The sequence below is a fragment of the Sphingobacterium humi genome, from assembly GCF_009768885.1.
Taxonomy (GTDB): Bacteria; Bacteroidota; Bacteroidia; order Sphingobacteriales; family Sphingobacteriaceae; genus Sphingobacterium; species Sphingobacterium humi.
In genome coordinates this window covers 57,672-105,724 of record NZ_WSQA01000016.1, presented here as the reverse complement: position 1 = coordinate 105,724, position 48,053 = coordinate 57,672, and the positions used below count along the sequence as shown (strand labels likewise).

42 protein-coding genes are annotated in these 48,053 nt (G+C 34.7%); 13 read left to right on the top strand and 29 right to left on the bottom strand.

What is annotated here, in order from left to right:
* Positions 1-105: 105 nt before the first annotated feature.
* Complete coding sequence (locus GQF63_RS17795; protein WP_160370599.1) at positions 106-1,104, bottom strand: response regulator; 999 nt, start codon at positions 1,102-1,104, stop codon at positions 106-108.
* 330 nt (positions 1,105-1,434) lie between these two features.
* Between GQF63_RS17795 and GQF63_RS17790 the strand changes: the two genes are divergently transcribed.
* Positions 1,435-1,599, top strand: coding sequence for a hypothetical protein (locus tag GQF63_RS17790; RefSeq protein ID WP_160370598.1), 165 nt, complete (start codon positions 1,435-1,437; stop codon positions 1,597-1,599).
* Positions 1,600-2,411: 812 nt separating this feature from the next.
* Here GQF63_RS17790 and GQF63_RS17785 read toward each other — a convergent pair.
* The 4 genes from GQF63_RS17785 to GQF63_RS17770 form a co-directional block, all read right to left on the bottom strand.
* Positions 2,412-3,242, bottom strand: coding sequence for a hypothetical protein (locus GQF63_RS17785; protein WP_160370597.1), 831 nt, complete (start codon positions 3,240-3,242; stop codon positions 2,412-2,414).
* Positions 3,243-3,437: 195 nt separating this feature from the next.
* Positions 3,438-4,220, bottom strand: coding sequence for a hypothetical protein (locus GQF63_RS17780; RefSeq protein ID WP_160370596.1), 783 nt, complete (start codon positions 4,218-4,220; stop codon positions 3,438-3,440).
* A 434-nt stretch (positions 4,221-4,654) separates the two neighbouring features.
* Complete coding sequence (locus GQF63_RS17775; RefSeq protein ID WP_160370595.1) at positions 4,655-5,380, bottom strand: anti-sigma factor; 726 nt, start codon at positions 5,378-5,380, stop codon at positions 4,655-4,657.
* On the bottom strand, positions 5,377-5,913 hold the full coding sequence (locus GQF63_RS17770) for an RNA polymerase sigma factor (RefSeq protein WP_160370594.1): 537 nt from the start codon (positions 5,911-5,913) through the stop codon (positions 5,377-5,379). The genes GQF63_RS17775 and GQF63_RS17770 overlap by 4 nt, the downstream gene beginning before the upstream one ends.
* A gap of 119 nt (positions 5,914-6,032) precedes the next feature.
* On the opposite strand from GQF63_RS17770, the gene GQF63_RS17765 reads away from it, so the two are divergent.
* Positions 6,033-8,024 carry a DUF7849 domain-containing protein gene (locus tag GQF63_RS17765; protein WP_160370593.1) on the top strand — a complete coding sequence of 664 codons (1,992 nt, stop codon included), beginning with the start codon at positions 6,033-6,035 and terminating at the stop codon, positions 8,022-8,024.
* Between the two features lie 179 nt (positions 8,025-8,203).
* Positions 8,204-10,567, top strand: a complete 2,364-nt coding sequence (locus GQF63_RS17760) for a CHAT domain-containing protein (RefSeq protein ID WP_160370592.1) — start codon at positions 8,204-8,206, stop codon at positions 10,565-10,567.
* Between the two features lie 149 nt (positions 10,568-10,716).
* On the opposite strand, the gene GQF63_RS17755 is transcribed toward GQF63_RS17760, so the two are convergent.
* A complete protein-coding gene (locus GQF63_RS17755; RefSeq protein ID WP_160370591.1) occupies positions 10,717-11,769 on the bottom strand; it encodes a linear amide C-N hydrolase in 1,053 nt (350 codons plus the stop codon).
* A 187-nt stretch (positions 11,770-11,956) separates the two neighbouring features.
* Here GQF63_RS17755 and GQF63_RS17750 point away from each other — a divergent pair, with 187 nt between their 5' ends.
* Positions 11,957-12,613 (top strand): hypothetical protein, encoded by a 657-nt coding sequence (locus GQF63_RS17750; RefSeq protein ID WP_160370590.1) that lies wholly within the window; start codon positions 11,957-11,959, stop codon positions 12,611-12,613.
* 275 nt (positions 12,614-12,888) lie between these two features.
* On the opposite strand, the gene GQF63_RS17745 is transcribed toward GQF63_RS17750, so the two are convergent.
* The 7 genes from GQF63_RS17745 to idi form a co-directional block, all read right to left on the bottom strand.
* Positions 12,889-14,823 carry a TlpA disulfide reductase family protein gene (locus tag GQF63_RS17745; RefSeq protein ID WP_160370589.1) on the bottom strand — a complete coding sequence of 645 codons (1,935 nt, stop codon included), beginning with the start codon at positions 14,821-14,823 and terminating at the stop codon, positions 12,889-12,891.
* The gene (locus tag GQF63_RS17740) at positions 14,810-16,192 is read right to left on the bottom strand and encodes a RagB/SusD family nutrient uptake outer membrane protein (protein ID WP_160370588.1); all 1,383 of its coding nucleotides are present in this window, start codon (positions 16,190-16,192) and stop codon (positions 14,810-14,812) included. Before GQF63_RS17740 ends, GQF63_RS17745 begins: the two co-directional genes overlap by 14 nt.
* Positions 16,193-16,216: 24 nt before the next feature.
* Positions 16,217-19,462, bottom strand: coding sequence for a SusC/RagA family TonB-linked outer membrane protein (locus tag GQF63_RS17735; RefSeq protein ID WP_160370587.1), 3,246 nt, complete (start codon positions 19,460-19,462; stop codon positions 16,217-16,219).
* Between the two features lie 29 nt (positions 19,463-19,491).
* Entirely contained in the window at positions 19,492-20,592 is a 1,101-nt protein-coding gene (locus GQF63_RS17730; RefSeq protein WP_160370586.1) for a FecR family protein, read from the bottom strand.
* A 42-nt stretch (positions 20,593-20,634) separates the two neighbouring features.
* On the bottom strand, positions 20,635-21,165 hold the full coding sequence (locus GQF63_RS17725) for an RNA polymerase sigma factor (RefSeq protein ID WP_160370585.1): 531 nt from the start codon (positions 21,163-21,165) through the stop codon (positions 20,635-20,637).
* A gap of 1,060 nt (positions 21,166-22,225) precedes the next feature.
* Positions 22,226-22,792 carry a YciE/YciF ferroxidase family protein gene (locus tag GQF63_RS17720; RefSeq protein ID WP_160370584.1) on the bottom strand — a complete coding sequence of 189 codons (567 nt, stop codon included), beginning with the start codon at positions 22,790-22,792 and terminating at the stop codon, positions 22,226-22,228.
* A gap of 537 nt (positions 22,793-23,329) precedes the next feature.
* Positions 23,330-23,845: an isopentenyl-diphosphate Delta-isomerase gene (gene idi / locus GQF63_RS17715; RefSeq protein ID WP_160370583.1), complete on the bottom strand. Its 516-nt coding sequence runs from the start codon at positions 23,843-23,845 to the stop codon at positions 23,330-23,332.
* A gap of 768 nt (positions 23,846-24,613) precedes the next feature.
* On the opposite strand from idi, the gene GQF63_RS17710 reads away from it, so the two are divergent.
* The 7 genes from GQF63_RS17710 (at position 24,614) to GQF63_RS17680 (ending at position 29,760) form a co-directional block, all read left to right on the top strand.
* Positions 24,614-25,270, top strand: a complete 657-nt coding sequence (locus GQF63_RS17710) for a winged helix DNA-binding protein (protein WP_160370582.1) — start codon at positions 24,614-24,616, stop codon at positions 25,268-25,270.
* 2 nt (positions 25,271-25,272) lie between these two features.
* On the top strand, positions 25,273-26,745 hold the full coding sequence (locus GQF63_RS17705) for a phytoene desaturase family protein (protein ID WP_160370581.1): 1,473 nt from the start codon (positions 25,273-25,275) through the stop codon (positions 26,743-26,745).
* A 4-nt stretch (positions 26,746-26,749) separates the two neighbouring features.
* Entirely contained in the window at positions 26,750-27,586 is an 837-nt protein-coding gene (locus GQF63_RS17700) for a phytoene/squalene synthase family protein (protein ID WP_160370580.1), read from the top strand.
* A gap of 107 nt (positions 27,587-27,693) precedes the next feature.
* Positions 27,694-28,071 (top strand): hypothetical protein, encoded by a 378-nt coding sequence (locus GQF63_RS17695; RefSeq protein ID WP_212592643.1) that lies wholly within the window; start codon positions 27,694-27,696, stop codon positions 28,069-28,071.
* Positions 28,072-28,104: 33 nt separating this feature from the next.
* Positions 28,105-28,566, top strand: coding sequence for an SRPBCC family protein (locus tag GQF63_RS17690; protein ID WP_160370579.1), 462 nt, complete (start codon positions 28,105-28,107; stop codon positions 28,564-28,566).
* A 4-nt stretch (positions 28,567-28,570) separates the two neighbouring features.
* Positions 28,571-29,029 carry a sterol desaturase family protein gene (locus GQF63_RS17685; RefSeq protein ID WP_160370578.1) on the top strand — a complete coding sequence of 153 codons (459 nt, stop codon included), beginning with the start codon at positions 28,571-28,573 and terminating at the stop codon, positions 29,027-29,029.
* Complete coding sequence (locus GQF63_RS17680; RefSeq protein ID WP_160370577.1) at positions 29,026-29,760, top strand: lycopene cyclase domain-containing protein; 735 nt, start codon at positions 29,026-29,028, stop codon at positions 29,758-29,760. Before GQF63_RS17685 ends, GQF63_RS17680 begins: the two co-directional genes overlap by 4 nt.
* A 137-nt stretch (positions 29,761-29,897) precedes the next feature.
* Here the strand turns inward: GQF63_RS17680 and GQF63_RS17675 are convergent, their stop codons facing one another.
* Positions 29,898-30,869: a helix-turn-helix transcriptional regulator gene (locus GQF63_RS17675; protein ID WP_160370576.1), complete on the bottom strand. Its 972-nt coding sequence runs from the start codon at positions 30,867-30,869 to the stop codon at positions 29,898-29,900.
* A gap of 287 nt (positions 30,870-31,156) precedes the next feature.
* Between GQF63_RS17675 and GQF63_RS17670 the strand changes: the two genes are divergently transcribed.
* A complete protein-coding gene (locus GQF63_RS17670) occupies positions 31,157-32,782 on the top strand; it encodes a TonB-dependent siderophore receptor (protein ID WP_160370575.1) in 1,626 nt (541 codons plus the stop codon).
* A 62-nt stretch (positions 32,783-32,844) separates the two neighbouring features.
* Positions 32,845-34,044 carry a PepSY-associated TM helix domain-containing protein gene (locus GQF63_RS17665; RefSeq protein ID WP_160370574.1) on the top strand — a complete coding sequence of 400 codons (1,200 nt, stop codon included), beginning with the start codon at positions 32,845-32,847 and terminating at the stop codon, positions 34,042-34,044.
* A gap of 438 nt (positions 34,045-34,482) precedes the next feature.
* Here the strand turns inward: GQF63_RS17665 and GQF63_RS17660 are convergent, their stop codons facing one another.
* From GQF63_RS17660 to GQF63_RS17590, 15 genes are all read right to left on the bottom strand, one after another.
* Positions 34,483-35,256 (bottom strand): hypothetical protein, encoded by a 774-nt coding sequence (locus GQF63_RS17660; protein WP_160370573.1) that lies wholly within the window; start codon positions 35,254-35,256, stop codon positions 34,483-34,485.
* A 24-nt stretch (positions 35,257-35,280) separates the two neighbouring features.
* Positions 35,281-36,105, bottom strand: coding sequence for a conjugative transposon protein TraN (gene traN / locus GQF63_RS17655; RefSeq protein ID WP_160370572.1), 825 nt, complete (start codon positions 36,103-36,105; stop codon positions 35,281-35,283).
* 9 nt (positions 36,106-36,114) lie between these two features.
* Entirely contained in the window at positions 36,115-37,341 is a 1,227-nt protein-coding gene (gene traM, locus GQF63_RS17650) for a conjugative transposon protein TraM (RefSeq protein ID WP_160370571.1), read from the bottom strand.
* The gene (locus GQF63_RS17645; RefSeq protein ID WP_160370570.1) at positions 37,331-37,750 is read right to left on the bottom strand and encodes a hypothetical protein; all 420 of its coding nucleotides are present in this window, start codon (positions 37,748-37,750) and stop codon (positions 37,331-37,333) included. The genes traM and GQF63_RS17645 overlap by 11 nt, the downstream gene beginning before the upstream one ends.
* The gene (gene traK, locus GQF63_RS17640; protein WP_246163607.1) at positions 37,750-38,349 is read right to left on the bottom strand and encodes a conjugative transposon protein TraK; all 600 of its coding nucleotides are present in this window, start codon (positions 38,347-38,349) and stop codon (positions 37,750-37,752) included. Before traK ends, GQF63_RS17645 begins: the two co-directional genes overlap by 1 nt.
* A gap of 35 nt (positions 38,350-38,384) precedes the next feature.
* Positions 38,385-39,578 carry a conjugative transposon protein TraJ gene (gene traJ / locus GQF63_RS17635; RefSeq protein ID WP_160370568.1) on the bottom strand — a complete coding sequence of 398 codons (1,194 nt, stop codon included), beginning with the start codon at positions 39,576-39,578 and terminating at the stop codon, positions 38,385-38,387.
* 24 nt (positions 39,579-39,602) lie between these two features.
* Positions 39,603-40,229 carry a TerB family tellurite resistance protein gene (locus GQF63_RS17630; protein WP_160370567.1) on the bottom strand — a complete coding sequence of 209 codons (627 nt, stop codon included), beginning with the start codon at positions 40,227-40,229 and terminating at the stop codon, positions 39,603-39,605.
* On the bottom strand, positions 40,219-40,872 hold the full coding sequence (locus GQF63_RS17625; RefSeq protein ID WP_160370566.1) for a hypothetical protein: 654 nt from the start codon (positions 40,870-40,872) through the stop codon (positions 40,219-40,221). Before GQF63_RS17625 ends, GQF63_RS17630 begins: the two co-directional genes overlap by 11 nt.
* A gap of 166 nt (positions 40,873-41,038) precedes the next feature.
* The gene (locus GQF63_RS17620) at positions 41,039-41,566 is read right to left on the bottom strand and encodes a hypothetical protein (RefSeq protein ID WP_160370565.1); all 528 of its coding nucleotides are present in this window, start codon (positions 41,564-41,566) and stop codon (positions 41,039-41,041) included.
* A 7-nt stretch (positions 41,567-41,573) separates the two neighbouring features.
* Positions 41,574-44,039 (bottom strand): TraG family conjugative transposon ATPase, encoded by a 2,466-nt coding sequence (locus tag GQF63_RS17615; RefSeq protein WP_246163605.1) that lies wholly within the window; start codon positions 44,037-44,039, stop codon positions 41,574-41,576.
* On the bottom strand, positions 43,991-44,389 hold the full coding sequence (locus GQF63_RS20000) for a DUF4133 domain-containing protein (protein ID WP_160370563.1): 399 nt from the start codon (positions 44,387-44,389) through the stop codon (positions 43,991-43,993). The genes GQF63_RS17615 and GQF63_RS20000 overlap by 49 nt, the downstream gene beginning before the upstream one ends.
* Before the next feature lie 12 nt (positions 44,390-44,401).
* Positions 44,402-44,752 (bottom strand): DUF4134 domain-containing protein, encoded by a 351-nt coding sequence (locus GQF63_RS17605; RefSeq protein WP_160370562.1) that lies wholly within the window; start codon positions 44,750-44,752, stop codon positions 44,402-44,404.
* 94 nt (positions 44,753-44,846) lie between these two features.
* Positions 44,847-45,281, bottom strand: a complete 435-nt coding sequence (locus tag GQF63_RS17600) for a hypothetical protein (RefSeq protein ID WP_160370561.1) — start codon at positions 45,279-45,281, stop codon at positions 44,847-44,849.
* An 817-nt stretch (positions 45,282-46,098) separates the two neighbouring features.
* Positions 46,099-47,268, bottom strand: a complete 1,170-nt coding sequence (locus GQF63_RS17595; RefSeq protein WP_160370560.1) for an IS4 family transposase — start codon at positions 47,266-47,268, stop codon at positions 46,099-46,101.
* A 199-nt stretch (positions 47,269-47,467) separates the two neighbouring features.
* Positions 47,468-47,710: a hypothetical protein gene (locus GQF63_RS17590; RefSeq protein ID WP_212592642.1), complete on the bottom strand. Its 243-nt coding sequence runs from the start codon at positions 47,708-47,710 to the stop codon at positions 47,468-47,470.
* Between the last annotated feature and the right edge of the window lie 343 nt (positions 47,711-48,053).

The following is a 48,053-nucleotide window of genomic DNA, read 5'->3' as shown; positions in this document are numbered from 1 at the left end:
AAATCTGAGAGAATACGTTTATATTTACCATGGCGATGGATCAATTTTGGCGAATTAAATATAGCATTCCCTGCTGTATAAATCCACCGCCATTTTTTCCCTCGTTTAGGACGCTACTGTTGAAATATCTAATAAATCTTCTACCAAAGATTGTAATTTTTCAGATTGTTCCTTTACTTTACTTATATAGGCATATGCCTTATGTTCATTAATATCTTGCATTGCTCTCAGTGCAATTTGAGAAAAAGCTTTAATACTGGTCAAAGGAGTTTTAAGTTCATGGCTTGCCACACTTAAAAATTCGTCCTTCTTTTTTTCTAGTTGTTTCCTTTCATCAATATCCGTTAATGTGCCTACCCATTTAATCTCATTATTCTGTTTAAAAACGGGTGTCATTTTCAACAAATGGTAACGGTAAGAGTTAGCGTGAAGTTTTTTAAGTCTAATTTCTTTCTCGAATGGTTCAAACAATTCCTGATGAAGTGACCAAGTGTCCAATACCCCTTGATCATCAGGATGTATCACAGGGCACGATGCTATATTTGGCGAATATTTAAGCCATTCTTGATTAACAAATTCAATAGTCCCTTTACCATCTAAGGTAAATGCAATCTGAGGCAATGATTCGAGTATTGAATTTACTTCTTCAAACTTAAGTTTTAACTGCTCTTGCGCAAGCTTCCGCTGAGTGACTTCTTTTTGCAGGTCTTTTTGCATTTTTTGAAGCGTAGAAGTTTGCTCATATAATCTGTAAAATGTTTTAACCTTTAATAATAGAATGTCAGGATCAACAGGTTTAGCTATGTAATCAATGCCTCCGGAGGCATACCCTTTAGCGATAAATTTTTTCTCTTTATTTACAGCAGTTAGAAAAATTATAGGAATATCCTTTGTTTTATTAATTCCGGTTAATGTCTCCGCTACTTCGAAGCCATCCATTTCAGGCATTTGAACGTCTAAAATTATTAAGGCATAATCATTTTTCAAACTCTTTTTTAATGCTTCCTCACCGGAGAGTGCTGCGTCAGTCTTAAAACCTTTACTCTGCAAAGTTACCTCAAGAGAGAATATATTCTCTGGCTTATCGTCAACAATTAGAATCATAGAATGAAATTTCTATTATATTATTACATGAAAATTTGGACCTGAAATCTTATTGGCTCTAAAATATTAAAAATGTAGTGAAATGTTTACATATTTATAGTATTCTAACACAATATTAAGTACTATATGCTTCTTGAATAATTTAAATTATATACTTACTAAAAGGTGTAAAAATTTTCAGATTTTTAGCCATCATTATTATATTTAAAAATTCGTCTAAATTGTTCAAAAATTTTTAATGCACTGTGGGGATTAATACGTGTTTTTAATTTTTGCATTTAACTATTCGGATTGAGGTTTGTCAAGTATATAACAAAATCCTTAAATGCCATGAAAGACAATGAGATCGATGTCGAAAAATTAATTGAGAAATATGCACGATATATAATGAATTCTCACTCCTTATATATTGCTGATAAATATATTGAGAAGGTGCTTGCAGATTATCCTGAACTTTGTGAAAAAGTAAAAAGAGCTATTAGAAAAGACGTGTAAACTATCTTATTTTCGCATGGATATTCATCGACATTCTTTAATATACTCGTTGTTTACAATATGTCAATCTATTTTACGAGATACTATTGACAACAATAAGATTGAATGCAATCAGAATCCTCTAGTACCTTAACTTCCTTTGAACTTATATGCTCCTTCTTAGTTAACTCCTAGAATCCATTATGGAATATTTTTAGGTTCAGAAAAATATCCTCAAAAGTTTACGCTCGCAGGGAGTAAAAATAAAGTTACATTTGCACGTTTCTACCTAGATTCTATACCTCTATCCCCAATAATCAGCCAGAGCCGCTATCATTCCATATCTCAATTTTTATTTCTTCAATTAAGCCTGGGAAATTGTCTACTTTGCGTAGAAGTTAAAGCGGTATTTTGCAAAATTATTATGGCTTCAAGCTTTCATCTACCTATCAACATTATTTCCTTTTGCTTGAAATTTTCGATTGTTTGGATTTTTTATATACCAATTTGTGAAGGGATAGATAGAATTATTAATGCGTTTCTCTATTTTATTTAATCATTTTAATAGTTCATCAAGTTCATACCCACACATTTCAGAATGGATTCTCTAAAATGGTCTCTTAAAAAAAATCCCGTCATAAGATTGACGGGATTTTTCTTTTTTATAAAGTAGGGCAATTTCCCAAAATCTTCACATTATTGATTAAACTTTTTATATAATACTAAAAGAATATTACAGTGTATCAAATTACAAGTTTTTAAGCAATAGATATTTAGTGAAAAAGAATTAAGAATTCTATTGTTGTCCAGAAGTTTAAAACTGGCAGAAATTTTTAATGCCATGACCAGTTCCAACTATCTTGCAATACAGCGGCCGCACTGGCTAATGCTGCCCCTGGGCCTGGACTCACACCTTCAATGATAGCTGAAACCACAGCACCTCCTGAATCCGCCCTTACCACATCACAAGTGTGACAAGAACTGTGTGGGTATGCTGCTAAATCTTGAAACGATCCATAGCTTGGACTTTTCTCCTTTTGAATATATTTCACGTTATGCCAATAAGCCGCAGAATATCGAGCGATTGCGTATTGGGTAAGACGGGCATTTTGCTGTTCTTGGGTCAATTTTTCATTTTTCAGAACGTAATCTTCCAATTCTTTAACTTTTTGGATAAATTCTAAAGTTCTATCGGTAGAACTTCCACCATTTTCATCACTCAAGAAGTTCGTGGGCAATCCAGGGAAAGTTGGAGAGGGAGTCAAGATATGGCAAATTGAAGGGAACCATCTACATAAATTGGGGGGCAGCACAGGTCCTGGTCTCCCAATTTCCATTTGATGATAGGTATCAAACAATTGTCCATAAGCTTTCACTTGGGAATCCATAAAATCCAACTTATTAACAAAGTAAAATTCTTGAGTAACCTTAAGCAACTTATCTCTATTTATTACTTTACTTGATTTTGTCGCTTGAAAAAAATAATCCAAAAACCTATTGTGAACCTCCCCCTGACTATCAAACGGGTTACTTAAATTTTGTATTTGAGATTTTGAAATCTCCAGTTCATTGTTGGATTCCAACGGTAAATCTGCTGTTTTTTTACACCCATAAAGGAATGTGACAGTGGATGCTATTATTATTAATTTTAAAATACATTTCATGATATTTAAGGTTTTAATTCCATCTTATTACAGATCATTCAAAATATCCTGCATATGGATACTAGCTGAATCATTTTTTATGACTCTGAATAAGAAAAAATTCATGTAACAATTATATTTTGGTAAAGAATTAAAGAGACTGAGATGATCTACCTCATTTAAAGGTTAGTAACAACCTGCTTTTTATCGAATGAATTAATTTAAAGCAGAGGTTACCGAACCCGAAATAGCTCCCCCCACTGCTCCTCCTACGGCGCCTGGTCCAGCTCCTACTCCTCCTGCGAAGGCACCTACTACAGCTCCACCAACTGCACCACCAACGCCACCAGCTAAGTCTGCCTTTGCAATTTGTTTAAGCCTACCCCAAAAATCTAACTTAGCTGCCTCAGGTTGAGTTTCATCATCCCATCTCTTCAAATTATCAATCCAATACTCATAACTATCTTCATAAATAGATAAGCCAACCATTATTACATGCTTTCTTTCCTTACTTAGATTTAGGAATTGTCTATCATTTAACACTTTAATAGTTTCCTTTTTAAGCTCCTCCACAGATAAGGGAGATTTAGATGCTTGATGAATTTTGTCCACAAAATTAAAACAGATTTGGTTCAGCATCGAAATTTCTGCTTCTGCTTGCGCCTCCTTTGTAATGCTTTCATCCAAGAAGCCCACTTTATATTCTTTGACAATCTTTTGGATTTTGGTTGTTTCCATGAATTGGTCTGTTAGCAGGTCGATTTTATGCATATTAGAATGATCCTTTTGAATCAATTTAAAAATATGCTCTAAACCTTCGCTGTGAAGGGGAGCAATCTTACTTTGATAGACATCAAACGCCTCTCTATCAGACATTTTAGAAAGATCTACAGTAAAATCAGAATCGAAACCTAGTTTTTCTTTTTGACATGATACTGATAACAACAACCCCATTAAAATAGATGTAATTAGGATGAATTTTGTAAAAATGTTTTTCATGATTTTTTGTTTTAAGTTTTATAATTATGAACTCTTACATCTATATAAATGAGATTCAAAAATTGTTACCCATTAAATTTCAATTTATTTAAGTTATTCATAATCTAAAAAACTCAAATTGCTTTTATATTCCGATTCGCTACTTAGAGGGATAAGTATTTCAATATAAATTTTGAGAAAAAATGTATGAATGGAATAATGTGGGAACTGATAAGTAAAGGATTGAATTAGAACTTCAAATTAGATTAAGAAAGCAATGATTTAACCTTCAACAAGAATATCATCATTTTTTTCCTTGTTGCGATTTTCAAGGCACAATTGTTATTAAGGAGAAGATCAACTCTCCACAAAAATTTTCTTTAAATAAAAATTATCCAAATTATATCAACCGAATAATCAAGGATAAAAAAAACATAGAATCTACAATTTAATTCTTATTCTATTTTCCTCAACAACTCTTGTCCCTTTTTATATACTTTACTAGTTTCTTGAATTTTATTGATTCTAGCTTGTGCATTAACCATATCCTCTAATTTAAAATAGGCTGCTGCAGCATAATAGTTTGCCTCGTTAGCAAAAACAGATGTTCCATCACCTATCACTAATAGAAATCCTAAGGCCTCTCCATAATTTTGTTCTCCAAGTAGGCTTAACCCATAGTAATAATTGTATACAACATTTGTAGGGATGGAATCAACAAGCTTTTTCAAATGGATGGAACTATTCTTATATTCTTTATTATTGAAATAGACTACTGCTTTCTCATAATGGTCGTTAGTTAAATTTTGATTTCCTCGAACTGTTTCAGATGTCATTTCTGGGAGCTCAATAGAAGGGAACTGTGTATAATAGAAAAATCTTCCCACGAAGATTAAAGATGCTGCTGCAATAACTGGTATAAACCACTTAATTAAAGGCAATATTATAGTATCTTTCTTTCCTTCTTTCTTATAACTATTTTCTGCCTCTTGAATGGAAAATCTAAGCTCATCATTATTTGGATCCAAACGTCTAGCTAAAAGTTTATGTAATTCAAGTCTCAATTCCAACTCACGCTTGAAATTAGGATCCCGTTCTAATAAATCATCGAAAATTAATTGATCCTCTTCAGTTAATACTTGATCAATATAATCTTCTATTAATTCCTCAATTGATTTCATGATTGATATCTTTTAAATACAGGATGATTTTTACACTTTTGCGCTAATTTTGACATGCATTGGCTCTTTTTTTTACGTAAATATGCATAAGAGATACCTAATGATTCGGCAATTTTTTCTTGCCTTTTCTCCTTCATACATCGGGTAATAATATCCTTGCAACTCTCACCCAGAGTGGCTAGAAGCTCCATAAGAGTATTTTCTTTATCATTTTGCAGGAGGTGCTCGTTATATTGTGATTCAGAATGGTCCTCATCATTTAATAATTGGTCTGTCAATTTTGTTACCTCCAACAATTTATTCTTCTTTAATTGATTTAACCATTTTCGTTTTGCAACCAATAAAAGGAAAGATTGAAAACTTGTAGTAAGTTGGAAGTCTTTGTGTAATGCTATATTGTAAATATCTATTAATGACTCCTGTAAAATATCAAAACCATCATCTTCTGATCCATTGTTGGATTCAATCATTCGAATCACGCTTTTGGCATATTGCGAGTAAATCAATTTAATACCTAAGGTATCATTTTTCAAAAGGGACCGAATGTGTTTTTGGTCAGAATGCATATAAATGATTAATAATATGTAAGTTTATAAGAATTTTACATATTTCATAGCAAACAACCAATTTTACTTCTATTATTTTTCAAATTATGAAACCGACGATAATTCTGTTAGTTTTATTTTTGAGTTGCCAAACAGTTTTTTCACAGGACAGTCTCTTGGTTTTGAGGGACACCTTTCCGTCGAAAATAATTACGGAATATTTAGACTCAAGCATTAGATTTAAACCAATTATTAGACCCTTATCTCCTATTCCTGGAGGAAGACAGGCTTATTATACTTATTTATGGGACTTTGGAGATGGAAACTTTAGCACAAAGGAATCTCCGGAACATCGATACGCAAAAGAAGGGGAATATGATGTTTCACTTTTTATAGTAAATAATTATGATAATGGCCCACGACCTAGGAAGCCAAAAACCAAAGTAGTTGTTGAGGCCAAATATGCCTCTAATAATAAGCATTCAAATGATTTTTATAAGCAGTTTTTTAAATCAAACCCTGTATTTCAGCTTTTCAAAAATGCAAATGCTGTTCCAGGTGAAGATATGTCTATAGTTGTAGGAGTAAATCCTCTAGCATCAAAAGGTCGTATTATTATTTTGACAAATGAAAGAACGATTAACCCAAAAGGATTTATTGTTTCTAATCAAAGTAAATACCACAACGAGATACTTGTCCCACTTAGTACTACGCATGAACTCAATACTTTATGGTCAAATATACAAGCCACGACAGTTACGAGAAGTGGGAGTCCCGATTATGGTATCATAGAGGAGATTGAGTTCAAAAACAATGAGGCAAACAAATATTTCAATCAACTCATTAGTGAATATAATACGGTTTCACAATATGATATTTCCGGTGTTCCTGGGGAAGGCCAATTTTCAATAATAAATTTAGATGTAACACCTGATATGCTTGCAGATACTAACGCAATAGTAACTGTAACAGGAATTTACATTCCTGATGGTCAAAACCCAACAATTCATAAATTAGACATCCCTATTGTTCAATCTCATGATCCAAACAAAATGTCAGTTCGACCAGCTTTGATAGATTATCGACTTCAGTTTAAGAAAAAGGAAATGATATATAAAGTTCAATTTCAAAATGATGGTGAAGGAGATGCAAAAACAATTCGATTAGAAATGAATTTTCCTGATCAAATAAATACAAAAACTTTCAAGTTGTTGAATCTTTATCCCGAATGTGACACGTGCAATACCCAAAATAAGCTTGGTTGTTATACTGTAGAAACCTTAGAGAATAAAATCACCTTTACTTTTAATGGAATAGCTCTTCCAGGATCATCATCACCCACAATTACCGATCAGGATAGTACTAAAGGCTTTATCCGTTTTACACTGCAAACCCATAAAAAGCTTCAAAACAAATCGATACCTAGTTATACAGATATTTATTTCGACAAAAATGAACCCATAAGAACTAATCGATCTACGATGAGATTTAGACCGGGCTTATCTCCAATCGTGTTTTTGGGGATTAACTCTCCTTTTGGAAGCAATGGCGATGAAACAGATAAATTAACTTCTGGCATTTCATTTGGGGTAGGAGTTGCTCCTATTGCCCCTTATAAAAAACCATATTGGCAGGCAGAGTTGTACTTCAGTAGTATTGGACAGAGTTTTCATACTTCCTTTCCAAGCCGTTCAGGTGAGATCCAAATTGGCGAAGATAATGGCCGCCCAAGGTTTGCAAAATATACTGGCATTGACTCCATCTCCCAGAAAAAGCACATTGTATTACAAATTCCTCTTCAAATGCGTTATAATTTTAATAGGTATTTTTCTGCAGGCATTGGTGCGTCATTAAAAACTAACTACCAATATTACCATCGTGAATCTTCCACCTATCATATTGCTTCAGCCGGTCCCAACACTGATCCTTTTATTATTGAAACGATAAATGAGAGGAAAGTCTTCTCGCCATTACAATTGTCATCGCTCATAGACATTAATGTCGGGAGAGTGTATCTCGGGCCAGCATTTGGAATTCGCCATCAATTTGATAAAAAATTTAAAAACAACCTTAATTTTTACTTAATGTGGCGTTTATAAGAATTATAGTTTTATTATTAGCATTTTCCATTACCTCCTGCAATCACTCGGTACCCTTAGGCAATTCGAATCCCAGCTCAATAGATAGCATTTCGAATTCTATAATTGATTCCATTGGTGAATTAGCTTATGATAATTACGATTCGTACAGCAAAAACCCGGAAGCATTTCTATCGCCTTTGGATAATAAGGCATTGAATCGTAGCCAAAAAGAAACATATTTATGGATCTTAATCAATATGGGCTATGGTTTTCAGACAAATAGTAAAATCCTTTCAAGCTGCGTTTTCTACGAGAAAGCTTTATTAATCGACTTAGAGCTAAATTTTCTAACTGAAGAGGATCGCCTCACATATATTAACAAACCATTATCAAACAATTACACCATGCTGTCTGATTATGAAAAGGCTGAAAGATTACAACTTGCTGGTATTTCAGCTTCTTCATCCGCTGAAATAAAGGCATCCTATTACAATAATTTATCTTTATTATACAGCTTTAAGGATGAATTTGAAAATTCCAAACAAGCTGCTATTACAGGATTGACCTTAACAAGAAAAGATAAACGGTTAGAACTGTATTTAATCAATAGCCTAACAAAATCCTTTTTATCATTAAACCAAATAGACTCTGCTAAAATAGCTAATCAAAATGCTTTTGAAATCCTGGATATGGTATCAATTGACAAGGATTTTGCGGCAGGGAAACGTACTACTCTACAATTAAAAGCAGAATTAGCAATTTTAGAAGATAATCGAAAGAGCGCAATTTCTTTCTTAAATCAAGCTTTAGAATTAGAATTATTACATTATCCAAACTCTCATTATCGAGAAAAAGCCAATTTATACAACCTTATTGGAGAACAACTATTATATTTTGAACAAAAGAGTTCAGCCAAAAAACATTTTGACCAAGCCCTTTCTTTACTAAACGAAAATATATCTGAGGTTCGTACCTCAAGTTACACAAAAGTCAATTTGCTCAAAAATCTAGGGATACTATATGCTAAACATGATATTGATTCTTCACTATCTTATTTTGAGCAGGCCATAATTTCAGATTTCGCCTACCAGCAAAATGTGACAAGCAAAAAGAGTCATATATTAGGTAATCAATGGAATAGAAAACTTTTGGATGTGGTATACCTTAATTTACATCCCATAAATACCTTTAGTCAGGAACAATTAACAAAATTATTATGGCTTACGGAACTAACTAAGGGCCGCTTACTATGGAACGACATAAACCGTTCAATTAATTGGAAAGTTAGTATTGATAGTCTAGGATCAATAATTTCAGAACTCCAGAAGCTATATATTAAACGGGATCTACTTAATGACAGTTCTGAGAGGATTCAAGTTGAGACAATGATTCAAAATCTAAACTCTGACTTTGATCTTAAGGAACAATATTTTACAAGGGAAATCCATATTCCAACTTTTGAATCCTTTAGAAAGTCTTTATTTAACAAAATAAATAATTGCTATGCTTATTTTATACATGAAGATAAAACAATTTCTGTTTTCCATCTTTTTAACAATAGAGTGGCATATTTCCACCTACAGGATAAAAAGATTATTGATTCCATAATATCTTTTAAAGAAACCTACTTTAGTTACAGTCCAAATGAATTTAACGAGAATCCTGCTAAATATTTCAAAATAGCTGCAAATTTTAAAGAGTTGCTATTGCCAGGTCTTGAACAGCAAACAAAAATATGCCTTTCCTTGGATAATGAACTTTATCTATTACCATTTGATGCCCTTTCTGATGGTCAAGAATTTATTGTTGAAGGCCATGATATCCAATATCAACATTCTTTATTATTTAATAGTCTTATCAGGAAGGACAAATTTTCTAATCAGCAGATCACAATATTATTTAGGGATAAATATGCTCCTCCCCTTAGCGATCTTCCTTTTGTAACCATGGAAGTCAAATCTCTAAAAAGAAATTTCGAAGTTAATATATTACCAAGTGAGAAATTATCCTTGGAGACTCTCCTTGCTGTACTTCAAAAGAATGCGGTTCTTCATGTTGCGGCTCATACTATTATTGAAGAAGATCAAGAGGCTAAGCTCATATTACATCAGCCTATATCCACTGATCAATTGAGACACTATGATTTCCATGCTCCTCTTGTGGTTTTATCAGCCTGTAATACTGCCTCTGGAAAGATACTACCGTCTGAAGGAATGGCGAGTATACACCGTGCTTTCCTTAGTAAGAGTGTCCCTGGGGTATTAGCTACCCACTGGTATGCTAACGATGCGATTACCTTAAAAATAATGGACAATTTTTATGTCGCTTTATCTAAGACCAATAATCCAATAAAATCCATATCAACAGCAAAAAGACACTATCTTAAAAACTCAAACGAACACAATCGTAATCCGTGGTACTGGGCTAATATGGCATATTATGGAATAGAAACGGAAATTGAACTTCAATCTCCATTTTGGAAAAGAGCTAGCTACGGTTTTCTCTCATTATCCATCGTTCTCTTTTTCATCGCTATTATTAAGAAAGCAAGAAAATTATAAAAAATCTTCCATGTATAAAATTTCCTGGAGCTAATACATTCAGTAACCGAAAATCAACATCGTATTCCTTATATTCTAGGAAAAGTCAATATAAATCGCCTCTACAATTAAACTTTTATTTCTCCTGACACCTGATATACAACATTTTTTTAAAGTCCTATAAACTGAAACGGAGTTGCTTTTACAAAAGATTTTGAGGTCTCTCCGGAATAGGTTTTATTGCCTGATAAATCTAACTTTTTCACCTCTGCATTTTCATTAAAATCTATCTTTTTAAGATCCACCCAGAAGGCATTGGGCGTTAAAGCTGTTTCAAAGTAATAAACCAAGTTCTTTTGATCGGCAACCGATCTCCATCTAGTTGTCGATAAATTAGGATATCCTTCTATTTCAAAGCCATAGGGAACCGATACATTTCTCATAACACTAGCTACTGATGCCACAGCTACATTTACGTTTTCGGTCTGGGGGATTGAGTTCATAAAAAAAGAAGCTCTAACAAATCTATCGGAAGCGGTTACTGAACCTGGCAAATAAACCTTACCTGGTATTTTCTCCCAGTATTTGGCAATTGCCAATTGCTGTTCATACGGGGGGTCATTGGTCATTATAGTGTAAGATGGACTATGATGAATTACTAATTTACCATTAATATATTCTAAAATCGCGCTATCACCGGAGGGATCTGAAATTGATAAATGGACTGTTGTGAACTTATCTGTTCCTGGAATAAAATCAGAAACTATTGCAAATGATTCCTTTTTTAATTCGTTAACAGCTTCCTTAACCGAAGCAAAGTTATCTAAGGTATATTGCGCCCATAAGGAAATTGAAAGGCCTTCTTTAGTACCTTTCTTGTCAAATTTTGGATATTGGGATTCAACCAACCACAACATATTTGCGACAAGTCCTTTTTCATTCATACCATCCACTACAGAAATGTCCCAAGCACTGACCGCTAAACTTCCATATTTTGAAATCCAATTGATGGAATTCTTGCCGACTTCTCCATTTCTTTTTATTCCTCGTGGAAATATCCAATGGTTAGCAGGAATTTCCAAAGAAAAATCCATAGTTCTACCTGTTAATACCAATCCATTTGGTCCTTTATACATTGCCCTTGTACAGGATTCGGCAGTTTGATAAACAGCAAATGCAATTAACAAAACCAAAGTAATTAAAAATTTTAAAAATTGAATCATAATCAAGCTAATTAAAAGTTAAAAATATGGATAGTAATAATTAATCAAATATAACGAAAAAATACGCTCGATATGGTATGACAAACCTTGGAACACTAATAAAAGAATTTACAGATTGAAACTTTAAAAATTGTTTTTATATTTTCCGAAAGTTAATGAAGTTAATACCATTTAAATAACCATATATATGCATCGATTTATTTTGTTAATCAGCTTTCTGTTTTTAAACTTAACAAGCTGGTGTCAAAATCACTCAAATTTAGAAAAGACCTTTCCAAATGGTGTTTATAAAACCAAAGAGGATTTTCTAAAAGGATTACCTAGTGAAAACCCTGAAGTTTATTTAAAAAGTTTACCGGGGGAGCATCTTGAATCTGCAGAGACAAATTCTAATCCAATTTTCTTTTATTATAAAAACACCAACAAAAAAGTAAAGAAAGTTTTTGCTATTTCGTACGAAGGAAACCTTTATATACAGGCCCTTTCGATTTTGAACAATAAGAATAAAAAAGATAAATCTATGACTACTGAATCCCCATATTGTTTTTCTCGAGTTACCATTTATGGTGAGAATTATTTATATATGGAACTAAAAATAGCAAACACTTGGAAACAAGGTTTAGGTTATGGAATCGGAGGGGCGCTAGGTGCATCGATTGCAACAAATTCGTATGAGATTAAAGGCGTTGTTTGGGACTATAGCTTTAAAGAATTTAATATTTTCAGAAGTTGTAAAGATTTCAATGTATTTATTTCAGAAAAATTGCCACAGAAAATCTTGGACTGTAGAAATAAAAACGTAAATCTCGAACATATAAGAACTTCTATTGAACTGATTAAATAATTGGTAAGGAGTTTACCCTACGGAGTTTCAGAAAGGTGTTTCTGCACTTTTTAGGTAGCAATCCAAAAAATTTATCAAATAGCTATTACTATAAGCAATTTAGAATCGCGTTAATTTTTATAAATAAATATGCTGGCAGACCAATTAAAATTTGTGTTGACCTACCAGCATTAAAAAATTCCTGTAAAGTAATAAAATCGAAACCTATTTTACTTTCCGGAGCGATCTGTTGTTATACGATTAAAACTTCAAGAAAGGAAGTGAAATATAATACATTATTTTAAATTCAGATGTCGGTTTTGCAAAACATACTCTATCATTGCGTCTAAATCTTGAAGGATTTTTTCACCTTCGGATCCTATTTTCTTAAATACAATATTTCCACTTGGATCTAACAAAAAAGTAGTAGGGATTGAGTTTACTTCTAGCTTATTATTCAACTTTTTGTCATTGTTATAATATACCGGAAAGCTATAATGCTTGTTTTTTTCAAACCAATTCCTCGCATCATCAAAGGAATTCCCACTCCCTGTATTTAACATTAAAAACATTACTTCAGGATTATCTTTATACTTTAGATAAACTTGATTTACGTATGGAAATGATGCCAAGCAAGGCAAACACCAAGTTGCCCATAAATCTACTACTACGACCTTTCCTTTCAAATCTGACGCAGTAATATTGTTTCCCTTCATATCTTGAATAGATAGTTCTTTAGGGAAGCTCTTTCCTTTGGTAATTTTCTTATCCAGGCTTATAAAATATTCACTTTTCCATTGTTTATCTAAATTGGAGAAATAATTCTGTATGCTACTTTGATCATTATTTACTTTTAGCAAACTATCTATAAGTAGTGATTTTATCTCTTGATCGTATGGAAAAAGAAGATAAGCATGATGTAGTGAATGGCTTTCTTGTTCTTTTAAACCAATATCTCGGGAAAGTTTGGCAACATATAATAATATTTCTTTTGATTGGGTCAATTTGATATTTCTTTCTATTAAATCTTTCCCTTTATCTAGATTTCCCTTTTTAATTTCTATGACTCCTTTTCGGAGTAAAACTTCCGCGTTAATTTCAGAAATTTTTTGATCTCTGTCGGCAACAAAAGAGCGTAGATGACCAGTTTCAGGGAAGAAACGTACTAAACTTACCGGATACTCGAGTATATTCTCTAATACTAAATTATTAAGGAATTCTGCTTTGTCTAGAAGTGTGTTTTTCTCCAGTAGAAGGTCTACATATTCTAAGTAGGTACGCCAGATATAAGGATTTTCTTGTTCTTCTAAAATAAGTGGAAAGTATTTTTTGGCTTGTTCAACTTCCCCCTTATTAAGATGATACTTGAACAAGTATACGTATGCCTCTTGGAAAGCATGTTGATTATCGTTATTTTTCAGCCTTAACAGCTGGTTAATATTATCTAAAGTCTCCACCGTGTCTGTATTATGTAGGACTTTATTTAGTTTATATGAAATTCCCAATTTAGAGGATGGAAATTCATTAATTACGACATTTCTTATGGAGTCCACTTTAGATTTTTCGCCCAGTATTAGGAATCCCATTGTTACTTTATTAAGGTTTCCATCACTTGTTGGGGCACTCCTAAATTTCCTTTCTATTACCTGTAAAGCTTGTTTTCTTAAATTTTCATGTTCTTTTGGATTGGAAGCTTTCTGCATTTGAAATTGGAGAATTTTCAGATTATTTTCATAGTTATTAGGATAGTTTCTTTTTTCAATTAAAAAGTTTTTCATTTGCTGTTCCCAGAGTTGCTGCGAGTTTCTATTTTGAATCGCTGTACTGTATCCTTTAGCTAAATAGTTCCCTTCTTTCAATTTACCATTTTCATAAACAAAAATCTCATAATGTGTTGTATCTGTGGGTCTAATAATAAGCTCTTTATTTTCATCAGTGATATAAAAAGAACTGTAATTCGCATAAAACGGCAATTGGAATTTGACCCACCATTTATCGCCCGAACGATTCATTTCTAAGCTTTGAGGCATTTCATAGAAATTTGAAGAGCTGAACTGAAGAAACATTTTATTGTTCGTGTTCGTTAAATTCGGCGCACTCAGTTCAATTGATACAGAGTCCTTGGGCTGAGGCATTGTTGGATAGATTTTTACATCGTACTTTTGCCCCGATAAATTAAGGCAAATAAGAATTTGCAAGAATGTGATTGGGATAAAGTTAGTTTTCATCATTTTGTTTTAACTGTGGGTTGCTCAATAGAATTGATTGTGGGATTGGGATTCTGGTATCATCCTGCGTAAAATTCCCTTTAGTTTGAGACAGAACTGTGACTGCTCGTTTGGTTCTATTAAGATCAAACCAGCGGTGCCCCCATTCTCCTAATAATTCTAAATGTTTTTCTTTTTCAATTGCTAATGCTACCTGTTCATCACTCAAAGGTTCCACCAATGGTTGAAGTCCTGCTCTTTTACGAATAATGTTTATATCCGATAATGCCAGGGCTTTTTTATTGAGTTTCAATCTTGCTTCAGCTCGTATAAGATACTGCTCTGCGAGTCTTAGAACCATATTATATTCAGTCACTGGGTTACCAATATTAGTTCTTACCTTATATTTATAAGGAAGGTAATAAGTTCCAGATGCGATGGTATATGGTTTTAACCAATCTTGCTTTCTTTTATCTTGCTGTTCAAAACTATCCATTGTACTTTCAAATACATTATAATATCCGCGAGCGGTGGGATTGGCAGGTACGAAAGTAAAACCCTCCCAAGTATTTACCCCAGCAGTAGACTTATTAACTGTTTGAATTTGCCATATAGCCTCTTGACTTGTTTTAAGAAAGACGTCATTCAAATTATCTAATAATTTATACCTAGAGTCCTCAATAACTTTGGTTGAATGGATCTCTGCATTTTCCCAATCTCCTTTATAAAGGTATACTCTTGCCAACAATGAGGAAGCAGTTCCTTTATTAGGTCTGACTCTTTCGCTTCCTTGATATTGTTCTTCTAAATCTGCCTCAGCTTGATTTAGATCTTCAACTAAAAATCTATAAATATCCTCCATTGTAGATTGACCTATACTATTGGCCTCGTCCACATCTGTTGTTTTAACCAGCGGAATTTTATTAAAAAGATTTACTAAATAAAAATATTGAAAGCTTCGAGCAAACCTTGCCTCACCCGAAATTTGCTTTTTCACTTTCTCAGGTAAGGAGGATTTTTCTATACCTTCAATTATTTTATTGGCATGTCCTATAAAACCATATGGTTGTATCCACAACCTATCTAAATAACTACTATTAGAAGTGATGTTATTCAATTTATATTCATCGTAGCTTGTAAAAGCTGAATAGTAATCATCTGCAGTTGATGCCATTAATATGGCAAGCAATCCTGAATTGAATTGATTATTAAAACTATTCATGTTGCTATATAATCCTAGAATCGTTGCTTCAGCAGATTTCGGATCTTGAAATGCATTTTCTGCAGAGACTTGATCCTTTGGCGGGCCGGTCTCTAAAAAACTATCACAGGCATATAATAGGAGGCTGCTAAAGAGAAGAATAGTTATTGTGGGAAATTTTAAATTTTTCATAATATATTTATTGGCTAAGGTGTGTTAAAAACTAAGTTGAACCGCAAAAGTATATGTTCTTATGCTAGGTGTAGATGTGGTTTTCACCGATCCGAATGGATTGACTTGCGAAACATATGTTCTATCGAATCCTTGCATTTCCGGATCCATTCCTCTAAATGATGTCCAAGTAAATAGATTTTGGGCTGCAAGATTAATCCGAAATTCAGGTACATTAATTAATTTACTAAATTTGGAGAAATCATAACTTAAAGAAACATTCTTCAATCGAATAAACGAGGCATCTCCCCATACAGCAGATGAGTATCTATAGTAATTTCTAAAGTTAGTATAAGCCTCATTAGATGCAGTGGTTGTAGCCCGAGGAACATCTGTTATATCTCCTGGTTTTTGCCACCTCCCCAACACACTTTCATCCATATTTGATAATGCACCAATATGGCTTGCCATTGGTCCATATCCAATAGTTGGTCCTTCTTGTTTTACAAATTGCAATAAAAAACTCAAAGAAAGTTCTTTATAGTTTATACTATTGTTTAATCCTCCATAAAATCTCGGCATAAGGTTGCCTAGGACAACGTAATCTGTATTTTCATATAGATTTCCATCGCCATCGACATCCTGATAATTCCCTAAACCTGTTTGAGGGTCTACACCAATAAATCTATAACCCTTCACCACTCTCACGGACTCTCCAATTACATAACTATTAGCTGATGAAGAATTTTCTAAATCTGGGTAAGAGAGCAATTTATTTTTTGGGAATGTTAAATTAAACTGGCTATTCCAATTAAAATTAGCTTTACGAATATTGGTAGTATTAAGTTCAAATTCCACGCCACTATTCTCTACTAATGCTGGCTGATTCCCAAAATAGGATTCGAATCCTGTTTGTGGAGCTAAGGTTATATCGATAAGCTGGTTGCCAGATCTATTATTATAGTAATTTGTTGTTAAGAATATTCGGTCGTTGAAGAACCCTAAATCAATTGCTATTTCTCTTTTTTTGTTCTCTTCCCATTTAAAATTTGGATTATATACTCTGGCAGGAGATAGACCAGCCAAATTTTGATAAGGCAATCCTGGCTCCCAGGTGTCTAGATATTGATAATTACCAATTTGGTCATTCCCTGTCAGTCCTAGGCTTCCTCGTAGCTTTCCGAAGCTGAGTACAGATTGGTTTTCAAAGAATTTTTCCTTAGAAAATATCCAGGCAATCCCTATTGATCCAAAGTTCCCGTATCTATTATTAGGACCAAACCTTGAAGATCCATCCCTCCGGCCGCTAAAGTTTATTAAATACTTCTCATCATAGGTATAGCTGATTCGGGAAAAAACAGATTGATAACGATAATCTCCATATTGATAATCTCCTACTGTTAATGTACCTGCCGCATGTATATTATCCAGCTGACTATCTGATGGATAACTTGTTCCATTGAAAAATTTCCCCTCGTTGATCGCCTTTTGCCATGTACCACCGAGTAAAAAATTAAACTGATGTTTATTGATTTCTTTACTATAATTTAATTGAGGTTCAAATATGACAGAGTTAAAATCAGAATTACCATACCTGGCCGATCCAACAGTATTATTTAGGGGATTAAAACTTGAACTTGGTATGGTCTGTAATTGATCCATTTTTTGAAATTGGTAGCCTAGGTTAATTTTCGCTTCAAAACCAGGAATAAAAAGGTAACTTAAGCTAGTATTTGCAAGTAAGGATTTCGTTCTGCTAATACTGTTTCGTTCTAAATATGCCATCGGATTTTGTAAGCTTGTACCAAACCAATAATAGCTTCCGTCAGTATTATATAAAGGATAGTTAGGGGCTAAATTATAATATTGAGCAAGATCTGTGGCCAACGTATTATTCTTATCAGCATTAAAATTAGCAGCTGCGTTAATTCTAAATTTTCCATTTTTTGATTGGTTGGAAACACTTAGCATCCCGCCTCCTCTTTTATAATTTTGGTCTCCCGGCAATACATCACCTTGCTTTACGAAGCTGCCACTAAAGAGGTACTGTAACGTTGAAGTTCCTCCATTAAAAGAGAGTTGCATAGAATTGAAGGAGGCATTTTGACCAAATAATTCTTTTTGCCAGTTATAATTTTGATTTTGATCCCATATAGTTAAATCAGGGGCATTCGTTTCATTGGCTTGAGCATTATCGTTTTTAAATGCTTCCCTTCTTATTTCCAGAAACTCTTCAGTATCCATCATCTTCAATGTCTGAATCGCATGTGAGTTCCCTACTTGAAGATTACCATTTATCTTCAGTTCCTGATTTTTTCCTTTTTTTGTGGTAATTAAAACAACACCATTTGCGGCTCTTGATCCATAAATAGCGGTTGCATCAGCATCCTTTAACACGTCAATTCTCTCTATATCTCGAGGATTAATTATAGAAAGTGGGCTCTGATTTCCTCCTGCAGTAATAAACTGATTCATATTATTATCTGAAAAAGGAACACCATCTATTATATAGAGTGGGCTATTCCCATTATTAATAGAGTTTGCTCCTCTAAGCTGTACATTGAAAGATGCTCCTGGTAATCCACTATTTGCTGAAATATTCAATCCGGCAATACGTCCTTGCATAGCGGCTAGAGGATCTATTACGGGCTGATTTTCTAATTCATTAGAAGTAATACTCGAAATTGAACCGACATTTTTTCGAATACTTGAGGTTCCATAACCTATTACTACGACTTCATCCAAATTACCAAGATCAGGTTCCATGGAGATGGTTTTATTATTTACATCATCACTAGGTACTTCCTTCGTTTTAAATCCCATGTATGAAAAAATTAGGGTACTGTTCTCGGGGATTGTGAGCCTAAATTCACCATTTTCATTTGTCTGAAATGTGTGATTTGTTTGCTTAATTCTGATACTTACATTAGATAGAGGTTTGAGATTCTCATCTGTAACTTTCCCCTGCACAATTTGCTGAACCGTTGCCTTGGCTGAAATCCTTTTAATAACTATTGTTTCTTTAATGATTTGATAGGTAAGTTTTTTGTTTTTAAAAACTTGATCTAAAACATACTTGATTTGTTGATTATTTACATTGACAGAGAACAACGTATTTGCGGATATTTCTTCTGGATCAAATACAAACTTATAGTTGGACCGGCTTTCAATTTCATGAATTAATTGATTGAAATTTACACGATCTAACTGAAGCGATATTTTTTGGCTATAAGCAAAACTACTGCTCCAAAATAGAAACATCATAATTAGAAAAGAAAAGTAATATTTCATAAAATTTATTATTTAGGGTTAATCGTTAATTACATACTAGGTTTAAGAAGAATATGCCTTCCTTTTAACTCCAGATCAATTCCAGAGAATTCTAAAATGGTCACTATATCTTGGAAGGCTTGGTTTCGTTTTATTTTACCACTTAAGGTCTTAGATTGATAACTAGGATCTACGCTATATGTAAAGTTATACCATCTCGCAAGCTCATTTAATATTTCGGCCAGGGGGGTATGGTCGAAAATAAAATACCCCTCCTTCCAAGCCAATTGATTGTCTAGCTCAGTTGTTTGCACCTTATTCATTCCTGAATTGCTTTCATGAGTATAAAGCTGACCTGGCTCTAATTTATATTGTTCCTGTTTATGCTCAATTTGAATAGATCCTTCTAATAAAAAAGCTTTAAGCGTTGGAGATTCTTGAGGGTAGTATTTCACATTAAAGGCAGTTCCCAAAGCAATAATTTTCGCATCAGATACATTAACTTTAAATAGTTTTTGAGGGTTTTTGGCGACCTCAAAGTACGCCTCTCCTTGTAAATATACTTCTCTAGAAAAGGAGTTATAGTTTTTTGGAATTGTTAGGGAGGATCCAGCATTTATTCTAATCCGGGTTCCGTCTGGGAGAATTGATTCAAATTCTTCGCCTTTAGCGGTAATTATTTCAACGTCCGATACAATCTTTTGATGTTGAAAGTCGAGTGTATTATTGGTGTTTTCTACCTTCTTTTGTTTATTGTTATATACAATTGTTGCTTGAAAGTTACCGGGATTTAATTCTTGATTCTGGGCAATATATGTGTACTTATCATTTAGTGTATTACTTGAAAATTCAATTAGAAAAACTGAGACAGAAATAATTAACAAAATAGCAGCCGCTGAAGACCAGTAAATTGTATTTAACTTCTTTCTCTTGGATTGAATTTCCAAAGAGTAATCCGAGATAATTTTGTCTTGAAATTTATTACGCAAATAAAAATCAATATCATCAAAATTAATATTATGATAATCGGGTTGTTTTTTCTCTGTTAGTAATTGATTATACCAGCATTCTACCTCTTCAACTTCCTTTTGAGTACATTCTTCAAGTAAATATCGATTGAGTAATTCTTCAGTGATTTTAGGGTTTGCCATCCTTCATAATTATTATTATGAGTATGACAATATAGGATGGAATTAGTGGTACATTAAAATGAGAATAAATTTTATTTTTCTTCTGAGGATCTTTAAAGCTTTGTAAACTTGCTTTTTAACAGTTCCTTCAGCAATTCCCAATTCATCTGCTATCTGCTTATAACTCATATTTTCAAAACGGCTTTTGGTAAATACGAGTTTCATTTTTTCTGGAAGATTATTTATTTCCGATTCAATAAGGTACCCCAGATCTTTTAGTCTAAGCAATTCCTCCGGAGTATTTGGAAAATTGATATTTGATGGTTTTATAGAATAAATTTCAAAATTCTTATTTAGTTTATTTCGATTTATTTTATTGATTACCACATTTCTTATAGATCTATACAGATATGCATTGTAAGATTGATAGATGGTTATTTGGTCTAAACTCTCCCAAAGATTACTAAATACTTCTTGAACGATATCTTTGGCTTCATCTTGATCCTCAAGCATTCGATAGGCATGCAAATAGAGCTTTTTCCAATGTGTTTGGTAAAGAATTGTAAATATTTCCCTTTTTTCTTGCGTCTGCATGATAATTCAATACTACAAAAATTAATCGGATATTGTTTATCTGTTGATGTATCTGACATTTAGGATACCCTGTTTTTCAAAAACTTATATTTTGTATTATATTAACTGTGCAGTTAGAATTATTCTTCCTCCTGGTCAAAATGAAGGTGTTTTTAAATTTAGTTATTAATTCAAGATTAGAATAGATAACAAAATAGAGCAATTATTTAAGATTCATGTAAAATAGGGCAATTTAGAGTAATTTAAAATTATAATGCATTTAAGTTATTTCCTTATTAGCGATTCTACAATTAAAATTTCTCGCCGCTAATAGATTGAACAATATCACAAAATCCCATACATATGTATGAATCGGGTAAACACAGTTTTTTTTATTAATGAACAAGCATTTGAAACCTTCCACCAACCTTACTATCCTATAAATTATGCCTAATGATAGTAAAATGGGCACTTCTGAATGTCCATAATCCTATAATCTTTTGCCGTTTATCAATAAATCTGAGTTATTAATAGACTGGCATATAGATTGACGGTCTGAATTGACACATTGGGCTAGATTTATCTGTCTTTGAATTTTATCGATTAGGTCTTTTCCAAATTAATTAAAAAATTACAATCTATTAAAAATGAGTGGTCATCATGGGGGAAGCATCGTCCAGACTAAAATTTCCATATCCAAAAAGAAGAGTTAACTTGCTGAATATATATTTATAAAAAGCACGAAGTATTACCCCTGCATCATTATCTAAACAACAGTATTTCTAAGTTTGAAAACTTAATGATATAATATTGGCATATTTCGGTACTTCAACCTAATTCAATATATTAAATATATGATTTTAGTTTTTTAGGTTATTACGAAAGAAAATCATTTATATACAATAAATAATATTAACAATTTAGTTTAACAAAAACTTATTCAAACAAAAAAACCACCACGTTAGAATAACTGTGGTGGAATAAAAAAATAAATGAATAAGATAATAGAGTATTATTTTAAAAAACTCCGATTTCAACACCTTGCATTAAAGAATCCTATTCATATTAAAATCAAATGAATTTACTCAGCCTTGGAATTCAGATTTGTATCTGCTATGGAGGTTAATTTTTCATCACACGATTTTTCCTCTTCTAAAGTTTTTAGTAGAAGTTTAAAAGCTTCTTTGTGATTTAACACTTTAGCAAAAGCAGCTAAAGTTCCGTACGTAGCAATCTCATAATGTTCAACTTTTTGGGAGGCAGCAATAATTCCAGCATCTCTTACAGTTCCTACTTCTGTTTCTTCCATAATACTTTTACCTTCTTCCAAAAGGCCAGCCATAGCATCACATTTTTCAGCTTTAGGCTTAACTCCTATAGATTTAAAAACTGCTTCCAAACGCTCAACATGTTCTTTAGTTTCCAAATGATGTTTTTGAATTGCAGTCTTAAGCTTTTCAGAGGAAGAATTCTTCTCCATTTTAGGCAAAGCTTTAACTAATTCTTTCTCAGCCCAGTAGATATCCTTTAAACCATCCTCAAAAAGGTCTTGTAGATTTTTTGCAGCATCAGCCTTAGCTTTAATAACCTTTGTGGGCTTGGCGTCTTTTGAAGATGCCTTTGTTGTTTTATTAGTGGTAGTTGCCATATTAGTTTATAATTTTGTATATCACTTGAACCACTGAAACGATAAAAAGTTTGATGCTTTCATATTTAGGATAAGTTATTAAAAGAAAAATAAGCACTCTATTTTTAATAAAAAGCCATGTATTATTGGGATATCTCCGTAAAATCTTCCGCCGATATTACATCCTCATAATAATCTTCTGCTGAGGAAAAATATATGCACAAGGTTTCATCTCAACCAGAAATATATTTTAAAATAATAAAGTAATTGACTTTTTTGGCTATACACAATTTTCTTTCCACGTAATGGTCTTACGTTTTTCACCAAGCTTCGCAACAGAAAGAATCTTGAGGCTTTTAACTCACCCAGGAACTTTTTGACAAATTATTCCGCTATCAATATTCTATTAAAAAAGATGCACATTTTAGTTTTTACTCCATTTTTCAAGTCTAGTTAAAGAGTCGATTAATGTCCTTTGTGCAATGAATGTTGAGTTAAATATTTTCAAATAAAACCCATAGACACTGCGATTAATATGGTTTAATTATGTGTTTATCTTTAAATCATTTTTAAAACTTTAGGAAGGGCAGCTCTAAACCAATAGGTATATCTTTCAGGATTATTTTCAACATCCTTTTTCAAATACTCCACAGAAGTCCATTTGTAATTTTCCACTTCTATATTATTTGGATAAGGTTGATTATTTGTTTTACCAATGAAAACATGATCCAGTTCATGCTCTATCAAATTGTTTTCTACTTCAATTTTATAAATAAATGAAAATAGAAATACTAAATCACAGCTTAACCCCATTTCAAACTTTAGACGTTCCGTTGCTGCATCTTTCACCTGCTCCGTAAATTGCGGATGAGAACAGCAAGCATTTGTCCATAAACCACCACCGTGATACTTACTCATTGCTCTTTGCTGTAACAACATTTCGTCTTTATCATTAAAAATGAAAACTGAAAATGCTCGATGAAGCTCTCCTTTCAAATGGGCCTCCATTTTTTCCATTTCTCCGATTGGATGATCTTGTTCATTTACAAGTACAACATTGTTTCTTTTTATCATATTTAACTAAGGTTTTGCATATTTTAATCGTATTATTAATGATTATATCAGTCAATTGCAGTACCTGCAATAATCCCTGCTTTTCTTTATTAAAAATATAATCTTGTTGCCAGTTTTCATTTGGGAAATAGACCTCTATAATCTTTCTAATAATGAATAAAGCAACATTTATTTGAAATGGTATAATTTACTCTATTAAACCATCTTTCATAAATCATTTAAGGAGCCTGTTTATATAAATGAAAATTCCCTTGATGAATCAGGAGTTGAAACTAATAACCGCTCTAACGATAAAATTGGAACAAGTTTAAAACTAAAATATAATATAGACACCCAGAAATTCTACAGATAATAAATTATTATAGCCACCTTTTGGAAAGAATAGGAGAATCCAAAGGCATTCTAGTAAATAAAAGTATCTTCCATCCCTTAATTATTCATTTATTGAAATTCAGATTACACTCAATTTGAAAATTAAGATTGTCCTTAATGGCTAATTTCCATCCGATAACTTAATTAGCAGCAGTGTTCAATTTTTGAATTTAGAATATGGTGTTTTTCAAGATAAATCTATACTGATTTTATATTTCCTTTGGTATAAACCATATCTTTTGTCACTATTTCAATAAAAGATTAATACAAAACTTAATAATCAAGAATCTTATTTGAGTATTTAAATTGGTAATAAAAAGTTAGTTTTTATATATTTTGTATATTTTTACATCAAAATAAACAATTTTAGTATATTAGTACTCTAAATAGAACGTTGTGAACTATAATTTGATTAAAAATGTACTTGATTTAGTTGAAGAATTTGAGCATGAAAAATCTAAAAAGACTAAATCTGCATTAACTGTCGATGACTTTAAGGACTGGATTGTAAGAAATTATAAATCTGGAACTTCAATTTGCGAGCCTAATTGGGAAGGTAAGGAAAAGGGCAGAAGTGCTGAAAGTGTGATAAACACATTGATAGTTCATATGAATAGATATGCAAAAAGTTATTCTAAATCAGTCATTTTCGGATCAGAGTTCGCTTCTCAAGAAGATTACATCTATCTCATCAACCTTAGGGCATTTGGCGAGATGACCAAAATGGATCTCATAAAAAAGAACGTTCATGAGAAACCTGCAGGAATGAAAGTTATTAGCAGATTGATTGCAAAAAATTGGGTTCATCAAACCGGCTCACAAACCGATAAAAGAAGTAAGGTTCTAAAAATTACTGAAAAAGGGCTTTTAGCGTTGGAAGCTCAAATGAAAAAAATCAGAAAGGCGACAGAAATTGTTACAGGAGATTTATCCCAAAGTGAAAAATTGGAGTTAATACGCATCCTAAGCAAACTCAATGATTTTCATAAGGTGATTTATGAAAGAAATATTGAGCCCGAACATTTATTAGACAATGCCTTAATTGAAAGTTAGCTATGAAAAAGAAAATCGCAGTGATTGGATCGGGTTTTTCGGGAATGTCGGCCGCTTCTTATTTAGCGAAAGCTGGTAATGAAGTTCATGTTTTTGAAAAGCACAGCGGACCAGGAGGTAGAGCAAGACAGTTTTCAACTGATCAAGGGTTTGTATTTGACATGGGTCCAAGTTGGTATTGGATGCCCGATATTATAGAAAATTTTTTTGCTGATTTTGGATATACGGGTAATGATTTCTTTAAGTTGATTTCTTTAAGTCCACAATTTGAGATCATTTTTTCAGACCAGAAAATTGAAGTTCCTAAAGATTTGAGTGAATTAATTTCAGTATTCGAAGGAATGGAAAAAGGAGCAGGTAAACAATTGCAAAAGTTTATGCACGATGCAAAATTCAAATATACTGTAGGTATGCAAAATTTTGTAAACAAACCTTGCCACAACTGGAAAGAATTTATTTCTCCGCAACTCATAAAAAGTGCTTTAAAATTGAACTTACTTACTGATTTCAGATCTTATGTTTCCAAGTATTTTAAATCTGATAAATTAAGAACCATAATGGAATTTCCCGTTATTTTCCTGGGCGCTTCCCCTAAGGCTATTCCAGCATTATATAGTTTGATGAATTATGGAGGATATGCATTGGGAACTCATTATCCAATGGGCGGTTTTTACCAATTGGTCTTAGCCATGAAATTAGTTGCAGAAAAACTTGGAGCAACATTTCATTTTAATCATACTGTAGAAAGTATAAATGTTGAAAAAGGAAAAGTAACATCTTTGAAAATTAATGGTGAATGCTCTGACTTTGATTTTGTCATAGCATCTTCAGACTATCATCATACTGAGACATTATTGCCTATAGCTTTCAGAAATTATGATGAGTCGTATTGGGGTAAAAAAACTTTTGCTCCTTCCAGCCTAATATATTATTTAGGAATAAATGAGAAGCTTCCCAATCTCAAACATCATACCCTTTTCTTTGAGAACCAATTAGACGAACATATTGACTGCATTTATGAAGAAAAAATGTGGCCTGAAAACCCTTTATTTTATGTTTGTTGTCCTTCAAAAACAGATAAATCAGTAGCTCCTAGAGGCAAGGAAAATTTATTTTTACTGATGCCCTTGGCTATATCAATAAATGATGAGGAATTCATAAGGGAAAAATACTTATCGAAAATGCTGCTTAGAATTGAAAAGCATACAGGTGTAAAGGATATTAGGTCAAAAATCGAATATAAAAAAAGCTATTGTGTAAGTGACTTTATATCGGATTATAATGCTTATGGAGGAAATGCATATGGATTGGCTAACACCCTAGGTCAAACTGCTGTTCTTAAGCCTAAAATTAGAAATAAAAAATTGAACAATTTATTTTATGCAGGCCAATTAACGGTTCCTGGTCCCGGAGTTCCTCCATCAATAATTTCTGGGAAAGTTGTAGCAAATCAAATAATTAACTCCAAATTCTGACAGCATGAAACAGCTATTTGACGAACTTTCTTATTCTGTAAGTAAGATTACTACCCAAAAATATAGCACTAGCTTTTCTCTAGGTATTTTAGCCCTTAAGCCATCAATTAGGTCAGCTATTTATGCTATATATGGCTACGTACGTTTAGCAGATGAAATCGTGGATAGCTTTCATGATTATGATAAAAGTAACTTATTAAAGCGTTTGAAAATTGAAACTGAAACAGCCTTATTGGAAAAGATTTCTTTAAATCCTATTTTACAATCATTCCAAGAAACTGTTCATAAATATGGAATTGAAAGAAATCTTATAGACCAATTTCTCCACAGTATGGAAATGGATTTAAATCAGGTCTCTTATAACTCAGACCTTTATAATGAATATATTTTTGGTTCAGCTGAAGTTGTAGGGTTGATGTGTTTGCAGGTATTTACGGAAGGAAACAAAGAGCAATACAGCGAGTTGAAACCCTATGCAATGAAATTAGGTTCTGCATTTCAGAAAATTAATTTTTTAAGGGATTTAAAAGAAGATTATCACATTTTGGGGAGAACCTATTTTCCGAACATAGATATGAAAGTCTTCGACAATAATGTGAAATGTGAAATTGAATCAGAAATTGAATCAGAATTTAAAGAAGCTTTAATCGGCATTAAAAAATTACCAAGCTCTTCTATTTTTGGCGTGTATCTGGCCTTTAAATATTATTTATCTCTATTCAAAAAAATTAAAAGTAAATCTTCCAAAGATATTTTGAATTCCAGGGTTAGGGTTGCTAATTCAGAAAAAGCGTACGTAGCATTTAAAAGTTATATAAGGTATAAAGCGGCTTGTTTGTAATGAAATTAATCATTTTACTAGTATCTACCATTCTGAACCTTCATTCATTTGAATTGGATGAAGTCCGATCAAATTACAACGTATTTGTCTCGGACAAAGAATTATGTATGGAAACTATTACCGTTCTGAAAAAATTAAAGGATAATTCTGCAATTCACTTAGGTTATCTGGGTGGTTTGCAAACTATTTGGGCAAATCATGTTATGAGTCCATTTACCAAACTAGAAACCTTTAAAGCAGGGAAAAAAAACATTGAATTAGCGATAAAATCTGAACCTGAAAATGTGGAATTAAGGTTTATCAGATTATCTGTACAGAAAAATGCCCCTTCTTTTTTAGGTTATCGTTCGAATATTGAAAGTGACAAAAACTTTATTTTGAAAAATTTTAAAAATATTAATAGCGAAAAATTGAAAATATTAATTTACAATTTCTTCAAGAATGTTAATATGCTGACCAAAGAGGAATATAATTTTATAAGCTAAATAAGTTAACACATCAATATATAACAAAGGGTTATGAAGCATCGGTATAATAAACAGCAACAACTATACTGCAATATTGAAACAGCTTGGGAGTTTTTCTCTTCCCCTTTGAATTTGGAGAAAATAACACCAAAAGATCTTGGTTTTAGGGTTTTATCGAAAATCAAAAATCAAGAAATTTATGAGGGGATGATCATTGATTATATTGTTTCTCCGATAATGCATATTCCTTTGAAATGGAAAACAGAGATTACGCAGCTTGAAAAATTGAAAAGTTTTACTGATTTTCAACTAGAGGGTCCTTATGAGTATTGGAATCATTACCATGAGTTTATCCCAAATTCCCATGGGGTACTTATGCGAGATACGGTAGATTATGAATTACCCTGGGGATTATTAGGAAATATTGCACATCGGTTGTTTGTCAAAAAGAAATTGGATTATATTTTTAATTTTCGGCACCAGGTATTAGAGGAAAAATTTTCAAAAATTTAGCATTATGAACTTCATACTTACTGTGATAACATTTATACTTATGGAAGGGGCCACTTGGCTTATCCACAAATATGTAATGCATGGCTTTTTATGGGTATTGCACAAAGACCACCATGATCACAGTACTGAGGGTCCTTTAGAAAAGAATGACTATTTCTTCTTTATTTTTGCTCTTCCAACAATCGCTTTGATGTACTTTGGATCATTGCATGATTTCAATTCACTTTTTTATATAGGATTGGGCATAATGTTGTATGGTATGTGTTATTTCTTTGTACATGATTTATTTATCCATCAAAGGCTTAAAATATTTACACATACTAGAAATCCCTATTTTTTAGCGCTCCGAAGAGCACATAAGCAACATCATAAACATACTGGGAAAGAAGATGGTGAATGTTTCGGATTTCTTTATGTTCCTATAAAATATTTCAAAATGTTTTTTAATCCAGCAGGGAAATGATACAATATACTTATGCTTTAATTTTATTCCTCACGGTCATCATTTGCTTTATTGCATCGTTTGATTCTCGGATAAAATTTTTCCTATATTTTGGTCCTTTTTTGAAGGCAGCGTTATTAGTTGCTATCCCTTTTATAGCATGGGATGTATGGTTCACCGCACAGGGGGTCTGGTGGTTCAACACAGATTATACCCTAGGTCTTATTTTGGCGGGATTACCGTTGGAGGAATGGCTTTTTTTTATTTTTATTCCTTTTTCCTGTGTTTTTACTTATTTCTGTTTTGATAAATTTTTTCAATTGGAATGGCTTGAAGGCTTTAGTAATTTAATTGTATTTGTCACAGTTATTATTTGCGCATTAGTAGCTTTAGCCAATTATGACAAGATTTACACTTTAGTAACTTGTATAGCAACCTTGGGCACGCTAATCTATCTCCATTTTTTTGTACGTGCTCATTGGATTGGAAAAGCAACTTTTGTTTACTTGGTTTTGATGTTGGGATTTTTCCCGGTAAACGGAGTTTTGACCGGCACGGGTTTGGAGAGCCCTATTGTAAATTATAACCCAGGTGATTTTTTGGGAATAAGGATGTTCACCATTCCGGTTGAGGATGCTGTATATGGTTTTACTCAGTTCCTTTTAGTGTTGCAGTTTTTTCAGTACTTCAAACAAAAGTCATCACCTAAAGGAGTACAACATTGCTCTGTTAATAGAAGCTGCGAAGGTTAAATACTTTAAGTATCATGTTAAATAAAATTTAATCCACCCCAACCGACCCCTTATTTGGATAGGTGAAGAATTGATTGATCTTTAAGTACATCAATAATTAGGCATCAGATTTCTCTGAGCTTAGTCGCAAACCAATTCTAAGGTAATAATTCTCTACGAGTATGGCTAGGCAACTCCCTATAATATCGTAAATACACTTGTGTAAAATGATGGGGATATTTAAACCCACATATAAAAGCTATTTCTTTAATATCCATTTTAGAATTCATGAGCAAATCATGTGCGTAATCAAGACGTTTTTTTCTAACATAACTAATAACTGTATCGTCAAAAAGATCTTTAAATCCTTTCTTCAATTTAAATTCATTTATTCCATAAAGACGAGATATTGATTTAAGATGCAATTCTTTATGGAAATTTGAATCTAAATAATTTTTGATATTGTATAAAATCTTTTTATCCTCGGTTCTCCATTTTTCTACTTTTTTGATAGGCTCAGATTCTTTAAATACCGAAAATATTAATTCCAGTGCTTTTACTCTAGCAAAATCCTTTGCAAAATCTAGTGAATATGAGTGGTATAAAAGTTCATCTATAAGTCTATTTTGGGCCGGTTTTATTTGCGAACAGAAGAATGCATACTTTCGCAGAATATTTTGAAATTTAATTGCCTCATTGCAGATTCCTTGTGAGTCTAAAAATTTCATTAAATGAATTTCATTAATAAAAATATCAAGGACTTTTCGCGAAGATGTAAATTGTATTTCTGCTTTAGCTATCGGAAAACACAAAAATTGGTAATGGCAATTGGGAATATTAATAGAATAGTTGTTATTACTCAAAAACAATGAATTACCCTCGATTTGGAACTGGATTTTTAGTAGAGATTTATCGCTTGAAATAAGAAGACTAAAAGGCTTTTTCAAATTCCATTCTTGATAGCAAATAGTTATTCCGTTGAGACAGGAATATTGCAAAAAACCTTCTACCCATTCATTATTCAAAATAATTCGTTGAGATGCATAACCTGCATTGCTGTGACTTGGCGGGTTTCCCAATAGAGAAATAATATCTGCTCCGTAAAACCTTTTTAACGTAACTGCTCTCAAGTAATCCTTATTTTGATATAATTAATCCCTTTTATGATATCGAAGATAATTCAAATATAATATTTTTGCATCGTTATTTATAATTATTCTAAATAAATGGGCTGCCCAGTAACCCGAGGACAGCGAACGAAATTTTCAATATAGAGCGAATTGAAGTATTAAAGGGCCCCTCTGCAACATTGTTTGGTGCCCAGGTGACATCATATGGCGGTGTAGTTAATTCGGTTACAAAAAAACCTTTCGAATCTTTCCGGGGAGAGGTTGGTTATACGACCGGAAGTTGGGGAATGAATCGTATTACAGCAGACATAAATACTCCGTTAAACTCTGACCGTACTGCTCTGGCAAGATTTAATATAATGGGAAGTACTCAAAATGGTTTCCAAGATGCCGGAAAACAAAAAGCATTGGGATTCGCTGGTAGTTTGCTTTTTAAACCAAACGACCGAACTACTGTGAGTTTTGATGCGGATGTTAATGTTCCAGAAAAAACATTATTGGCTTACATAAGAAGTACTGAGAAATTAAGCTACGGCACTATGGATAAGGTACCTTTACCATACCACCGTGCTTTATTAAGTGATGATATTACCACCTCACGCGCAAATATGAATATAAGCACTGAATTGGAATATAAACTATCTGAACGATGGGTGTCCAGAACTTCTTACCAATTTAATCAAAGTGGGGATAAGGAATCTATCTTCTTTGTACCCACTTATCTAAATGACAATCAAATTCTCCGTCGCTATCGTATTTTCGATCGCTACAACATGACGTACAATTCCCTACAACAAAATTTCATTGGTGATTACTTCCTTGGTAAAATAAAAAATACGATGGTCGTTGGAGCTGATTATTCACTTTACAATAATACGGATCAAAGTATGTCACCAGCTTTCTTGACATTTGATACGGTAGGTATTACAGATCCTTTTTGGCAGCCTATTTCACGAGCTGACATAGAAAAATCTCGTGCAGCTCAAAGTTCAGGGGATTCATATAATAGAACAGGTTATAAGAATTTAAGCACCTATTTATCTAATGTTACTAACATTTCAGATCAGCTATTTGTGATGCTGAGTTTGAGTTTAAACCATTACATGAACAATGACTCTTATAGTTTCACACCAAATAAGGACCCCAAAAAAGCTATTGGAAAAACCGTTGAGGGATATGAGCAGACTTCATTATCACCTAAATTTGGACTTGTATACCAACCAATTAAAGGTCAGCTTTCCATATTTGCAAACTACATGAATAGTTTTAAAAATATGGCCTCATCTCAAGGCTTACCGAGTGACGAAGATTTAAGTCTTGAGCCAGTTATCATGAATTGGAAACCAGAACAAGCAAACCAATATGAACTTGGGGCAAAAGGAGAATTCTTTAATGGAAAAATCAACACCAGTCTAAGTTATTACAATATTGATGTTACTAATACATTACGATTAGTTGCTGAGGGGGTAAGTGTTCAGGATGGGAAATTAAGAAGTCGAGGTGTCGAATTTGATTTAATTGCTAATCCAATTAAGGGATGGAATATTATTTTAGGGTATGGCTATAATGATAATAAATATATTAAAAGCATTGAATCTAACATGAACAAACGAAAAAACTGGGCCCCAAAAAATGTGGCCAACATCTGGACTTCTTATAAGTTCTTAAATGGAAGTCTTGAGGGATTCGGTTTAGGTGCTGGATTAAACTATGTCGACAAAGTGTATTTAGATGTTCAGGAAGTATTTGCTGTACCTTCTTATACAGTTATAAATGCGACCGCTTTCTACGATAAGCCAAAATACCGCCTTGGTATAAAGTTGAATAATTTAGGAGACATCAAATATTGGGATTTTTACGGCAAGCCACAAAAGCCTTTTGAGATCTTAGCGAATTTATCATTTAAGTTCTAGTAAATACCCTTAATAATATTTTCTGGGCAGCGCAGGTTGCCCAGTCTCATCAATTAAAAGATATGAAAGATTTTAAATTAAGGTCAACAGGGCGTGCTGCACCAAGTGAAGTTCCACCTAAAAAAAAGGGGAGGACTTTGTTTTCTAGATTGAATGCATGGCTTCACTTATGGCCGAGCCTTGTTTCTGGAATCATCTTAGTAATTGTATGTCTTTCTGGTACGCTCATAGTTTACTGTGATGAAATTTTGGAATTTAATGCTGGCGAGGCAAAATATGTAACGATTGGAAAGGAAAAAGCCACAGCCGAAGAGATTATTTCCTCCGTGCATCGTTTAGATCCAAAATTCCAGCTTTCTCAGCTTGTCTTTTTTCAAGAACCAAATCGCAGCATTCGTATTCGGGCTTTTCATAAAGACAGTAGAAAACTAACATTTCTTTATGTAGACCCTTACACTGCTGAGGTATTACATGTTGATCATTATGCTCATTTTTTCTATGTTACCGCGCATCTTCATGCATCTTTATTAGCAGGTAAAATTGGACACTGGATTGTTACAATCTCTACTATTATCTTTCTATTGGGTTGTATTACCGGTCTTATACTTTGGTGGCCTAAAAGGTGGAACAAAAAATCGGTTCAAGATTCCTTTACCATAAAATGGAAATCTAAGTTCAAGCGATTAAATTACGATTTACACAATGTCTATGGCTTTTACTCGCTCCTATTATGCTTTATCCTAAGTTTAACGGGCATTATGATTTTCTTTCATTCATTTGGCGAAATAATTAGCAAATCTTTGGGAGGTTCGTCGGGTCATTTAGAGGAAAGCCTACCGGAAGCGGTTGCTAATATGCCGTCTTTGGATATCGCAAGCTTCGCCTATAGAGCATTACAAGACCACCCAGACAAGAAGAATGCTGCAATATGGGTTTATAATCTAGATAAGGTCGGAGCATATGTAATCAATCTTGGGATATCAGGTCTAAAGAGTACAGAAAATTTAGATTTTGTTGCATACAATAAGTATACAGGTGAACAATTAATTATTCAGAGGCCTTATGCCATCCATGAAAAAGTGGAGAATACTATTTGGCAATTACATATGGGGCAATGGTGGGGCCAGTTTGGTAAGTTCTCCACATTCTTAGCCGGCGTTATTGGCACCTCCTTGCCCATTACAGGTTTCATTATTTGGTGGGGTAGAAGAAAGAAAAAGTCATCGACATCCTTAAAAAATATTATTAAGCCCCCACTATAAATGAGTTTTTTATAATATCCTCAATTCAGAAGTAAATAATTCACCCGCAAATTTTATCTTTTCAGATTCTGAATATATAGGCATAAAGGACAAATTTTGGCCCATTTTAAATTTGATGCAGATAAAGCATACTGTTTAGAACGGGCCAAATGATATTTGGCTACCTTGATCATTTCGATATGATGGGAGGTAACGAAGATATCCATGAGCATCTAGATCAATAATGCATTGGTAATAGGTGCCCAATGAAACCCTTGCTGCTCGAGCACCTTCATTAGCGAACATTCGAAATGGAGAGCAGTACTCTTTATTGTGCCATCGCTCAAAAACAGCAATAAATACTGCCAAGTGAGATTTTCCTATTCTTGGGTCTTTGCTGGATTTTAGAAAAAAGTGTTGTAAAATATTAATTACCTCAGATCTGTCCATCTATTGTCGTTATATCTTTTTTCCTTTATTTTGCGTTTTATCTGCGTGGTGATTCTTTAGTTCTTCCGGATCAATCTTATTAGACTGATTTTGCGATTTTATTTCAGCTCTTTGGTTTAGGTTTTCAGATACAAACTCCAGTCGCATCTGACCATCGTATATAGCCACTGATTTAAATTTAGGATTTGCCTCTATAGATACGTTTCTTGGTCCCTGTTCTAAAAGGAAGGTTACCTCATGCCTATTCCCACGTTGAAGTGAGGAGATAAGATATGCTTTGTTATCTTCATATTGTAGCTCTTGGATAGGAAACTTTTTCAGCTCTCTATCTAGGTCGAAGCCGTAGTTATCATGAAATTGGCGGAATTTTTTGTTACCTTCCAAATCCATGGTCTTAAAGTCGAGCTGAACCCATGCTCGGTATCGATCGCCATCTTTGCTTGTTAGCTCTTTATGAACAGCTCTTCCATGCATTAGATTATAAGCTTCTTTGAGTGTAAAGCGATCTCTTCCATTCACATAGAAGCGTTGCTTGAGTTCCTTCTGTGTGGATTTGTTGGTTACCTTCAAATCATAAGCGTTAAAGAAATACATATCAGATTGTTTAGATCGAGAAAACCTAATCTGAGCTGCAATTCGTTCTGCGTCGTCCTCTTTTTTAAAATTCAAAGTAAATTGATCTTTTCCTCTTTTCATGGCCTTCTGTAGGTTTGAATCCATCCCCTCTCCAAACCCGCTATACAATAGCTGATCCTTGAGGTATTCATAGTTTTTCTGGTTCATAGGATTTTTCCTTTCTAAAATTTATTATAATGGTGTAGCTTTTAGTAGGTGTTTATTTTTGATAATGAGTTGTTGGTGCCGAGCACCGTTATCCTCCCACAGTTGCAGCCTTAATTCTTTTACTTTACTTAAGGTCAATTTACTTGTGACCATAACAACCGACTTCTTTGATCGGCTATTTAGGCGTTTAGCATCTCCTAAAATATATAGGGGGGGGACTTCTATCTCTTGGAAAGCTCCACGTTTTGCGCGCCTGGAGTCGCACATATGGAGGGCTAGTCGGCTAACATCAAAAGGTATATAGCTTTTGTTTGTCAATGTAAAATTGAAATACATATGGTCCTTATTGATATAGATTCCATTCAGTTGGACCGCTATCTTTTGGTATTCGGTATTTATGGATATGTTCGGTTGGAAATTTTGTATGGCCAGATAAGCAAAATTGCGAAAGGCTTCTTGATTGTTGTCTAGGGTATCTATGGAAGCTGGTTTTAAGGAGGTGTCGATTTCCAAAGCCATCCGAGTAGGTTGATGTGCATAGCAAACCATGAAGACATGCAGAGTACCATCATCGCACAGCACAGAAAGATTGGTGTGTTTAAAATTAGCTTTTACTGATTTTATCTGTAAAAGATCTGAGGCTACTGCAGAACGTTGAGCGAGAATCTCTGCACTTCCACGATCGATCTGAACGATTTCACGTCCGAAGAGAACACTGGTGGTCTGATTCTCATTGATCTTTAGGGTATCGTGATGAATATGAAATTTCGTTGGTTGGTGAGGCTGCCCGTAGCACAGCATCGCTTTTATCGAAAGCAAAAAAACCAGGATTATAATTATTTTTTTCATAATTGATGATTATTTGAAGTTTGATATGTCCTTAAGTAGGATGCGGTAGTCTGACCCAAGTTCAACTTTTATCAATTTAGCTTTTTTGGAAAAGAGAGATTTTGCAACTTGGATACCGGCATTGGCTGCTTCTGCTACTATGGCAGACTGCATATTGTGTCCAAGTCCTAAAGACTGAACCGACTGGTCAGCAGAATTAACGATTACATCTCTTTCGAGCATTTCCGGCAGGTAGATCCCTGGAATTCCATCCATGTCATGCACATCGAGCTTAGTGGATATAATGTGACCTGCAAGGTTAATCTGGTTCACACTTACGCGCATTCTCTCTCCAGTAATTTGAACCGTACCGTACACAAAGCTGCCTTTAGGTACGGTTAAGTTTCTTATCTGACAGTCATCAAGTAGCCTAAGCTTTAAAGTTGAGCCATTTCCCACAGTCTGATTTCCATGTACTACTGCGGAAACGGCGTTTCTAGATTGATGGGAAAAGGAAAATGTTGTGGAATTGAAAGCAGTTTCGCTGAGTGAGTCTCGGTCGACTTGGGAGATCAATGTAGAGTTCATATTGCCATTATCACTTTGCCTCCTTTGGGGTTCTTGAATGTTCGTTACATCTTGGGGTTCTGTTGGTCCTTGGATTTTGATTATCTTATCGAGCATGATATTTAGCTGTTCTATTTCAGGGTCATGCTGTGACAAAGGCATTGGGGCATTGGAAAGATGAGGTGCAGATAATGAAGCTTCATAGTTGACTTCATTCAGCTGAGAATTTTCTATATGTTTTTTTATCGGTAAATCCTTACCGTGCAAATCAGAATCGTGCACTTGGTTTAGGCTACGGTCAAGTTCAGCCAATTTATCATACAGCTGCTTTTCATACCCTTGGAATTGTGGGGTTTGAGCAGCATATTGGTCACCGGCAGGATATACCTCCTCCATCCGCTCTCCCCACCTACCCAAAATGCTCTCAAAGCTGTTCTGCTGGTCCGCACTATCTTTATCAACATTACGGTAAAGATCCCATTTGGACATTTCCCGTTCTTTGTTTAGATCGGTTGAAGGCAGTTGTAGGAGACCCTCTGATTCATCTTGAACGCCTTGCTTGGAGGAAGGCGCTAATCGCAATGACCAAAATATCAAACAGATAAAGGGCAAACAGAGGATTGGAAGGACCAATAAAAGTTTTCTATTGTTCTTTGTAATGGGCTTAAAGAAATATTTTTTAAAATTCATGCTCAAGTATTTTATAGTTAAACAATATTAATTTGGCACTATCTAGTAATCCCGGATGTTTCTTCATGATGCTATCGAGTTTGGATCTCCCTGCTACCGAATGGCTTAGACTATCCATGTATTGGCAGAATTGTTGGATTCGGAGGTATTCCAGTCCCGCTTTAGGAACAGAATTCATAGCGGGGAAAAAACTGTGAATTCCATTTCGTTTGGGAGTCTCCACAATAATGGGTTCGTACATTTTTGTGCTGGTAAAAAATAAATGGCTATAGACCAACAGGATCAAGAAGCTGAGCATTAAGGATATTCTAAGCAGCGGTTTACTGTAGTTAGCCTTAATGACAACAGGAAGTTTCTTTTCAACTATCCTCTTCAATTGGCTAGTATTTAAGAACATTAGTTTTTTCATCAGTATCTAGATTTAGTAGAGAGATCTCTGTTTATTATGGTTCGCCAGCGTTCGATGAGAAAGCCGTGTGGGTTGTTGTCACTTCTTGAAATCCGTCGTAAGTATCCTTCGGTGACCAGCTCTCGCATAGTTAAGCTTTTAGGTCTTACGATCCGCTGGGTTGCGAAGCATCGGAATTTATGTGGATACCCTTCTATGTCGACCTGAATGCTGTCTACTAGGATAGTCTGATTTACATTCCCTGAAATTACGCTGGCGTAAAAACCATTTTCCTGCAGATCATCATAAATTCGCTTTGCACTTAAATCGGCCAGGTATAATGCTTTCTGTAGGTTGTGCGTTATTGCTTTCTCGTCAGGGTCAAGGGTGAAAAAATACTGGTGGAAGCTTCTTATATGCTCTCGAGCTTCCACAGGAATATTATCTCTAGTACTGGAGGCAAATACCTGGAAGGCCTTACCGTTTGCCAGCACGTATATACGGTCCTGGGTTCTAGACAATAGGCGGTAACCTAGAGTCATGCTTACGATTAAAAGCAGCAGGCTTGAGACGATGACTAAAACAACAACATTCCGAAGCTGGCGAAATGCGGTATCCATATTTTTAATTTTGCTGAACATATCTATTAATTATTTCAGGAATTTCCTTTCATTCTTTCGCTCATGAAATAGGAATCATTTTTAGTTGCGCTGTCCAGTTTATGGGGCTCTGCTGTTCCTCGGAATGAGCTGGCCATATGATTAACTGTTTGCTGCGCTCCCACTATGGTTGCCCCTGCCGCTCCCCCTACTGCTGCTGCACCGGCACTAGCCGTTGTAGTGAAGGTGTTGGATACTAACCTGCTGTAAGCATCACCCATTCCAACATTTACAATATAGCTGGCCACAGCAGGAACTGTAAAATATCCCACGATACCTATAATTAAGAAGATGAGGTAAGCCATATCGGTACGGCTGAAAAAGGTATCTCCAACCTCTTGAATCTGGGTTAGGTCAATTTTGAGCATGTTCTCTTGGATGCGGCCGATTATACTTCCGAAAATATTAGCTACAGGCAACCAAAGAAACACCTGTATGTATCGAGCTAGCCAGCTATGGAGTAAATGGGTGAATCCATCAAAGACGCACAATCCAAATACTAATGGCCCAAGTATAGCCATAACGATAAGTTGAAAAGTTCGCAGGGTATTAATACAAAGAGCTGCAGCATGGAAGAGAATTGCTAAGATTTCACTCAGCCATTCTTTCACACTATTTCGAAAGGCATAGGAGGCTTTGGCCATTGCGAACTTGATATCATTGCCCACACCTTCGAGCACCCCTTCTTGTGATGGTGCTTCATCATAGGTATACTTGTACCAGCGATCCCTATCTCCAGCTCCGTCATAGCCTACATACATTTGCCAAGCTTGGGTTGTCTTTATTTGTTCCTCTTTTAGGCGCAAGAGTTCATTTATTGCTTTATCAGATTTGCCAACCATCTGTGTAGTGGCTTTAACCACCGGTTCTAAAATGCCATTGATAAGAGACACTATCGCCGGAAAGAAAGCAATACAGAATCCTAGAACGAAAGGGCGAAATAAAGGATAGAAATCAATTGGCTCCGCTTGCGCAATATGACGCCATATGCGTAATCCAATATACCATAGAGCGGCAAAGCCAGCTATTGCTTGTCCTACGCCAATCAATCCACTGCAGAGCGGGATCATTTCCTGATAGAGTTGATTGAGCACTTGTTGAAGGCTTGCTATTTCTCCAGTTAAATCTTGAGATAAGCCTACAAATGGCATTAAGGTGAGTGGGAACAAGACTGATGATAATTTTCTCATAAGAATATTTTATTAATGGAGCTATTAGCGAATCAACCGTTTCATTGTACGCACGTCATTGAATTCCTTAAGTCGCTGAAGTATGATGAGCTGGCTCTGCGAATCAAATGCACTTAATGTTATCTGCCTTTGTTGTTGCTCTTCCAAGAGTGCATCAATAGCCTTAATCCTCTCGGCATCACTCATCCTAAGGCTACCATGGGCTAGCAGAACGGCGAGTTGTTCTAAGCTGTTAAGGCTTTCCTTTAAGAGCCTAGCATGGACTTGACTGATATAATGCAGCTCTTGCGGATCGAGACAGTCACTCATACTATAAGTAGAATAGGATCGTTTAGTCTGCTGTAGTAATTGAACCTGTAGCCTCAACAGCTCCGAGACTCCTTGATAATTCTTTACTACCGGGCTGACCTGGAGCAGACCATCTAAAAAGGTCTGATGCAAAGAGAAATTCCCTTGGGTAATATCTTTAACTGTCCCATAACCTTTCAATAGGATATTATATCCTCTTTTCATCTCTTGCAAAATTTCTTTGAATTGTGCTAATTTCTCTACATTCAATAGCAATTGCTTGACCTCGTGCTTCTGCGCAAAAGCCTTTATTGGGATCTGAAAAATCATTAGTAATAAGATCCATAAGAATTTATTCTTCATAACTCTCCTCCGTTAGTAGTCTTCTTAGATGAATCGTTTCTATTCTTTCCTCTTTCCGACTGGTTATCAGGATATTAAGTTGTTGAGTGAATTTTTTTAAAGCGATTAGGTCATCCTCAACCTCTGATAATAATCTATTTATGAAATCCATCCGTTGACGATCATTCATCGAAATCTGAGGATCTGAGTACGAAATATTGAGCTTGTCATAATATATTTTACTAGCAGTTGCAAATCGATATAATACCTGTTGAACATAAAATCTCTCTTGGTTTAGAAGAATGCCATCCCTTGCCAGTATTGCTGACTTCTGCAATAATATTGTGAATTGACGCCCGAGTCGATAGAATTTCTTCTTCTGATTTTCTTCCATGACACGCATCATACCGTAGCGTTGATTATCAAAGAAAATCCGGTGGAAGTTATGTTCTTCTTCCTTCCAGCTTCCTATTGATTTTAGCCCCGCCTGAATAATGCTATATCCGTTTTTAAGATAATCCTTGTAAAAACCGTTTGCTAAAATCTGTTGGATTAAGTACCGTTCCTGTGTACTTTTCTGTCTAAGCCATTCCGCGGTGGTTTGTCCTTTGGACAGCTGTCCTAGGCACACTAATAACCCGAAGAGGAGAAGTTTTATTTTCATTGTTTTATCCTATTTATCGATTCAGTACATTTTACGGAGCTGCTGGACCTCTTGTTCACTTTTTTTACGATTCAGTCGGAGCATGGTGTTTTGTTGGTTAAAAGCTTTCATATCTAGGTAATTTCTTTCTATCCGCTGGTGTGCTTGTTCTATAAGAATAATACGTTCAGCATCGGACATTTGAGTAAGGAATGATTCGACTATGAGGGATAACAAATCGAAATTCTCCAGGCAATCTTGAAGGATCCCTTGATGAACTTGTTGAATGAATGCTTTTTTCCGAAACGTTAAAGAGGGGTTCTTCAGCAAAACTATTCCATGCAATCCTATATTCCTGAAGTATGGATTTTTGTAGATCTGCCATTTGGGTAATCTTATGATAATACCTTATTACAGATTTTACTTTGTTGAGTTCTTTATAATAATTGCTATAGAGCTCCTTTTGTCGCTCTGACCATTCGCCTATTTCCTTCAGTCGCAGTTTGGACAATGAATTTTCAATTTCTTTTTGAGCATTCTGTAGCCAAATAGTTTGATTTTGCATGCGTTGAATCCTTAGATCCACAGCCTTTATTACTCTTTTTATTCCTGCTTGAATGATTTGAGCAATCGCTAGCTGGCCATATATATTGGTTACTGGGGTAAAAACTAAAATTCCTACCGTAAATAGTTGAAGAATCTTTATCTTTTTCATGTTTCCTTTATAATATGACTTCCCGATTACGAATAGCGTTAGCCGCATTTCTCAGTCCTTTGCTTGTATCGCCACCAGCTTTTCGGATATATTCTTCCAGTAGCAGTTTTTCTTTTTGCTCTGTAGTAAAAATCAAATATTCTTCTAGTGAAACTTCTGTGCGATAAACTTTGCTGACCACACCACCTAGGCTAATAAACACTTCTTTATACTTAAGGGATGGCTCATTGGATCGATTGAGAGAGAGTACCTGTGCTTTCTCTTTTTCCGTGAGCCCCAGCAGTTCCTGAATATGGTCGAACTTATTCTGGTATTTACTTTGATCTAAAAGAATTTTACAATCACTGTTGTTTATTATCGCTTGTTTTACAATAGGCGATGATATGATATCATCCACTTCCTGTGTCACAACAATCGCTTCCCCAAAGAATTTGCGGACCGTTTTAAACAAGTATTGTATATATTCAGCAAAACCATCTTTCATCAATGCTTTCCATGCCTCCTCGATTAAGATTACTTTGCGGATAGCTTTTAATTTTCGCATCTTGGAAATAAATACCTCCATAATTATCAATGTAACCACAGGGAACAGAATTGGATGATCTTTAATTTGATCCAGCTCGAACACGATAAACCGTTGCTGCAGCATATCTAGATTTTTTTTGGCATTCAATAGATAATCAAATTCACCGCCATGGTAATATGGTTTTAGGACGTATAAGAAATTATCCATATCAAAATCTCGGTCTTTTACCTGCTCTTTTTTCAGCTGAGGGCTATAACATTCTTTTAGATATTCATAAAAACTATTGAAACAAGGAAAGATTTCATGATCGCTACCTAGATGCCTATAATAACCGCTGATTGCATTTGATAAGGCCACATATTCCGAACGTTTGAATGTTTCGTTATCTTTTTTCCAGAGCGCAAGCAACAAAGCTTTTATGCTTTCCTTTTTCTCTGTATCTAGTGTCTCTCCAGAGTCAATGAAAAAGGGGTTAAATTCTATAGGTTGCTTCTCACTGTAGGTGAAGTAATATCCGGAGACCATCTCACATAAACCTTTATAGCTATGTCCAACATCTACTAGGACAATGTGGCTTGCCTGCTGATGATAAGTTCTTAATAGGTGATTGGTAAAAAATGATTTTCCACTTCCTGATGGGCCAAGGATAAATTTATTACGGTTGGTACAGATGCCTTGATTTATTGGCTCATCTGAGATATCAACATGCAGAGGGGCTCCAGTAAGCCGATCGCCAAGCCTGATTCCTACAGGGCTATTCGAGCTTTTGGTAGCTGTCTCAAGATTCAGTAAGCAAGCTGCCTGTGAAGCGAAGGTATCAAAGGTTTCGTTCATAGGGAACTCTGCTGCATTTCCGGGAATTCCGGCCCAAAAGATCTGGGGTGCTCCTACGGTTTCAACTTTGCTAATTACATCGATTTGTGAGAATGCAGAGGAGACTTGTTTTTTTATTTCCTGAAGTTGCTGTTTATCCTGGGCCCATACCATCAAGTTACAATGCACTTTTAGGGGCTGGCGTTGTTGGCCTGCCGCTTCATTGAGGAATTCATTAGTTGCATCTCTAGCTATTGAATTTTCTCTAGAATATGTTGATAGGGACTGCAGTCGCAAGGCACGACGCTCAAAATTTTCAATTATTTTAGCCCTATTTTCTATAAAAATAAATTGATTGTATATGTGGTTACAGGGTAGTAATTGACCCAAGGTGGAAACAAATCCGGTCGCTATTTTAGCTCTATCAGTTGAATATCGGCTATAGTCTATCCTACTTCCGCATAATGCGGGGAGCTTTGATGCATCAGCAAGTGTATAGAGTTGACAATGGCTATCTCCGACCTTGAGTTCTTCCTTGAGGGTTATATCTTTCAGCTGAATTGGTCTTCCATCAAGAGACAGGCTTAAATAACCTTCGATTATCCCTTTAGAATTTGAACTACTCAGTATGCTACTACGCGTCAATCGCTTACTTTTAACAAAGCCACTATCACTTAATATATGCATAAACTGATTTGATATACTTTCAAAATCAATTCGCACCCTTTCATCTAGTAGTTGAGGTGGAATGAATCTTCCTGTAATTAAACTACTTTTTAGTGAGGTAATGGTGGTCCGAGTATCGGAACAACGAGTTAACATCAAGAAGCACCGATGCTTTAAGAAGGGTCTGCCATTAAAATAGGTCTCACTAAACCGATCTAAATCGCTGAGATTCTCAGAAGTAAAATTGGCAGGATAATTTTCCAGATTAAACCAATCTTGTTTATGTAAAATTGTTCTCTCTGGCAATGTGCGTATTGCTTTGATCCAGGTTTGGTGAAATGCTTCATATTCAGAATCTGAGAGAGAAAATATTTCAGGTAGATCAATTTCAAATGCCAATGTGATATCTCCAGATTTACTTAGAATACAATCATGTTCCACGTCGTAAATTGGGAATATTTCCTGCATATTTCGGTGCATCTTTTGTGGGTTTTTCCTGTTTCTTTTGGGGCAATGAATATCTTTCTGCTATTATTTAGCAAGCTATCCGGCATACGACTTCGTGCTATCTTCTTTAAATACCCATACTGACCATACTTATCACTTAAGTAGCGAATATATCGCACCCATATCACCCCTATAATTAGCACCCCGGACATGCTGATGTATGAAGGTATGCCGAGCATGAATATGCAAGCGAATAGGAGTAACAAGGCGACAAGCCCTATTGCCAAATAGGTAATATAATGGGCCTTAAACCCCTTAAAAGTTAAGGGTTGATTGATCCCTTTATTAATAGAGTAAATCGAATTTGCCATATTTAGTTAATTCTAGACTCCGAAGAATGATTTTATCACTGTAGCCACGACCACCAAAAAAACACAACTACCAAACCAGGCTGCTGCGACCTTTCCCGTATCAGGGTCACCATTGTTCCATTTTTGGAATACTTTAACTGCTCCGATCAGTCCAAGGATAGCACCCACAGCATACATCAGCTTAGTGCCTTCGTCGAAATAACTTCGCACCTGTTGATTTGCTGCGCTAATGCCAGCAATTCCATCCTGTCCCACAGCGCTAGATGCCCACATAAGAATGCCTGTTAGTCCAGCTAGTGCTATCACATACTTTTTCGCCGGAACAGGAAATTTTTGTTTGGAAAATTTTGTAATTAATTTCATAAGAATAATTTAGAGTTAATAAGAAAAGCCCGTCACCAAATACTTCAATTTCAGATACGCTTTGCGTGTGAAGTTTGGGAGGGGCTTTTTAAAATCATGTTCCTAGCAGAAGTTCCAAATCTAGGTCTGCATTGTAATTAATCTGTTCTTTTGACAATTCTTCCTTCACCAAGTCTATAATACCGTGTACACCCAGATATTTGGACACTTCTGGATACTGGATCAGCAGACCTGCTAACACTGACTTGAGTCTTTCATGGTCAATGACTTTTGATCTGTATGGTTCCAAGTAGAATCGAAGCTGACTAACGAACTCATCTTGGATAATTGTTAGGGGGCTATCCTCATTAGCCTCAATTTCCTGGGTTTCGATTGTGTAAGGTGCGTCATTACCTTCCCTGGGGGAAAACCGTTTAAGAACACCCGTTATACCTTTGAAATCAAAAAGTATAAAGACTAACAAATAATAAATGGTGAAGATTAGAAGCAAGGCTGTGAAAAATTGCAACCAGGTAACTTGGTAAAACATTCGATCCTCCTTTTTTAATTAATCCTTTAAGTCTAAACATGGTCTATTTAATATCCAATGTTTAGCCTTTGTTAATACAAAGCAACCCCATATTCCATGATGACACAAGCACAAATTGCCCTTGTACCTTATCTTGTATGTTAGAAAATGGAAAAATTAAACTAGAAAAATCACTGACAATTAAGCTTTTTCAGGCTTTGAACTCAGACATTGTTAAGTATGGATGTAAATGAAATTAAAAATTGTCTTTAGGACTTTTTTGAAGGAAATGGCGGAATTAAGTGGGTAATTGATTTTTTGTCGAAAATTCTTTAAGTATAAATGCTGATTTGGCAAAAAGGAAATAAGGCAGAGAAAATAGTTCTCTGCTATTCCTATACTTTAAAAAAAGTGATTAATAATTCACAAATAACGCAGTAAGGAACATTACAATATGTAATCTGCTATTCTTTAAAATAAATTTACTAAACTCTGCAAAGGATATATTTGTTAGAATCTTCATGAGGAGCTTTCATTAACTTATAGGGAGTAGATTTAGTTAATTCAAAAATATCTGAAATCGTACACCCCATTTCCTCTAATATTGTACAATTTGTCAAGTCTAGGATATATTCTCTGTTTGCAAATCGATTTTGATAGAAATGCAGTAATTTTTCAATATTAACGTCCCGATCTTTATTTGAAAATATCATCCCAGAAAATTTATTCTAAATATCAGTACTGTCCTAAATGAATTTTTTGTCATAAAAAATCCTTCTCCATTTGTGTTCAATTGAAGAATTTGGTTAATTACTGGAAAGGTATCCTATGTGTGTTACTAAAAGAGCACATATTGTCCTTTTTTATCAGGTGGTTTTCCTGAAATGAACGGATCATCCGCCCATTTCCACAGATCAATTTTCACGAATATGTTCAGCGTGATAAAGTTGACCAGATTCGAGAGGTTCCAGTCGTACTTTGCTTTCTTCTGAATGTACTTAAAGAGCAGGATCCCGATAAGTGCAGTCCATATTTGAATGTACACTGCATTTTCAGATGTTCCCACAAAACTGGTTACCTTAAGCCGTTGTTTGAGGTGCTTGAAGAAGGTTTCAATCTCCCAACGTTCTTTATAGAGCGCTGCTACGGTGGCTGGTTTCCAGGAGAAATTATTGGTCAGGAACTCGTATTCCACGTTTTTGGTGCTGTCCCAAACGCGAACCAAACGCATCTTCTTTCCTGCATACCTTTGATTGGCAAGTCCGCCAAGCTCAACAAGCTGATCTTCAAGGATCCCGCCAGCACGAAGCTCTTCACCCTTTACCGTTTTCACTAGGGTATATTTCATGTTGGATTTCGCCCGGGTAACAAAGAAACAGCCGGTGCTGTCCAAAACGTTCATCCAAGCATAATCCACATAGCCCCGGTCTACAACAACCACGCAACCTTTGGGAAATGACATCGACTTAGCAATTTTGGATTCATGCTGTTTGCCATCGGTAATATGGACGAAACTCGGCATGCAGCCATCGTAATCCAATACGGTGTGTAGCTTCACCGCTCCCTTGGCACTACGGAACTTGGCCCAGTCAAATACGCTTAAGCACAATGGAATGATGGTAGCATCCATCAAAAACACCTTACGTTGTAATCTTCGCAATTCCGGCCTTTTATGAGTATGCTGTTGCCATAGGTGATCCAAAAGCTTATAATACAGATCCCTGAAAAGACCGTGGTCCCGATGAGCGTTCATATAGGAAAGGTTGGACTTGCTCGGCGTTCTGGAGATACCCATATGGCTCATGTTGCCAGTAGTGCTGCGGAGTCCATTAGAAATGTCCCGAACCGAATCCGCAGAGGATAAATGGCAGAATAGCATGCTCACAAAATGTGTCCAGCTGTTGATGCCCTTATGATGCTTGTCGGATTGGTATTGTTGAACCAATCTGCCAAAAATGTCTCGATCGATTAGACCCAAAATCTGGGAAAATACGTTTATATTTACCATGGCGATGGAAGTTTTTAGCAAAATAAATATAGCATTCCCTGCTGTATAAATCCACCGCCATTTTTTCCATCGTTTAGGACGCAACTGAAACAATAAGATTAATTTCTTTCAAAATGATCAAAAAATTAGATTGTAGGTATTCAAAGTATTTATTTGCTGGGATTTGACAAAGTGGATAATTTTAAATCAATTATCATATTTATTTTGTAAATATTCCTAATTTTTTCAAAATATCACTTCTAAACTTACTTAATGGCCTTTTTAAAATAGCTTCAAGATTATCTGTTGAATGTCCAAAAACAACCCTTTGCATCTCCTTTGCTGTGATATCAGTATCCTTTAATATAGTAGATAAGTTATTTAAATATGATCTTCCAAAGTACTTCTTTAAATTCATCAAAAATTGTAATTCATCACTATGATTTGAAAATAATTCACCCAACGAAAATTCATTTATTGATAATTTAGAAAAATTATTTTTTGGTTCAATTGGTCAATTTTACCTTGCCTTTAAGTTCTTATGGTATGGACATACTTTTCCAGCGTATACTTTACCCACGTTTCATGCCTGAACTGATCAATCCACATAGGCCATCGAAAGATAAAAGCAGTGTGTCGAACCTAGTAAAAAAAACTTAGTAGAGATGAATAAGCTTAGAAATCAGGGAAAGATCGTAATCCACACTGATTTTGACTCCATTGGGATAAACAATCCCAATACCATTGAGGAAATTTGAGTGTCTGTGTGGGGGGGGGTGAAATCTTCCTAAATCCGGCCCCATTAT

Coding starts and splice junctions, on each gene's coding strand:
- GQF63_RS17785 (WP_160370597.1), bottom strand. CDS start 3,242: ATGAAATGTATTTTAAAATTAATAATAATAGCATCCACTGTCACATTC.
- GQF63_RS17625 (WP_160370566.1), bottom strand. CDS start 40,872: ATGAAAATAAAACTTCTCCTCTTCGGGTTATTAGTGTGCCTAGGACAG.
- traM (WP_160370571.1), bottom strand. CDS start 37,341: ATGAATTTTAAAAAATATTTCTTTAAGCCCATTACAAAGAACAATAGA.
- GQF63_RS17700 (WP_160370580.1), top strand. CDS start 26,750: ATGAAACAGCTATTTGACGAACTTTCTTATTCTGTAAGTAAGATTACT.
- GQF63_RS17775 (WP_160370595.1), bottom strand. CDS start 5,380: ATGAAATCAATTGAGGAATTAATAGAAGATTATATTGATCAAGTATTA.
- GQF63_RS17630 (WP_160370567.1), bottom strand. CDS start 40,229: ATGAAGAATAAATTCTTATGGATCTTATTACTAATGATTTTTCAGATC.
- GQF63_RS17780 (WP_160370596.1), bottom strand. CDS start 4,220: ATGAAAAACATTTTTACAAAATTCATCCTAATTACATCTATTTTAATG.
- GQF63_RS17745 (WP_160370589.1), bottom strand. CDS start 14,823: ATGATGAAAACTAACTTTATCCCAATCACATTCTTGCAAATTCTTATT.
- GQF63_RS17615 (WP_246163605.1), bottom strand. CDS start 44,039: ATGCAGGAAATATTCCCAATTTACGACGTGGAACATGATTGTATTCTA.
- GQF63_RS17750 (WP_160370590.1), top strand. CDS start 11,957: ATGCATCGATTTATTTTGTTAATCAGCTTTCTGTTTTTAAACTTAACA.
- GQF63_RS17660 (WP_160370573.1), bottom strand. CDS start 35,256: ATGAACCAGAAAAACTATGAATACCTCAAGGATCAGCTATTGTATAGC.
- GQF63_RS20000 (WP_160370563.1), bottom strand. CDS start 44,389: ATGGCAAATTCGATTTACTCTATTAATAAAGGGATCAATCAACCCTTA.
- GQF63_RS17595 (WP_160370560.1), bottom strand. CDS start 47,268: ATGGTAAATATAAACGTATTTTCCCAGATTTTGGGTCTAATCGATCGA.
- traN (WP_160370572.1), bottom strand. CDS start 36,105: ATGAAAAAAATAATTATAATCCTGGTTTTTTTGCTTTCGATAAAAGCG.
- GQF63_RS17725 (WP_160370585.1), bottom strand. CDS start 21,165: ATGCAGACGCAAGAAAAAAGGGAAATATTTACAATTCTTTACCAAACA.
- GQF63_RS17600 (WP_160370561.1), bottom strand. CDS start 45,281: ATGTTTTACCAAGTTACCTGGTTGCAATTTTTCACAGCCTTGCTTCTA.
- GQF63_RS17705 (WP_160370581.1), top strand. CDS start 25,273: ATGAAAAAGAAAATCGCAGTGATTGGATCGGGTTTTTCGGGAATGTCG.
- GQF63_RS17605 (WP_160370562.1), bottom strand. CDS start 44,752: ATGAAATTAATTACAAAATTTTCCAAACAAAAATTTCCTGTTCCGGCG.
- GQF63_RS17735 (WP_160370587.1), bottom strand. CDS start 19,462: ATGAAATATTACTTTTCTTTTCTAATTATGATGTTTCTATTTTGGAGC.
- GQF63_RS17765 (WP_160370593.1), top strand. CDS start 6,033: ATGAAACCGACGATAATTCTGTTAGTTTTATTTTTGAGTTGCCAAACA.
- GQF63_RS17645 (WP_160370570.1), bottom strand. CDS start 37,750: ATGAAAAAACTAATGTTCTTAAATACTAGCCAATTGAAGAGGATAGTT.
- GQF63_RS17680 (WP_160370577.1), top strand. CDS start 29,026: ATGATACAATATACTTATGCTTTAATTTTATTCCTCACGGTCATCATT.
- GQF63_RS17730 (WP_160370586.1), bottom strand. CDS start 20,592: ATGGCAAACCCTAAAATCACTGAAGAATTACTCAATCGATATTTACTT.
- GQF63_RS17670 (WP_160370575.1), top strand. CDS start 31,157: ATGAATCGTATTACAGCAGACATAAATACTCCGTTAAACTCTGACCGT.
- GQF63_RS17695 (WP_212592643.1), top strand. CDS start 27,694: ATGGAAACTATTACCGTTCTGAAAAAATTAAAGGATAATTCTGCAATT.
- GQF63_RS17665 (WP_160370574.1), top strand. CDS start 32,845: ATGAAAGATTTTAAATTAAGGTCAACAGGGCGTGCTGCACCAAGTGAA.
- GQF63_RS17720 (WP_160370584.1), bottom strand. CDS start 22,792: ATGGCAACTACCACTAATAAAACAACAAAGGCATCTTCAAAAGACGCC.
- GQF63_RS17790 (WP_160370598.1), top strand. CDS start 1,435: ATGAAAGACAATGAGATCGATGTCGAAAAATTAATTGAGAAATATGCA.
- idi (WP_160370583.1), bottom strand. CDS start 23,845: ATGATAAAAAGAAACAATGTTGTACTTGTAAATGAACAAGATCATCCA.
- GQF63_RS17620 (WP_160370565.1), bottom strand. CDS start 41,566: ATGAAAAAGATAAAGATTCTTCAACTATTTACGGTAGGAATTTTAGTT.
- GQF63_RS17685 (WP_160370578.1), top strand. CDS start 28,571: ATGAACTTCATACTTACTGTGATAACATTTATACTTATGGAAGGGGCC.
- GQF63_RS17795 (WP_160370599.1), bottom strand. CDS start 1,104: ATGATTCTAATTGTTGACGATAAGCCAGAGAATATATTCTCTCTTGAG.
- GQF63_RS17740 (WP_160370588.1), bottom strand. CDS start 16,192: ATGAAAAATTTAAAATTTCCCACAATAACTATTCTTCTCTTTAGCAGC.
- traJ (WP_160370568.1), bottom strand. CDS start 39,578: ATGAGAAAATTATCATCAGTCTTGTTCCCACTCACCTTAATGCCATTT.
- GQF63_RS17690 (WP_160370579.1), top strand. CDS start 28,105: ATGAAGCATCGGTATAATAAACAGCAACAACTATACTGCAATATTGAA.
- GQF63_RS17755 (WP_160370591.1), bottom strand. CDS start 11,769: ATGATTCAATTTTTAAAATTTTTAATTACTTTGGTTTTGTTAATTGCA.
- traK (WP_246163607.1), bottom strand. CDS start 38,349: ATGGATACCGCATTTCGCCAGCTTCGGAATGTTGTTGTTTTAGTCATC.